The sequence below is a fragment of the Cytobacillus sp. genome, assembly GCF_032154635.1.
Lineage (GTDB): Bacteria > Bacillota > Bacilli > Bacillales > Cytobacillaceae > Cytobacillus.
Genome location: NZ_JALDXW010000007.1, coordinates 57672 through 115342 on the forward strand (window position 1 = coordinate 57672; position 57671 = coordinate 115342).

General features: G+C 37.7%; 49 protein-coding genes, 1 riboswitch and 2 other annotated features (2 of these 52 cut by a window edge). Of the genes, 15 read left to right on the top strand and 34 right to left on the bottom strand.

The annotated features are described in order from the left end of the window. Positions 1-1047: the 5' portion of an ABC transporter ATP-binding protein gene (locus RUH74_RS07195; RefSeq protein WP_313799601.1), read on the bottom strand. It extends 696 nt beyond the left edge of the window; only the first 1047 of its 1743 coding nucleotides appear in the window; its start codon is at positions 1045-1047; the stop codon falls past the left edge of the window. 647 nt (positions 1048-1694) lie between these two features. On the opposite strand from RUH74_RS07195, the gene RUH74_RS07200 reads away from it, so the two are divergent. After that, positions 1695-1883 carry a hypothetical protein gene (locus RUH74_RS07200; RefSeq protein ID WP_313799602.1) on the top strand — a complete coding sequence of 63 codons (189 nt, stop codon included), beginning with the start codon at positions 1695-1697 and terminating at the stop codon, positions 1881-1883. An 81-nt stretch (positions 1884-1964) separates the two neighbouring features. Here RUH74_RS07200 and RUH74_RS07205 read toward each other — a convergent pair whose 3' ends face one another. Next, the gene (locus RUH74_RS07205) at positions 1965-2828 is read right to left on the bottom strand and encodes a DUF2167 domain-containing protein (protein WP_313799603.1); all 864 of its coding nucleotides are present in this window, start codon (positions 2826-2828) and stop codon (positions 1965-1967) included. 534 nt (positions 2829-3362) lie between these two features. On the opposite strand from RUH74_RS07205, the gene RUH74_RS07210 reads away from it, so the two are divergent. Together RUH74_RS07210 and RUH74_RS07215 are read left to right on the top strand one after the other, a co-directional pair. Continuing rightward, entirely contained in the window at positions 3363-3584 is a 222-nt protein-coding gene (locus tag RUH74_RS07210) for a hypothetical protein (RefSeq protein WP_313799604.1), read from the top strand. A gap of 578 nt (positions 3585-4162) precedes the next feature. After that, complete coding sequence (locus tag RUH74_RS07215; RefSeq protein ID WP_313799605.1) at positions 4163-5455, top strand: DUF5068 domain-containing protein; 1293 nt, start codon at positions 4163-4165, stop codon at positions 5453-5455. 97 nt (positions 5456-5552) lie between these two features. Here RUH74_RS07215 and RUH74_RS07220 read toward each other — a convergent pair whose 3' ends face one another. Then, entirely contained in the window at positions 5553-6761 is a 1209-nt protein-coding gene (locus RUH74_RS07220) for an MDR family MFS transporter (RefSeq protein ID WP_313799606.1), read from the bottom strand. Between the two features lie 162 nt (positions 6762-6923). After that, on the bottom strand, positions 6924-7598 hold the full coding sequence (locus RUH74_RS07225; RefSeq protein ID WP_313799607.1) for an AlkZ-related protein: 675 nt from the start codon (positions 7596-7598) through the stop codon (positions 6924-6926). A 241-nt stretch (positions 7599-7839) separates the two neighbouring features. On the opposite strand from RUH74_RS07225, the gene RUH74_RS07230 reads away from it, so the two are divergent. Further along, complete coding sequence (locus tag RUH74_RS07230; protein ID WP_313799608.1) at positions 7840-8739, top strand: 3-hydroxyacyl-CoA dehydrogenase; 900 nt, start codon at positions 7840-7842, stop codon at positions 8737-8739. A 64-nt stretch (positions 8740-8803) separates the two neighbouring features. Here RUH74_RS07230 and RUH74_RS07235 read toward each other — a convergent pair whose 3' ends face one another. The 3 genes from RUH74_RS07235 to RUH74_RS07245 form a co-directional block, all read right to left on the bottom strand. After that, positions 8804-9307: a DinB family protein gene (locus RUH74_RS07235; RefSeq protein WP_313799609.1), complete on the bottom strand. Its 504-nt coding sequence runs from the start codon at positions 9305-9307 to the stop codon at positions 8804-8806. 156 nt (positions 9308-9463) lie between these two features. Continuing rightward, positions 9464-10405, bottom strand: a complete 942-nt coding sequence (gene corA / locus RUH74_RS07240) for a magnesium/cobalt transporter CorA (protein WP_313799610.1) — start codon at positions 10403-10405, stop codon at positions 9464-9466. Positions 10406-10799: 394 nt separating this feature from the next. After that, on the bottom strand, positions 10800-11603 hold the full coding sequence (locus tag RUH74_RS07245) for an Fpg/Nei family DNA glycosylase (RefSeq protein WP_313799611.1): 804 nt from the start codon (positions 11601-11603) through the stop codon (positions 10800-10802). Positions 11604-11822: 219 nt separating this feature from the next. Between RUH74_RS07245 and RUH74_RS07250 the strand changes: the two genes are divergently transcribed. Genes RUH74_RS07250 through RUH74_RS07260 form a run of 3 tightly spaced genes read left to right on the top strand, consistent with a single transcriptional unit; the run spans position 11823 to position 15136 of the window. Further along, positions 11823-12491, top strand: coding sequence for a response regulator transcription factor (locus tag RUH74_RS07250; protein ID WP_313799612.1), 669 nt, complete (start codon positions 11823-11825; stop codon positions 12489-12491). A 3-nt stretch (positions 12492-12494) separates the two neighbouring features. Continuing rightward, entirely contained in the window at positions 12495-13967 is a 1473-nt protein-coding gene (locus RUH74_RS07255; RefSeq protein ID WP_313799613.1) for a sensor histidine kinase, read from the top strand. Positions 13968-14026: 59 nt separating this feature from the next. Further along, the gene (locus RUH74_RS07260; protein ID WP_313799614.1) at positions 14027-15136 is read left to right on the top strand and encodes a TolB-like translocation protein; all 1110 of its coding nucleotides are present in this window, start codon (positions 14027-14029) and stop codon (positions 15134-15136) included. Between the two features lie 35 nt (positions 15137-15171). On the opposite strand, the gene thrS is transcribed toward RUH74_RS07260, so the two are convergent. From thrS to RUH74_RS07310, 10 genes are all read right to left on the bottom strand, one after another. Further along, positions 15172-16383 carry a threonine--tRNA ligase gene (gene thrS / locus RUH74_RS07265; protein ID WP_313799615.1) on the bottom strand — a complete coding sequence of 404 codons (1212 nt, stop codon included), beginning with the start codon at positions 16381-16383 and terminating at the stop codon, positions 15172-15174. A 58-nt stretch (positions 16384-16441) separates the two neighbouring features. After that, positions 16442-16671: a binding site (T-box leader), on the bottom strand. 34 nt (positions 16672-16705) lie between these two features. Further along, positions 16706-16935: a binding site (T-box leader), on the bottom strand. 140 nt (positions 16936-17075) lie between these two features. After that, positions 17076-17423 (bottom strand): DMT family transporter, encoded by a 348-nt coding sequence (locus RUH74_RS07270; RefSeq protein ID WP_313799616.1) that lies wholly within the window; start codon positions 17421-17423, stop codon positions 17076-17078. A 16-nt stretch (positions 17424-17439) separates the two neighbouring features. After that, on the bottom strand, positions 17440-17763 hold the full coding sequence (locus RUH74_RS07275) for a DMT family transporter (RefSeq protein ID WP_313799617.1): 324 nt from the start codon (positions 17761-17763) through the stop codon (positions 17440-17442). 223 nt (positions 17764-17986) lie between these two features. Further along, a complete protein-coding gene (locus RUH74_RS07280) occupies positions 17987-18898 on the bottom strand; it encodes a class I SAM-dependent methyltransferase (RefSeq protein ID WP_313799618.1) in 912 nt (303 codons plus the stop codon). Between the two features lie 143 nt (positions 18899-19041). Next, positions 19042-19479 carry a GNAT family N-acetyltransferase gene (locus tag RUH74_RS07285; RefSeq protein WP_313799619.1) on the bottom strand — a complete coding sequence of 146 codons (438 nt, stop codon included), beginning with the start codon at positions 19477-19479 and terminating at the stop codon, positions 19042-19044. A 47-nt stretch (positions 19480-19526) separates the two neighbouring features. Further along, positions 19527-21896 (bottom strand): ABC transporter permease, encoded by a 2370-nt coding sequence (locus RUH74_RS07290; RefSeq protein ID WP_313799620.1) that lies wholly within the window; start codon positions 21894-21896, stop codon positions 19527-19529. A 5-nt stretch (positions 21897-21901) separates the two neighbouring features. After that, on the bottom strand, positions 21902-22660 hold the full coding sequence (locus tag RUH74_RS07295) for an ABC transporter ATP-binding protein (RefSeq protein ID WP_313799621.1): 759 nt from the start codon (positions 22658-22660) through the stop codon (positions 21902-21904). 96 nt (positions 22661-22756) lie between these two features. Next, a complete protein-coding gene (locus tag RUH74_RS07300) occupies positions 22757-24199 on the bottom strand; it encodes a HAMP domain-containing sensor histidine kinase (protein ID WP_313799622.1) in 1443 nt (480 codons plus the stop codon). Positions 24200-24212: 13 nt separating this feature from the next. Further along, the gene (locus RUH74_RS07305; RefSeq protein WP_313799623.1) at positions 24213-24917 is read right to left on the bottom strand and encodes a response regulator transcription factor; all 705 of its coding nucleotides are present in this window, start codon (positions 24915-24917) and stop codon (positions 24213-24215) included. 161 nt (positions 24918-25078) lie between these two features. Continuing rightward, positions 25079-25972, bottom strand: a complete 894-nt coding sequence (locus RUH74_RS07310; RefSeq protein WP_313799624.1) for a LysR family transcriptional regulator — start codon at positions 25970-25972, stop codon at positions 25079-25081. Positions 25973-26114: 142 nt separating this feature from the next. On the opposite strand from RUH74_RS07310, the gene RUH74_RS07315 reads away from it, so the two are divergent. Further along, positions 26115-26660, top strand: coding sequence for a flavodoxin family protein (locus RUH74_RS07315; protein ID WP_313799625.1), 546 nt, complete (start codon positions 26115-26117; stop codon positions 26658-26660). Positions 26661-26767: 107 nt separating this feature from the next. On the opposite strand, the gene RUH74_RS07320 is transcribed toward RUH74_RS07315, so the two are convergent. From RUH74_RS07320 to RUH74_RS07360, 9 genes are all read right to left on the bottom strand, one after another. Then, positions 26768-28333 (bottom strand): hydantoinase/oxoprolinase N-terminal domain-containing protein, encoded by a 1566-nt coding sequence (locus RUH74_RS07320; RefSeq protein WP_313799626.1) that lies wholly within the window; start codon positions 28331-28333, stop codon positions 26768-26770. Beyond that, positions 28333-29421 (bottom strand): S-methyl thiohydantoin desulfurase family protein, encoded by a 1089-nt coding sequence (locus RUH74_RS07325; RefSeq protein ID WP_313799627.1) that lies wholly within the window; start codon positions 29419-29421, stop codon positions 28333-28335. The genes RUH74_RS07320 and RUH74_RS07325 overlap by 1 nt, the downstream gene beginning before the upstream one ends. Positions 29422-29458: 37 nt before the next feature. Further along, positions 29459-30742, bottom strand: a complete 1284-nt coding sequence (locus RUH74_RS07330; RefSeq protein ID WP_313799628.1) for a cytosine permease — start codon at positions 30740-30742, stop codon at positions 29459-29461. Positions 30743-30772: 30 nt separating this feature from the next. Continuing rightward, positions 30773-31369, bottom strand: coding sequence for a TetR/AcrR family transcriptional regulator (locus RUH74_RS07335; protein WP_313799629.1), 597 nt, complete (start codon positions 31367-31369; stop codon positions 30773-30775). Positions 31370-31602: 233 nt separating this feature from the next. Continuing rightward, positions 31603-33414 carry an amidohydrolase gene (locus tag RUH74_RS07340; RefSeq protein ID WP_313799630.1) on the bottom strand — a complete coding sequence of 604 codons (1812 nt, stop codon included), beginning with the start codon at positions 33412-33414 and terminating at the stop codon, positions 31603-31605. Between the two features lie 41 nt (positions 33415-33455). Beyond that, positions 33456-34793, bottom strand: a complete 1338-nt coding sequence (locus RUH74_RS07345; protein ID WP_313799631.1) for an APC family permease — start codon at positions 34791-34793, stop codon at positions 33456-33458. Between the two features lie 137 nt (positions 34794-34930). Continuing rightward, positions 34931-36412: an aldehyde dehydrogenase family protein gene (locus tag RUH74_RS07350; RefSeq protein WP_313799632.1), complete on the bottom strand. Its 1482-nt coding sequence runs from the start codon at positions 36410-36412 to the stop codon at positions 34931-34933. Between the two features lie 33 nt (positions 36413-36445). Continuing rightward, complete coding sequence (locus RUH74_RS07355; RefSeq protein WP_313799633.1) at positions 36446-37834, bottom strand: aminotransferase family protein; 1389 nt, start codon at positions 37832-37834, stop codon at positions 36446-36448. Between the two features lie 60 nt (positions 37835-37894). After that, a complete protein-coding gene (locus tag RUH74_RS07360; RefSeq protein WP_313799634.1) occupies positions 37895-39133 on the bottom strand; it encodes a M20 family metallo-hydrolase in 1239 nt (412 codons plus the stop codon). A 187-nt stretch (positions 39134-39320) separates the two neighbouring features. On the opposite strand from RUH74_RS07360, the gene RUH74_RS07365 reads away from it, so the two are divergent. From RUH74_RS07365 to ald, 5 genes are all read left to right on the top strand, one after another. Then, a complete protein-coding gene (locus RUH74_RS07365; protein ID WP_313799635.1) occupies positions 39321-40715 on the top strand; it encodes a sigma-54 interaction domain-containing protein in 1395 nt (464 codons plus the stop codon). 214 nt (positions 40716-40929) lie between these two features. After that, positions 40930-42027 carry an agmatine deiminase gene (gene aguA, locus RUH74_RS07370; protein ID WP_313799636.1) on the top strand — a complete coding sequence of 366 codons (1098 nt, stop codon included), beginning with the start codon at positions 40930-40932 and terminating at the stop codon, positions 42025-42027. 268 nt (positions 42028-42295) lie between these two features. Then, positions 42296-43606, top strand: a complete 1311-nt coding sequence (locus RUH74_RS07375) for an aminotransferase family protein (RefSeq protein ID WP_313799637.1) — start codon at positions 42296-42298, stop codon at positions 43604-43606. 74 nt (positions 43607-43680) lie between these two features. After that, complete coding sequence (locus RUH74_RS07380) at positions 43681-45105, top strand: aldehyde dehydrogenase family protein (RefSeq protein ID WP_313799638.1); 1425 nt, start codon at positions 43681-43683, stop codon at positions 45103-45105. Positions 45106-45124: 19 nt separating this feature from the next. After that, positions 45125-46270, top strand: coding sequence for an alanine dehydrogenase (gene ald / locus RUH74_RS07385; RefSeq protein ID WP_313799639.1), 1146 nt, complete (start codon positions 45125-45127; stop codon positions 46268-46270). Positions 46271-46451: 181 nt separating this feature from the next. On the opposite strand, the gene RUH74_RS07390 is transcribed toward ald, so the two are convergent. From RUH74_RS07390 to allD, 8 genes are all read right to left on the bottom strand, one after another. Next, complete coding sequence (locus RUH74_RS07390) at positions 46452-47537, bottom strand: AI-2E family transporter (protein ID WP_313799640.1); 1086 nt, start codon at positions 47535-47537, stop codon at positions 46452-46454. Positions 47538-47658: 121 nt separating this feature from the next. Further along, on the bottom strand, positions 47659-48120 hold the full coding sequence (locus tag RUH74_RS07395) for a hypothetical protein (protein WP_313799641.1): 462 nt from the start codon (positions 48118-48120) through the stop codon (positions 47659-47661). 70 nt (positions 48121-48190) lie between these two features. Then, positions 48191-49168, bottom strand: a complete 978-nt coding sequence (locus RUH74_RS07400) for an ABC transporter ATP-binding protein (RefSeq protein ID WP_313799642.1) — start codon at positions 49166-49168, stop codon at positions 48191-48193. Then, positions 49165-50157: an ABC transporter ATP-binding protein gene (locus RUH74_RS07405; protein ID WP_313799643.1), complete on the bottom strand. Its 993-nt coding sequence runs from the start codon at positions 50155-50157 to the stop codon at positions 49165-49167. The genes RUH74_RS07400 and RUH74_RS07405 overlap by 4 nt, the downstream gene beginning before the upstream one ends. 5 nt (positions 50158-50162) lie before the next feature. Beyond that, positions 50163-51086, bottom strand: coding sequence for an oligopeptide ABC transporter permease (gene opp4C / locus RUH74_RS07410; RefSeq protein ID WP_313799644.1), 924 nt, complete (start codon positions 51084-51086; stop codon positions 50163-50165). A 10-nt stretch (positions 51087-51096) separates the two neighbouring features. Beyond that, complete coding sequence (locus RUH74_RS07415) at positions 51097-52053, bottom strand: ABC transporter permease (RefSeq protein ID WP_313799645.1); 957 nt, start codon at positions 52051-52053, stop codon at positions 51097-51099. A 97-nt stretch (positions 52054-52150) separates the two neighbouring features. Beyond that, positions 52151-53905, bottom strand: a complete 1755-nt coding sequence (locus RUH74_RS07420; RefSeq protein WP_313799646.1) for an ABC transporter substrate-binding protein — start codon at positions 53903-53905, stop codon at positions 52151-52153. A 136-nt stretch (positions 53906-54041) separates the two neighbouring features. Further along, positions 54042-54147: riboswitch (SAM riboswitch) on the bottom strand. Between the two features lie 176 nt (positions 54148-54323). Then, positions 54324-55373 (bottom strand): ureidoglycolate dehydrogenase, encoded by a 1050-nt coding sequence (allD, locus tag RUH74_RS07425; RefSeq protein WP_313799647.1) that lies wholly within the window; start codon positions 55371-55373, stop codon positions 54324-54326. Positions 55374-55562: 189 nt separating this feature from the next. Between allD and RUH74_RS07430 the strand changes: the two genes are divergently transcribed. Both RUH74_RS07430 and RUH74_RS07435 read left to right on the top strand, forming a co-directional pair. Continuing rightward, entirely contained in the window at positions 55563-57209 is a 1647-nt protein-coding gene (locus tag RUH74_RS07430; protein WP_313799648.1) for a PucR family transcriptional regulator, read from the top strand. Positions 57210-57366: 157 nt separating this feature from the next. Continuing rightward, a protein-coding gene (locus RUH74_RS07435) for a GntR family transcriptional regulator (RefSeq protein ID WP_313799649.1) crosses the window boundary here: on the top strand, positions 57367-57671 show its start. 436 nt of this gene lie beyond the right edge of the window; only the first 305 of its 741 coding nucleotides appear in the window; it begins with the start codon at positions 57367-57369; its stop codon lies off the right edge, out of view.

The window sequence follows — 57671 nt, forward strand, 5'->3', positions numbered from 1 at the left end:
GCTTGTTGGGTATTGAAACATTAAATCATCAAAACCAATCGTACTCGGTGACTTCATTACAATAGGATCATTCGTGTTTTGTACATCCGCTTTATAATTAAGTGTTCCCTGCACACGGTCAAGTGAAGCATTCCCTTGCTGCATCACATTAATTAACTCACCAATGGCAAAAATTGGCCATACAGCAAGCCCTAAATAGACGTTAAAAGTAACCAGCTGGCCAACCGTCATTTCCCCATTTGATACAAGAAATGCACCGTAACCAAGCGCAACAACAAAGCTAATGCCTGTTCCGATTTTGGTTATCGGCCCAAATAATGCATTAATCTTTGCCGTATGCATGTTCTTCTTGTAAACTTCCTCACTCATATCCGCAAAGTTCTTTTCATCTTTACACTCTTGTACATAGGCACGAATCACGCGCACACCAGCAACAGACTCTAAAACATTATCATTTAGTTCACCAAATGCATCCTGTGCCTTCATATACCTTTCATGGACAAGCTTCCCTAAATATTGAATTAATACGGCCATGATCGGCACCGGCAGCATGGCAAAAAAAGTTAGTTTCCATGAAATCATAAAGCCCATTGCAAAGATAATCGAACCTAAAAATAACGTGGAATCCATTAATGTCATGATTCCAAATCCTGCTGTTAGAGAGACAGCATTCAAATCATTCGTTGCCCGCGCCATTAAGTCGCCAGTCCGATTTTTCTCATAAAAAGTCGGCGTCATTTTCAAAAATTGCCGCATTAATTTACGGCGCATTAATTTTTCAAGATTAAGTGCTCCTTCAAATAAACGGTATTGCCAAAAGAAATTCAAAAAATAGCCAAAGACAATAATGGCAGCGAAAATCAGTATATATTGACCTAATACCGCTTTTGTCATTTCACCAGCTGTGATTATGTCTATAATGGATCCAAGTAAGTATGGCGGGACCACTTCTAACAAAGTGGCAATCAATAATAAAATAATCGCAATGGTATACTGCTTCCAATACTGTCTAAAAAACCAGCCTAGCTTTCCTAAGACATCAAACATGTATCATACCCTCTTTCCTTCTCAAACTGTGAAGATTTGCTACCCACTATCCAGCAACCCACCATTAAAAATCAATAATCTCAATCTGTTTCGCATCGTCATCGACTCCCTTTAAATTACTCCACTAAAAAATTCCATCAATAAAAAAATGCATACCCTAGAAAGAGCATGCATCTCTAGAAAAGGCATAGGAGTCGTACCTATACCTTTTATCGTATAAAGGAATTCACAATTATACAGAGAAGAGGTATGGACAATGTATGAAATTAATAACTATCAAGCGTGTTCTAAGATCTCGCATTGTCCGTTCCTCCTTTCATCAAGCTTTGGCAACAAACCGCCTCCACTTTCCCTGTAAAATTATTTAGTGTTCTTGAAGATTACCATTTTTATCTAATAATTGTCAACAGTCAGATTACATAACAAAAGAATATTTATCCTTGTACTCTTCCTAGTACATCTCACTTTTATACATAAAACCAGAATCTCATTGTTCACAGATCATCCATTCTTTTTTAATGTTAGTAACGTTATAATATTTTTGAAAAAAGTGTAAAGCAACTAGTTAAAATACTACTTACCCGAGTACTTCTACAATGTATAGGCATAAATGAATGTATCATTTAGTAGACAAGGAGTTGATCATTATGGCTGGTTATTTTTCTTTAACCATTGCGATTATTGGATTAATTGCGGCTCTTATTATCACAAGAAAAGATAGCGCTGCAAATAACAGGTTAACAAAAAAGGGGATATACAAGCTTGTAGCCATTTTAGTCATTGTTTTCTTTTCAGTAGTCACTGAAGTATTCCTCACCCCTGAAAGTTGGCTGTAATTAAACGAAGCACTCTGAATACAAAAAGCAAAAAACCTCTTAGCCCGTATTACTCCTAAGAGGTTTTTATTTCTAAAACATTTATTGATTTAAAGAATCATCTGAATTAGTTGATTGATTATTTCTTTTCTTTTTTCTAAGGAATCCAAATAAAGCTGCAATAGCGGCTACCACAATTACGCCGAATTTTTTCCCAAACGCAAGAACAACAGCAAGAATACCCGCCTTTTTAGCTACTGCAAGACCTGCACCACCTAGAATAAGTCCAGTTAACCCGTAATCTGCGACTTTGTCAGTAGACTTATCAAAGTCTTCATATCTTTTTCCTTCATTTACCTTGAACTTTGAAAGGATTTTTTCTTCTAGAATCTTTTTATCCGCTTCTCGGTTTTGTGGATCAGTTACAAGAACGACAGAAATATTTCCTTCTCTTGTTAGGATTCTTGTATTATAGTTTAAAAATGTTTCTTTGTTTTCATCTTCAAGTAACATAGACCAAGTTAGATTATGTGTTTTTTCCTCATAGAACGGCTTAATATCCCAGCCTGTTACATGGAAACGGTCACCAGGCTGGCGTTCCTTATTTGCTTCCTCAGTACCTTCTTTATAGCTCTTTAATAGTGCCTTTGCATCTATTTTTTCTTTTTCAGCATCTTTAATGTGACCAGTCTCTTCATAGTCAAAAAAAACTGCCCAAGTTGCATTCTCATCCATTGGAAAGATACTGCCCACTTCAAGACCTGTAACCGGGTCCCCATAATCCATACTCATTTTCTTTGTATTTTCTGCATCAAGAAAGACAAATTCAGGATCAAGGTCAACTGTGGCAATGCCCCCAAGATCAACCGTTTGACCTCCCTCAATCCAATTATAATCTTCCTCTGCAGCAACTGTCGTACTAAACATCATGCATAGTACAAACAACATTAACATCAATCGTTTCATTATGAAAATTTCCTCCTGATCTCTCATTCAAATAAAAAATTTATGATTCCAATTACACAAAAAAAAATACTTACTATATCCTCCTTTTAATTAATCGCATACCAAAATTACCCATTTATGATTCTATCACACTATTATTGTAATAAAATGGGCACAATTACATAATTTTCACAACCGATTAGGGCAGTGATTTCAGCTTACTTAGCAAATCATTCTAATTACTCACTTGGTAATATTTAGGATGCTTTTATTTATATAAACACTCTGTAAACCTTAGTAAATCGAACTATTTATACAAGCTTTGATCTTTATAATTTTCTATCTTTTAGTATCTGTATCATTAATTCTCTTTTTATTTACACAACTAAAGAACCAAGGACTTTTATATCATATAAATAAACATCTCAATCCATTATCGCAGGGAAATAATAAATGATCATTTTCTATATATAATCTTGGTCTTAATCTATCGATCATCACATATTTTTTAAAGAAGTAGAATATCACATTTAATATGAAATAGAGGAGGCCAAAATGTTTACTGTTTATTTTTTTGAAAATAAAGATCTTATATTAAGTCAGCTGCTTAATCGAGTTCCAACTGTTGGTGAAACTTTAACAATTAAAGGGAGAAAAGGGAAGATTTCGAGTGTTACCAGCTTAGATGAAAAAAAACTCCACGTACAAGTTCTCCTAGAAAAAAAGGGAAATAAAAACCAAACACCTATCGATAACTCAAAAAAGAAGAAAAGATAAACGGAAGATCAAAACAAGTGCCAAAGTGTCGTTCATCATGCCACTTTAAAATCAAAAATGAAAAATGGCTGGGACAAAAGGTTTTCAGCAAATGAAAAACCGAACTATTATTTGAAACTCTATGTTAGAGCTTCAGAGTAGTTCGGTTTTTATTATATTTACGTGTTTAGTAAAGTTTATTATTCGGATTTAGAAGTGGATTATTTAGTTTTGTCCCTATCTCTTTCCTATTGAAGGATAATATTTTTGTCTCACACTACGTATTCTTATTCTTTTTTATGATTCAGCAAGCAACAAAATAATCATTATATATTATACTGCAGCCATATTGCTAAGATGTTTAAAACAACTGAAAAATTCCATCTATTTTCATATAATCATTTAAGCCTTTTAACACTTCATTTATTTACACAAAAACAACAACATGTATCAAAATCCATTTTTTAGTCCAATTGGCATAGATCACTTCTGTTTATCATTAGGTATATTTTGCCAACATTGAACCTTTTTACCCTTGTGGTATTACCATATTATAGTAGGATTAGAGAATAATTTTTATTTGGAGGTTGTTTAGATTTATGTCCAAAAAACTAGTTACCCTGCTCCTTACTATGCTGGCGGCTGCATTCGTTCTAGCAGGCTGTAGTGGAGATAAGCAAGCATCTAAGGAGAAGGAAACAGAAGGTTCAAAAGAAACAGCTGTAGCGAAAGAGGATGCAAAGGAAAATAGTGAAGATACAGAAAAGGCAACTGAGGAAGAAACGGAAGAAGTCGATACAAAAGAAAGTGAAAGTTCAAGTGATTTTTCGGAATTAATTAGTTATATGGAGAAGGAAACAGAAGGAACGACTAAGATCCTTTATGAAAATGACACGCCACAAACACACGAGATGGAAGGTGTTTCTGTTACATTAGATGCCTATAAACTTGTTGAATTAAAAGACTTTCATACTGATTTTATGATTCCATTTAATGATCAAACGAACGGCGGCGTCATCATTGCCAAATATACCGTAAAGAATGAAACGGATAAAGATGCCTATTATATGCCTGCATTTTATCTGAATTTTACAGGTGCTGAGAAGGCTTACAATAATTACCGAGATCTTTTGCCAGAGAATGAACAGCTCCCAACAAAACTTGCTCCTTCTAATGGTTACTTAATTAAATCTGGAGAAACTATTTCTGGCTATTATACGTATCCATTTGGTGATGATCATTTAAAACAAGTACTTAACGTATCAACTGCAGCAATAGAAGTTCCTGCCCCACTAGCTGTAAAGGATGATTTTTCTTCTTCATTCGGAAAAGAAGGACAATTCACACTGTCCCTCAATGAAAGCGGCGAGAAGAAAGTAGAAGGCAATAAGAGCTTTTATCAAGATAAGGCAACTGTTGATGACTGGGGCACAAAAACTATGATCGAAGAAAAAAGCGGGATTGGAAAAAGCGAACCATTAGGAGATGCCACTGTTACTTTGGATGGGTATCAATTCACTGAATTTGTACCAAACGCAGTAGAAGCCCCGAGATTCGAAGCCTTCAATAATGGGGTTGTTCTGTTAACTGTAAAGTTTAATATTGATAATAAAGGTGCTTCAGAGATTGCCCAAAGCTCAATCAGTTCTAAGCTAACAGTTAATGACGGAACACAATACATGCTTAACGAAGGCATGTTATTAAATTATAAATATAGTGATGTCATTGCACCTGGAACAACAGGTGAGTTGCTGCAAATCTATGTATTAGAAAAAGAAATGTATGACAAAATTTGGAAAGACAAATCATTTGAAGTCGAAATCGGCCCAATGAGAGATAAAGAAGCAAAAGACCTCTCAAAAGGAAAAAAGGTTACATTTACTTTAAAATAATCTGCCCACTTCAAATGCGGGACATAGGGACAGGTCCCTTGTCCCTATCTTAAAAAAGAATGGGACGAGGTTCCTAGCCCCTCGTCCCATTCTTTTTCTATAAAGCCTCAAATCTCTGTACTTCTTTATTAGACTGGGCAACATGGTCTCCCGCCCGGTAAAAAATAATACTAAGCAATACGAGCAAGGCCATTGTGCCAAATAAATAGGCTCCACTTCCAAACGTCAATAGCCATCCACCTATGATCGGTCCGACGAAGCTGCCGATATTTCTAAATTGAGCAGCTCCTAGATAAGTTCCCTTTTGATCATCAGGTGCTATTTGGTCAATGAGTATATTCATAGAAGGAAATGTAAAAATTTCGCCTAATGTGATAACAGTGATAGCCACAATGAGCATGGGGAGATTGGTTCCAAAGATAAAAAGAATATAACCGGCAACAAAAAAGATGATCCCAATGGTCATTGCATTGACAGCCGATAGTTTTTCACTCCAAAGACTAATTGGAAATTGCAGCAGAATAACAATTGCAGCATTTAATGAAATAATAACTGAATATAAATAAACCCCATTTTCGAAATTCATTTCTAAAAATTGCGGAATAGTAGAATCCAATTGAGAATACCCAATATTAATAAAGATCGCCCCTAAAATAAAGAAAACAAGCGCACGATTAGAAGACACTATTTTTAGCATTTGATAAATATGAACCGGTGACTTGCTGATTACTTGTCGCATCGTATAGCGATTTAAAATAACGAAGAGAAAGACACCATACAAACAATACATAAAACCTGTAATAAAAAATGGAATGCTTTGCGTTGAAACAGTAGCAATGTAAGCCCCTAGCAACGGACCGATGACACCAGCGATATTTATGGCTGTATACCGAAGCGTAAACATTCTTTTGCGCTGATTCGGTTCAGTGAAGTCAATCATTAACGCTTGTGTCGACGGCTCAAAAAATGAGCGGCATAAACCATTTAACGCATTTAGGAAAATAAACAAGTAAATGCTTTTTGCTAAACCAAACCCAATAAAGACGAAACTCCAAACAAAAATGGTTGTGAGTATGACCTTTTTTCGCCCAAATCGATCCGTTAAATACCCGCCGATAAAACCGCCAATTGTTGAAACAAGCGGCGCTACTCCTACCGTAAGTCCAATTAATATCGGATGAACATCCTGCGTATTATGCAAATATAAAGCCAAAAACGGAATAGCCATAAAACTTGCTATTCTTGTAAAAACTGTGCCCCCTAGGATAACCCAAACAAGAATATGGAATGATTTTGTCTTTTTCATTATGTAAGTATCCCTTTCTAATAGAAACTGCCTAACCAATTTGCAAAAAAATTGCCACAAAAAAACACACGTTCGATTATGTTGATTATAATCGAAGGCGTGTTCCTTTTAAACATTTTTTTGCAATTAATTGGTTTATACTATATTCTCATGCCTACTAATTCAAACTAGAATCTTCTCAAGCTTTTTTACAGCGGTTTCGTTCGAGCATACATTTTTAAAGTGAGTCAGAAGATACCTCTTAGCGTCCTCCCTATCTAGTCCAATTGATTCTATCTGATTTCTTTTTGCCCAAGAATCATACGTTTCAAAAGAAGTGCTGCTCCAGCCATTCTTTTCCCCATCCTCATTCCTTTTTTCCTGAATGCCTGAAATGACAATATCCATTGTTCCTTGCAATTCAACTAATGCTTGTTCAAATATCTTCTTTTTTTCCTTCTCCCGCATTTCTGCTTTCGTCCTTAATGCCCTTGTGTCGATTCCCTCTTCTTGATTAATAATTCTGTAAAGATGTAATGCTTCTTTAGATACGTTCCCATTATCATACCGCTCCTCAACCGAATCATTATATCCCAGAACTTTTTTAACATAAGGGAGCAGCTGGCGGGATACGAGTACTGACTTTTTCTTCATAAATTTCCCGTACCCTGCCACCCCATCTGTAGAAAATTTAGTCCTCCAATTCCAAGGATCATATTCAGTCCCAGAATGCCAAGATTCTTCTGAAGTAATACTATTCAAGGATGGGAAATCAGGTATCAAAGGGGCTAGAGGCAGTAATCCGATCGCTTCCACTATTTTTACAGCTTCCTCATACGTTTTCACTTTATAATCCATCAGCAAAGCTCCTTTATATAAATCTTTTCCTTCTATCTTCGATAATTATTACAAAATCCCCTTCTTTTTACGACATAGTGCTGACCCGAAAATATAGCTAATAATAAATGGGACAAGGTTCCTGTCCCTTCGTCCCTAGGCAAATTCTTTCATCTTTTTTTAAGTTATGTGCCATAATAAGAAAGCAGATTTTTAGGTAATCACAAGTAGTTATTTAAGAGTAGGAAGAAGGAGAATTATTATGAAATATACTAATATTACGGTTGCTGGAAGCGGTGTTTTAGGCAGTCAGATTGCTTATCAAACCGCTTTTAAAGGATTCCCTGTAGTTGTATATGACATTAATGATGAGGCATTAGCTCGTGCAAAAGATAGAATCATGAATTTAAAGCCACATTATCAAACTGATTTAGGAGCAACAGAGGAAGAGGTTAATACTGCTTTTAATCGAATTTCTTTTAGCAGTCAGTTATCTGAGGCGGTCAGTAAGGCAGACCTTGTAATTGAAGCCATTCCTGAAGTAGTTCAAATTAAAACCGCTTTTTACACAGAGCTTGGAAAAGTAGCACCCGAAAAGACGGTTTTTGCAACGAATTCTTCCACTTTGCTGCCAAGCCAATTCGCTGAGGCAACTGGCCGACCAGAAAGATTTCTTGCTCTACACTTTGCTAACGAAATTTGGAAAAACAATACAGCTGAAGTTATGAAGCATCCAGGAACAGATGCGGAAGTATTCGATGAAGTCATTGAATTTGCTAAAGCCATCGGCATGGTTGCCTTGCCATTACAAAAAGAGCAGCCTGGCTATATTTTAAATTCTTTATTGGTTCCTTTATTAGACGCAGCTCAAATGCTATTAATAAAAGAAATTGCTGATCCGGAAACCATTGATAAAACATGGATGGTAGGAACAGGTGCACCACTTGGCCCATTTGCCATTTTGGATGTAGTAGGCATTAATACTGCTTATAACATCACACTTGCAAAAGCGAAGGCAACTGGAAAGGAAGAGTTTGAAAAACTAGCTGAGCTGTTAAAGACCGAGTATATCGATAAAGGAAAACTCGGACGAGCAACGGGAGAAGGCTTCTATACGTATCCTAATCCTAGCTTTATGAATCCTGATTTTTTGAAGAATTAAGTTACTTGAATGTAGGTAAATTGTGCAACAAAAACTGGGACAGGGTTCCTGTCCCCTCGTCCCATCATTTAAAAAGAAAATAAACGTAATCTGTTGGCACTCCCCGTTCGCCTTGCTGATGCAGCATGGCTGATATGTTTCCACGGTGGTAGGTTCCATGATTAACTACATGGTGAATAAGATCGGCAAGTACGAATTCCGTCCGGCCAAATCGTGGGTGCTCAGTAATAATGATACTTTCACTATCCTGCTGCTCTGCAAAAAAACGATAATATTCTTCTGAAAGCGAATGATAAAGCCTTTCAAGTTCTTCGATCGATCCTTCTGATGCTTCTTGCTTTCTGCGGTTAACCGCTGTAACTGTATCCTCATAACTGCTTTCTTTCATCGTTTCAAGCCACGTGATATCAGTAGCATACAGGTGGACCATGACGTCTGATATGGATGAGAATACACTATTGATCTGCTCTTTATATACCTCCTCAGGCAATTGCTTTAAATGCTCAAATACTTTTTGATTAGCCCAAACATGGTAATCGTACATTTTCTTAGCTCTGTCATCCTTCATTCGTCCATCTCCCCCTGCTTACGATATTTCTATGAAACTATTTTCTACAGAGATTTCTATTCTACACATAATCTTTAAATCCTTTTCACATAGCTAGGAAATACACACTTTTTCGAAATAAAAAATGGGACAAGGTTCCTGTCCCCCCGTCCCATTTTATTTAAACCAGCCTTTGAGCCATAATCCGATGAGCATAATAGAACCAAATATAAACATAGTAATTAATACGCTATAATAGCCAAATTTCCATGTGAGTTCTGGCATATTTTGAAAGTTCATTCCATAAATACTTGCAATAAAGGTTAAGGGAATAAAAATGGATGTCATGACAGTAAGTGTTTTCATTATTGTATTCATTCGATTGGAATTAATGGAAATATAGCTATCCCGGATATCTGCTGTCATTTCCCGATTAGACTCAATCATTTCTGAAAGCTTTAGCAAATGATCGTATATATCCATAAAATATATCCGCTCTTCTTTAGGAATAATTAAATTCTCAGAGTTTAAAATCCTATAAAGTAATTCTCGCATAGGAAAAATAGTTCTTCGCAATCTAAGCAGCTTCTTCCTGATTTCATAAACGTCTTCAATCAGGTTTTGATCTGCATCCTTGGCTTCAATTTCATTCAATTCATCTTCCAATTGATAAACACTTGGAAAAAATTCGTCTACAATTTTATCCATCAGCAAATAGTAAATATACTTAGCCCCTCTATTGAAAATAGCATTATTTTCTAATAATCTTTGTTGAATGCATTCAATTTCAGCGGATGATGTTAGATGAAAAGTTACAATGAAATTAGATCCTACAAATACATCTACCTCTTTAGACATAAGTGAGGATTGGTTTAATGTATGCAAAACAAAGAAATCATAGCCTTCGTAGTGGTCAAGTTTAGGTCGCTGCAAAAAGTGCAGGCAATCTTCTATCGCAAGTGGATGGAAGTGAAAATATGTTTTAAGAAGCTTCACTTCCTCTTCTTCCGGGGAATCAAAATCTACCCAATACCATTTAATATTTGGGTCAGTTAAGCGCTCCATCGCTATATCTTTTAAAAGTTTTAAATCAGTTGTAATCGCAAAAGTCCGAATCATATGTAAGATACCTTCTTTATTTTTATCAATATCACTAAGTTTTTGCTATCATTACAAAAAATATTATCTGTGATCTAAAGAACATTTGAGTTTGCCTACAAAACAGTGATCCCCGTCCTTGAACTCTGGACGGGGATCACTGCTGGTTGCATTTTTTATCTTCTAAATACCAGTCTAAAGCTTATATATTCACATGCTCTTTCTATACATTTATATTGCTAGGCCACTCGAACTTTAGTAGAACTTGATGATTTCTTTTGCTAGGGCTAATACGGCACCAGAAGAGCTTCCAAACAAATAGGCATATAAAAGCACTGAAGATAGGTCAAACCTATAATCACAGTACTTTCCTTAAGTTACAAAAACTTGTTAATTAATTTTACTCCTTGCTACCTTAATGCTGGCAGCTTTGACAGAAATACGCTTTACGCGAGGAAATCTCTTTCATTACTATCGTTGAATGACAGCGTCTGCAATTTTCCCCTTCATGGCTATGAACATACATGTCATAGCCTCCAGTTTTCAAGTCTCCCTTGAAAAGGGGTTCCTCCATATAACCGCCTTGTTGAATCCCCTGCTGAAGAATATACTGGATAGATTTATAAAGGCGAACAAGATCGTCATGATCGAGTTCATTTATTTTTCTTTCTGGCAGCAGTTGTGCATGCCAAAGTATTTCATCCGAATAACGATTCCCGATACCAGCAATGACTTCTTGATTTAACAGCGTTGTCTTTAATCCACCTTTTCTGTCTTTCAGGATGTTTTCAAACGTATGGAAAGAAAAATGTTGATCAAGCGGCTCAGGACCAATATGTTGAAATTCCTGCTGTATCATTTCAAGTGATAATAGATGCAAATACCCTAAACGGAGTCCGGTAAAGTAAAGGTGATGATTTTCAAAGGATAATTGCACTTGGACCGTTCGATCTGGACGGTCTTCTTCCTTTCCAAAAAACATTCGACCACCAAGCATTAAATGCAAAAGTAAACATGATCCATTTTGCAGCCGGAAAACTAGATATTTCGCCCTTCTTTCAATGCCTTTTATTTTCTGATTCGTAACAAGAGAGGTAAATTGCTCAGCTGGTATATTAATTGATTTTTCCCGGTTAATTGTGGCGCCTGTAACTGCCTGACCGCCAATCAATGGTTGCAGCAGCAATTTATACGTCTCCATTTCAGGTAGTTCCGGCATGACTTCACTCCTATAAAAACATTACTACCAACATTATTCCTCCATACTTATTTCCCTATTCTGATATCCCTACAATCTATACCTAGAAGGGTCAGCGGGACAAGAATCCTGTCCCCTTGTCCCAGATGGAAATATTTTAGCAACAAGTTTTTAGTACAATGGGACATAGGGACAGGAACATTGTCCCTGCAGGCAGAACCCTTAGAAAGGATACTTAAAATGAATAGAGCGATTTTAATTATTGAGGATGAGGATTCAATTGTTGATATATTAGCTTATGCATTACGAAAGGAAGGTTTTGTTGTACATGCAGCTACTACTGGAAAAGCAGCAATCGATAGATTTCAAGGAAGTGAGATTGATTTAGTCATTCTAGATTTAATGCTGCCTGATACAACAGGATTTGAACTTTGTAAAAAATTGATGGAAATGAGCAACGTCCCCATCCTTATGCTTACGGCACGCGATGATATCGTCGATAAAGTGTTAGGACTGGAGCTTGGTGCCGATGATTACATGACAAAACCATTTGATATTCGGGAACTAGTCGCACGTGTGAAAGCTTTGCTTCGTCGGCAGCCGAGGGAGTCATTATTTTCCTTTATAGCGGTCAATGACTCAATTAAAATTGATCCGCGTGCCCACACTGTTTTAAAAAACGAAGAAGCAATAATCCTTAAACCAAAGGAATATGAGCTTTTATTATTATTTGCTCAACACAAAAACCGTGTATTCACACGTGAAGAAATTTTAGATACCGTGTGGGCAATGGATTTTGAAGGCGGTTTACGGACGGTTGATGTACATGTTCAAAGGATTCGCAAAAAGCTAGATCCTTCCATTATTGAAACAATTTTTGGTACGGGCTATAAAATGAAAGGGTATTAATATATGAAATGGACGATTCGGAAGAAGTTTCTTGCAGGGTTTTTAATCCTATTTACATTTGCAGCGCTCACTTTTAATCAACTACTGGAAAAATCGATTGAAAGTAATACAACTTCGTTTATTCAAAACGAATTAACCAATCTGCAGCATACCTCAAAGGAATACATCAAACAGTTCGCACAATTACATAGCGCAGAAAAGGACCTATTTACTAACTACGGCAGTACAATGGCGCAAACATTAAGCAATTTGCATGCGCAAAGCGTTGCCCTTTACAAAACAGATGGCCGTTTTTTATACGAGGCTATACCTATTGACCAGCCTTTATTAATGGAGAATCAAAAATATGAACACGATGTAGATCAGAATAGCAGTAATGAATTGCAACGGGCGTTCCAAAATAAAGCCGCCTATACGCCTAAAGCTTTGACAAAAGGAACAATTATTTACTTTGCTTACCCTGTTTATATTCATAATACTTTTTACGGTGTGATCAGGTTTACCGGTGACTATTCAGACATGTTCATGCACAATGAGCATTTATTAAATAGCTTTAGGCTCCTAACGATCTTTTTATTTTTCGGTGTTTTCATCATATCGTTATTATTAACCAATCAAATTATTAAACCACTTCAATATTTAACAGCCGCAACAAAACGTATGGCAAGCGGCGATTATACCGAAATTACAAACACTAAGACCTCTGATGAAATCGGCGAACTGGCAAGTCACTTTCAGCATATGCAAAATGAAATACGGCAGCATATCCACGAGATCAATGAAGAAAAGGAAAAAGTATTGTTACTTGAACAAAAACGAACAGACTTCTTTAATAACGTGACACACGAGCTGAAAACACCGCTTACGACCATTTCTGGGTATGCTCAAATTATTGGTGAAAAAAACTTTGATGATGCAGTATTTTTACAAAAGGCCTCATCTAAAATCCTTTCGGAAAGCAATCGTTTAAACGGTATGGTTACACAATTGCTAACCTTCTCGAAGTCTCAAATGTCAGGGATGATCAAAAATAAAGAAGTAATTGATTTACTCCCACTCATTCAAACCATTTGTGAAGACATGCAATTAAAAGCGAAAAAATATGCTATGTCCATCGAGCTGCATGGGGAATCATTTTTTGTAAATGCTTATCCGGACGATATGCGTCAAGTGATCATTAATGTAATAGACAATGCGATTAAACATGGGAAAGCAAATCACAAGATTCGAATTCAAGTGAATAAAACCATTGCAATCACGAACGATTGCGAACCGATTTCCGCTCACATTGTTGAACATGCTTTTGAACCGTTTATTCACGATTCTACTAACGATAGCCACGGTTTAGGGCTATTTATTTGTAAGCAAATTATCGAGCAGTATGACGGCACCATTTCTTTCCAGTACGAAAAGAAGAAAGCGCTAATTGAGATTTCCTTCCCAGCTTGGCAACAAAATGGCAATAACCCATCATAAATTAGCAATAGATCTTTTCTATGATATTCATGTAGCACGAAATAGAAGGAGGACATATCATGAAAAGAAAGTTTCAAGGACTAGCTATATTAACGCTAGCAAGTATGGTTGCCGCAGGATGCTCATTAACAGGAAAGGCCAATATGCAGGAAACAGTAACAATTAATGATAACGTACAACTAGAAAGCTCCCTGGCTGACAGTTCTCTTGCTGTTATTCATGAAAAGACAATTCCATTACCAATTAAAGCAGATTACACCGGGTTTCACGGCGACAAGGTCTATTACAATCAAAATGATGGAACGCATTTATTAAATGTTGAAACACTCGTTAAATCCAAGCTTGCTGATAAACCTTTTTTTGCACTATCGGAAAACGGCAATCGAGCACTTTCACTCGTTGATGAGAAAATCTATGTACTCGACTTTGAAGCAAATACGGAAAAATTAATTGGACAAGGGGATCGTACGGAAACATATTTATATTATTTTGCAGATGCGGAAGGAAAAGAAGTGATCCATGTAGAGAGCGGCGAAAAATTAACTGTACAGGTTTTCGATGTTGACTCATCGGAAGTAGCGACTTGGGATTTATCGGATCAGTTTGAATTGAATGGTTTTACGTTAACTTCTATTAAACGGGACTCCGACGGTATTTATGTTGCAGCAGAATCAATGAAGAATGGCTATGGACTATACCATCTGGATCATTCTGGAAAAATAAAAACTGTATCATCATTAGAAAACATTGAATCCCTAGCTACGTACGACTTTATCGAGCCAAATAAAATCATTTTCAATGATATTTACAAAGGCAAATCAGGGATTTTCATTATGGATTTACTGACAAATGAAGTCACGCAACTAGTTGCAGGAGGAAAGGATGAAGAAGGAATTTGGATTCCATTTTACAAACTATCACCCGATCACAGCAACATTCTTTTTGATACACCTGTTCAGGTCGGAAATGAATACAAAACTAATGTCTATATGGCCGAACTCGTAAATAATCAACTCGCTAATACTGTACGCATAATGGAAAACGCCGACTTATTTGCTGTTATTTCACTAACAGGCTTTTGGAGCCCAGACTCCAATACCGCCTACATCAGCACATCTAAACCAGAGAATGAATGGCTTGATGCAATCGAAGTCTTCACTATTCAATAATGGGACAAGGGGACAGGAACCTTGTCCCATGTCCTCTATTCCCTTCTATTTATTTCCTTATTAAATTGTTCTAGTATTTCTTTAACATTCATTTCACCAAGGTTTCCTTCCTTATGCTTTCGTATCGCTAAGGATTGATTCTCCACCTCTTGATCACCAATGATCAGCATATAAGGAATCTTTTGTTTTTCTGCTTCTCTTATCTTGAGCCCCATTTTCTCAGACCTCGAATCCAGTTCCACCCGTATCCCAGCTGATTCCAATTGCGATATCACCTTAGATGCATAATTGATATGGGAATCAGAAATAGGTATTACCTTTGCCTGTACAGGTGCAAGCCATAGCGGAAACTCACCAGCAAAATGTTCAATTAAAATTGCCATAAAACGCTCAACCGATCCATAAATCGCTCGATGGATCATAACAGGGCAATGGAGTTTTCCATCTTCACCTATATATGCACAGCCAAACTTCTCCGGCATTTGAAAATCAAGCTGAACTGTTCCGCACTGCCAGCTTCGTCCGAGTGAGTCTAAAATATGAAAATCAATTTTTGGCCCGTAAAAGGCTCCATCCCCAGGATTGATTTGGTATGGCAGCTCCTTACTTTTTAAAACAGACTCCAAGGCGAACTCAGCTTCATCCCAAACTTCTTTTAAACCCATGTATTCTTCTGGTCGAGTAGAAAGTTCTACCTTATACTCAAAGCCAAAATGAGCATAGAATTCATCAATTAATGATAATACCTTATCAATTTCAGATTCAATCTGATCTACCCGGACAAATAGATGGGCATCGTCTTGTGTAAAAGAACGCACCCTTAGCAGTCCATTAATTGCCCCTGACAGTTCATGGCGATGAACTAATCCAAGTTCAGCATAGCGAATCGGCAATTCACGATAACTTCTTCGTTTATTATTAAAAATTAAAATCGCCCCTGGACAGCTCATTGGTTTTATCGCATAACTCTGCTCATCGACATGGGAGAAGTACATATTATCCTTGTAATGATGCCAATGGCCAGATTGCTCCCAAATCCCCTGTTTCATCATAATGGGTGTTTTAATTTCCTGATAGCCTGCCTTTTGGTGCTTCTCTTTCCAAAGATTTTCAAGCTCATTTCGAATCACCATCCCTTTCGGAAGGAAGAAGGGCATCCCTGGTGATTCCTCCATTGAAGTAAAAAGTTCTAACTCTTGACCTAACTTTCGATGATTCCTTTTCTCTGCTTCGATTTGATTAGACATCTTAAAGTCCCCCTAATTTTTAAAATCCTTATAAATAAAAAAACGCACCCATCCCTATAAAAGGGACGAGTGCGGTCGTGGTGCCACCCTAATTCCATAAGGCACATATGTGCGTTATGCTCAAAAAGATAACGGATTTACCGATTATAGTTAATTTGGTTTCAAACCAGTTCCCTACAATTGCTCCAAGGCGGTAAACTATTTTCTTTTCTTCAGGGCTTCCAGCCAATGACCCTGTTCTCTGGTAAGAAATTTAAAAATAATTCATATCCTTTTCAACGCGATAACTATCTAATTTATAAAAAAACGCACCCATCCCAACAAAAGGGACGAGTGCGGTCGTGGTGCCACCCTAATTCCATAAGGCACATATGTGCATTATGCTCAAGAAGATAACGGATTTACCGATTATAGTTAATTTGGTTTCAAACCAGTTCCCCATAATTGCTCCAAGGCGGTAAACCATTCCCATTTCTTCAGGGCTTTCAGCCAATGACCCTGTTCTCTGGTAAGAAATTTAAAAATAGTTCATGTCCTTTTCATAGCTATTAACAGATCGTATTTATTATTGGAAACAACTTTAGTACAGATATTTAAAAATGTCAAGTTCATTTATACAATTATTGTATGCATTATGTTAAGCGTTTCTGACACTTAATTTACACCATTTTAATTAAATTCAAAAAGAACCATCAGTTCGAAAGTTCTTTTGCTGTTTCTGGCTCATCTGATAAATTTAAAAGAACAACTCCGCCAATAATCAAGATGATCCCTGATAATTTAAGCATGCTAAATAGTTCACCCCATACTAATACACCAATTAGAGCGGTTAAAGCGGTACCGACACCTGACCAAATCGCATAGGCCAAGCTTAATGGAATCGTCTTGAGACATAGTGATAAACAATAAAACGAAAGTGCATAACCAATAATAACCCCAACTGACGGGAATAAAACTGTAAACCCTTCCGACATTTTAAGCATGGACGTTGCAAATATTTCTCCAATTATAGATACAGATAAAAAAGCATATCCCTTCATTTTTGTGTCCTCCACATTAATGCGCTCCTCCGAAATTCAATAGAATGACTCCACCGATAATTAAGACTAACCCAAAGAGCTTTTTTGGGCTGAACTTTTCTTTATAAATCGTAAACCCTACTACTGCTGTAAGAGCCGTTCCTAATCCTGCCCAAATCGCATAGGCCAAACCAAGCGGCAATGTTTTTAACGATAAAGATAAAGCATAGAATGCAATCCCATACCCAACGACAATTCCGACTGATGGATAAACATTCTTAAATCCATTTGAGACCTTGAGCATGGAACTTCCAAATACCTCACTTACAATGGCCAAGATCAATAACACATAAGCTGCCAAAGATAACTCCCCTTTGTGTCCGATAGATTGATATAAAAATATGCTGATAGAATCATATTAAATTTATCACAACTATTTGTGTTAATATTATGATTGATTTTAGGGGTGCCATGCAAATAATTTCAATTACTTTCGTCATTTGACAGTCAATGTTAATCATTCATCAGGCACAAGTTTGCCAAAAAATCCCAACTTCGATTAAAAAGTTGGGATGTACGATCAATTATCTCTTTACAGCATGTATATAATGAATCGTTTCAAAGGCTGATAAATAATCTTCTCGATTACAAAAATAACGATCATCAATCTCCATTGGAGTTAAGTGCTCATATATGAGTAGACCAACATCTTCTAAAAGACTTTCCATTTCACTGTAGGAGAAACAGGATTTCATCGGCTCCCCGCCAACAGCTGCCATGGCTACCATATTTTTCACACGATTAGATAACCCAGATTCGTGAAGTAAATGCTCATCTGCATAGTCAAATACAATCGAACTGCCAGAAGGAAGCTGATTAAATAAATTTCCAATCAAATCTTTTATTTCTTTTTTAGTTAAATAGTACGTAACACCCAAAAGACTAAAGAAAGTCTTTTCCAACTTACATCCAGCTTCAGCCAATACTGCATTAGAGAATTCCTTAGTAAAATCCATAGGAACAAAATGCAGGTTGTTCGGTATTTCTAATTGTGCGTCAGCTATTCTTTTCTTTTTAAACTTTTGTGTAATTGGATGGTCAACCTCAAAAATATTTAGACTGCTGCTTAATTCAGGATAGCGGAAAGAAAATGTATCCAATCCAGCACCTAATATGACGTATTGTTTAACTCCTAGCTCGATTTCGTTTAACAAGACGGATTCACAATAGGCAGCCCGCGCCAATGGTGTCGGTGAAAGCTGTACTTGTGTAATCCACTTTAACACTTCATCTGGATTATCTTTAAACCTTTCAGCAATGTCTTTATTGAAAAATTGTATTCCTTGGATCATGTTCTTTTTAATATCTAAAAACTCATCTTCTGTTATTAGTTCCTTGGCTAAAAAATCATCAAAAATCCTAGGTGTATCAAATTGGCTATGGTATGCTCGACCAAATGCTGAAACTAATGAAGTGAGGGATTCACTTTGTTGCATACAATCGTCCTCCCATAAAAAAATAAGATTCCCCTGGCCAGGAGAATCTTATTATATATCCAAAAACACCAATTGTAAATTATAGCATAAATGAAAAATTTTGTCAAGTTTACTGCTTTATTTCATTACTTAATATTAAGCACTTATACCTGTAAACTCATAGAAATCATTCTTATGCTAAATCCTAATTTCTCATACAGCTTAATGGCATGATTGCCTGCAAATGCGCTTAGCCGGACTTCTGAATGCCCTTCTTTTTTTAAATGGTCAATTCCCTTATTCATTAACTTTGTAGAAATCCCATTCCCTCTAAATTTTTCTAAAACATATAACTCATAAATAAACCCATATTTTTTATCAGTGAATTGATCCTTGCTTGTTCCTATAAGGATCCATCCCATTAATGTATTGTTTTTTGTTGCAATTAAATAAGAGCTGCCCTTTTCCAAAAGTGGCTCTACAAGCTGCTTAATTTTCTCATTTGACGGTTTTATTTCACCCAAAGTGCCATCAAATACGGCTTGTGGTGAAAGTGTAATAATTTCATTAAGTTCCAACTTAGTAGGTTTTCTAATATCCATTTATCGTTTCTTCCTTTCTATGCCCTTAAAAAAATTTATTATTAAAGTTATTCAACAATCAGTATTCGAGGAGATGTTTTAGAAATAACACTTGTCGACAACCAACAGCTAAGACAGGCAGCAATGATACTTAAAGATGATATTCCTAAGGCCATGCCCCAGTTTATAACAAGGGGGAGTTCAATTAATCCGTACTGCGATAATATATTCTGCAAAACTAAGGGAAGCAACTTTACACCTACAACCACTCCGAATAGTGCACCAACTCCAGAAAGAATGAAGATTCCAGATGTAATGGACCTTTTAATTTTGTTAGAGGTCATTCCAATTGATTTATAAATTCCATATGTGCTGCTTTCTTTTCTAACGTTAATGCGGGAGATACTGAAAATGATGATGAATGTAGCGGTTATAAACAATATTCCCATGAGACTCAAGGGCATTATTAATAGAGCAACCGCTTCTTTATACACAGAATTGAGTAACATCTGTTGTGTTGAGGCTGAAATTGATTCATTAAAATTCTCATTTAATTCATCTGCAACCTGATTGGACTGTGTGACATCGTTTAAATTTATGAAAACGATATCTGTCGTAGTAGTTTTTGCGACCTCTGATGTAATCCTTGCAGAATAAGACTTATTTGCTATTGATTGATAGATCCCTGTAACAATAAGACGCTGTTTCTCTCCTCCTAAATAAACATCCAGGACGTCGCCTACATCTTTTTTTAAAGCTCTTGCGACATTTACCCCTATTGCCATTTCGTTTTTATTGTGCGGGTTGCGTCCATGTATATTCTCAAATCCAAAGTCATCATAGCTTCCCTCAACTACACTAATATTAATGTTCAATGGCTGAGATGAATCGCTCGGGAAAACACCTGTTAGTTCCCCGACCCAGCCAAAATTTTTAATTCTTTTATCAGAAAGTAAATACTCTTCAAAGTTATTCTTGGAAAAAGCAGATTCATTAAATACAGTTACAGCAATATTTGATGAATCATATCCCCATGACGGTGCCGTTTCTTTAATCGAGATAATACTATTCAGTAGAACAAAGCCAAATACTAATACAGCAGAGGTAAACGTTGTAAGTAGAATCATTAGAGCGGAACTTCTCATATTCTTTGAAAGATTTTTGATCCCAATTTCTATTTGAAAAGGCAAGCCTATCGAATGTAATAGTCGATTTGAGTGATTTAGACGCCGGGTTATTTTACTGCTCTCAGCCTCTGACATCCCATATCTTATTGCTTGCACAGGTTCTACACTCCGAGCTTTTCTTGAATAGAAAAATGTAATGATTATTACGATTATCAAAATCGCACTGCCAATTAATAAATAATTTGCGAGACCTTGCACGTTATCTAAGCTATCCCCAGATTGTAAAAAGGACAAGGAACTTTCAATAATTACACGTGACAAAAGGCTGCTTAGCAATAGGCCAGGAATAATAGAAACAATTGAGAGAAACCCATACTGCATTACGTATACCGCTATTATTCCTCGAGAAGTAACGCCTATCGACTTGATTACTCCAATTGTTTTATAATTTGACAATATAGCATCAGAGATACTAAATCCAATAATAAATAAAGAGACAGACATCATGATGGCTCCCATGAACACCATAACAAAGCCAATTACTTTATTGATGATTAAATAAAAAGAAGCGATTGATTCGTACTCCATCTTTGTCTCAAGATATGGCTTATTTAAGTAACGCTCGAAGCTCTCCCAATATGCTGCACTTTGACTATATTCATCAAACCTTAAAGCCATCATGTGTTTTTCCTTACCTGTCATGGCTTGTAGCTGTTCTTCGTAATCCTGCTCATTCATCCATACCCGCGCATTCGTTGTAAACGGACCGCCAAACGGCATGTCTACTACAATGGCAGATACACTTAGTTTAAATGTATTTTTACCTGTATGAAATTCAATATCTTCTCCTAGAGATATGCCATAGGAAGAAGCCATAGAGGTTGGTATCCATATTGTACCTTTTTGGGGATGCTTTTGTTTTTTTCCTTCTATAAAAGTCAATTGATCGATGGAAACTGGAGTCTTTGGTGTATTCATCATGAATAAATATAGATTCGGAATTTCCTTTCCATTAATCTTTATTCCTGATAAATTCTTGAAAGGTATGAGCTCCGATGCAGTCACTCCCTTTTGACTATCCCACCATTTGTTCACTACTTTTGGATCATGAAGCTCTTCTCCCATTGTTAAAATTTGATGGGCTCCATTCGTTTCTTCATGTTTTTTCTCGAATAGATTTTCTGTATTTTGAATAAGTGTGATGGAAGTGGCTAGCAGCAAAGTAGAAAGCATAATAAGTATGACAATTAATCCGTTTTGAATTTTCTTTTTTCTTATATTCCCGATACAAAGAGTGACTATTGTTTTCATCTAAATCACTCCTTCCTTGTAATATAAGAAAAGATGATCTCTTCTCTGTCTGGAATATCATTTTCTTCATACTTATCGAAATTTAAAATTCCCTCAATTTTCCCATCCTTTACAAGAATAAGACGATCTGCACGGCAAGCAGCCTTTATATCATGCGTAATCATGACAACGGACTGACCTTGTCTATTTAAATTAGTTAATATATCTAATATGGCTATTCCATGTTCATAATTTAGACTTCCAGTCGGTTCATCAGCAAATACAACCTCTGGGGCATTAACCAACGCTCTTGCTATCGCAGCTCTTTGCTGTTGACCACCAGATGTTTGAGACGGGAGGCGATTCTGCTGATCTTCAATCCCCATTGCACGGATAAGTTTTGTCACCTTATTATGCACACTACTTTTAGGTATTTTTGCAATATATCCAGGAAGGGCTATATTTTCAAACAATGTTAAGTCTGGAACTAAATTGATACTTTGATAAACATACCCTATTTTTTTTGATCGAAAGTTTGCTAAATCCCTTTCACTGAAACGATCAATTCTTTCTCCGCGAAAATAAACTTCCCCAGCCGTTACTGTATCAAGTCCACTCAAGAGATAAAGAAGGGTTGATTTACCTGACCCGGAGTTGCCCATAATAACTGTAAAATCTCCCTCAAAGATCTCAATGTCTAAATTTTTGATTGCATGGAATTGCTCACTTCCAGATGAATATGTCTTACATAGATTTTTCGCTTGAATTATAACCGCTTTTTTCAATAAAAGCCCTCCCGTAAAACTGTATTTTCTATAGTGTAAAGGGCAGTTCTTACATGATGCTTATCAAGATATTAATAAAGTATTACATTGAAATCTTTAACTTATCGGGAGCAAAAGAGTAAAAACAGTTCCTTCTTTTTTCTTACTCTTAAACTGGATAGAACCATCATGAGCTTCCATAATATGCTTACAAATTGATAATCCTAAGCCTGATCCTTCATTTTTAATGATTGATTGATCTGCATTTTTATTCCCTCTAAAATATCGCTCAAAAATAAATGGCATATCCTGCGGGAGAATTCCCTCTCCGGTATCTGAAATTTGAATCTTCAGCATTGGGCCATCAATATTAGCCAAAATCCTAATTGAACCCCCAGGTGAGGTATGCTTCAAAGAATTGGTTACCAGATTTGAAATAACCTGCTCTAATCGATGTTCATCTACTTTGATTAGTACATTAGGGATTTCTGCAGGTTCTATAAAGCTAATCCCTATCGTTCGAACATAATGACCAATCGGATAAATGATTTTTGAAAGAACCGCTCTACTGTATTGCTCTTTTGGATGTACAGGGATGTGCCCTAGCGCTTTTAATGAATGGATGAATAAATCATCTATTAGTCGAGACATTTTTTCTGTATTGGTTTGCATAATTTTAACGTATTCCATAATCGATTCCATATTAGGGCATATTCCTTCATAAATGGCTTCCAAATATGCTTTCAAGGTGGTAAGTGGTGTTTTTATGTCATGTGAGATGCTCGAAATTAGTTTTTTTTGGTTCTTCTCTTGCTCATCACGTTGAATACTTAGCTCCATAATTTCAATTCTCATTTGTTCAAATACAGCGTATAATTCTCCTATTTCGTCATTTTTCACATATTCTGTTGATTGCTCATATTTCCCTTTTAGAATATCTTCCGTACTCTTTTTAAGCTTTTTTATTGGCTGTATGATGTCCATTTTGCATTTATAAATAACCATACATAAAAGACCTAATAGCAAAATAGATAATAGACTTATAAAAAACAAGATTAAGCTGTGATTAGAGGGTTGTGATACATTTTGGACACTATTTTTATCTATTGTAAAAATAGCATTTCCAACTTGGGTTTGTGTTTCTTTATCCACAACCGGAAACGCTATTTTAAACATATTCCCTTCAACTTTAGAGGCATATAAATCATAATGAAGATCATGTTTCAAATCGAGGGATGGAACAAAATCGTCCTTTGAAGAGTTAAAGATGACTCTTCCGTCTAGCTGTGAGAAGAGTAGATCGACCTTTTGATGAAGACTCATCTTTTGCAAGGTATCATATACATTCGAGTCGTGCTCAAGATTACGATAATTCTGCTCTATATATAACAATAAGTCGTTTACTTTTACACGAATCTGATTAATGACTAAGGGAGGCTCATCCACTTCCCCATCTTTGGCTCCATTATTTACAAGCATATATGTCACGCATCCAGCAATTAGCAATAGACAGACCAGCATGGCAACAAGCCAATTTTTCATCCATTCATTCAAATACATATATCTCTCCTATTTAATCGTTATTTGTACTAAATTTATATCCGATCCCCCATACTGTTTGAATATAAACCGGATTAGATGGATTGGCCTCCAATTTTTCTCGTAATCTTCTGATATAAACAGTAATGGTATTTTCGTCTCCATACTCGGCATATCCCCATATTTCATCCAATAACTGTCTTTTAGAGAAGACCTGATTGCTGTGTTTTGACAAAAAATATAGCAAATCAAATTCTTTTGCTGATAAAGAAATGGCTTTATTGTCCAACGTAACTTTGTACGCCTTTTTATTAATTTCGATCTTCCCGAAACGAAGAATCTCGTTATCCTTATGAGTATTCAACAGACGCTCATGCTTGCGTAAGTGTGCATTTATCCTCGCTACTAGTTCGCTTAAAGAAAATGGTTTTGTCATATAATCGTCTGCGCCAAACCCTAACCCAAGAACTTTATCCGTATCGCTTCCCCTTGCACTCAATATCAGGATAGGAATATGGCTCTTCTCACGAATTTGACGACAAAGCTCAATTCCATCATCATCCGGAAGTGTTAAGTCGAGGATAATAAAATGGAGATCCGTTGTTTCCACTATATGCCTCGCTTCTTTTCCCGTTTCTGCAATCATCACTTCAAATTTATTAACAGTAAGATAATCTCTTATTACATGAGCAATATCTCTTTCGTCCTCAATCACTAGAACCCTTGCCTGCGGAAACAATTAATTTCCCCCTTAATTTATATAAAATTAGTAAATTCAATACCTATCAAATGATAACTCTCTTTGCCTATTATAGGATAATTCTTCCTTTATTACAGTTAATCGTTATATAATTTTGAATTTCCAAACAAATAAAGAGAGATCATCCTCTTTATATCCTTTTACAAATCAGATTCAGAAAGATACATTTTGCGAGTTAAACGAATAAATGCGTCTAACGGAGGTGTCATCCATTTATCCTTATGCCAAGCAATTTGAGTGAAAATCGGAGAGACGGATGACTTCAACCGGAATTCCCTCATTCTCCCCTCTTTAATATCTTTTTTGACAACCATTTCTGGCAATAGCGCAACACCTAGCCCGGCGATGACACATTGCTTGATTGCTTCTATACTGACAAATTCAATCTTATCTAATGGATATACTCCTGCAGATTTTAGTGAGTCTTCAAGCATCATTCGATAAGAACATCCCGTCTCTGTTAGCAACAGCGTTTCATTCTTAAGATCTTCTATTGAGAAGATTGAAGTAGGATGGTTGGGTGCGACAACCAGCTTTAGCTCCTCCTTAATAAGCTTTTCTACCCTCAAAGAACCCTCTGGTTTCACCTTATCCATAATAAAAGCAATATCTAATACGCCTTCCATAAGCTGCTTTCTCGCCATCTCATCCGAATGTGCCGGTTTAAATATCAGCTTAACTTTTGGAAATGCAGCCTTGAATTCTTTCAGAATTGGAGGTAATCGATAGGTGCACTGGCTTTCCTGAGCACCTATGATTAAAGTACCGTTTGGTTCTTCCTCCCCATTTGCGGACATTATTGCTTCTTCACTTAACCGAATCATCTCTTCAGCATATCGTTTAAACTGGTGCCCTGCCTCTGTTAATAGTAGTCGTTTGCCTAAACGCTCAAATAAGGGCGTGCCGATTTCATCTTCAAGGGCTTTAATTTGAGCAGTCACACTGGACTGTGCAAAATTCAACAGTTTAGCCGTCTGTGTAAAATTCAAATTTTCTGAAGCATGACGAAAAGTAATCAATTGTTTTATCTCCATAAGAACCGCCTTTTATAATCGTTTTTTTCGATTTAAACAATCAAAATAATCATCTTTATCGATTTTTAAATCCATTATAAGATAGAACTAATCAAGGAACAATTAGTATACAAAATCATCAAGAAAGAAGGAGAAATATAAAATGACAATAGCAGTCATAGATGGAGGAACCCGTCCCAATGGCAATGCAGAATTACTGACAAACCATATCATTCAAGGCATGAATGTGGAAAGAATTTACTTGAAAGATTACCAAATCCATTCAATTATAGACAAGCGTCATTCACCAGATGGCTTTCAGGACAGAAAAGATGACTATAATTCCATAATTGATCGTATTCTCCGACACGACATTATAATATTTTCTACTCCAATATATTGGTATAGTATGTCAGGATTAATGAAAAACTTTATTGATCGATGGTCGCAAACATTAAGAGACCCTAACTATCCTGATTTTAAAAAGAAAATGGCTGCAAAAAGGGCTTTTGTCATTGCGGTTGGAGGAGACGATCCAGCTATTAAAGGACTGCCGATGATTCAGCAATTTAAATACATCTTTGATTTCGTTGGAATTGAATTTGCGGGATATATTATTGGAAATGGGAATAAACCTGAAGACATCTATGAAGATATAGAGGCATTATTCAAAGCGGAACAACTGCAGAAAAAAATAATTAATTCTTAGGCTTATTTCGTTCATGTTATTGCTGGTAAAAAACTACAGTTAGAGCTAAAAGGGATAGCAGAATGTTATACTATCCCTCTTACATATCAAACCTCTTGTCTAATCCTTCAAATCACATGTTGAGATGAACTAACTAAATCTCCTACTGCTTTCACACGAATAAATAATGCATTTCCAGGCAAATAGGCAAGTGGAATATCCTCTATGGATACAATAGAGACAGTGCTTTCATCTGCTCCTGCTTTAATTGCTTCTTCTACAGCAGAGTTTTTTGCATCTTCTATAGCTTCGTTTCGAGTCATTTGATCTAAACTGTATATTTTTTCAACTTCTCCGCTAACCTGACCAAGTGCTGCACCGATTGCATTAGCTGCCTCATAGTGATCGGGCCGAATAACGTCTGAAACCCCTTTTAATGAATCTGCTACGATGATGCTTCCTCCTCCTGATAAAATAAGCGGGGCATCTTTAGAGCTTGTTTTCATCTGATCGATCGCTTCTTCTAGCATATATGTCATTTCTCCAAATACTTGTTCACAGAACGCAATTGGCAGATGTTCAACTTTTCCCTTGTGATCATTAAATGCACGGCCGATACGAGTGACAATATCAGAAGCAGTCATTTCGTCACCACCAAACAGAATCGCTTTTTTCGTTATTTCATAGCCGACACTATCCGGACCAATTGTAAAATGATCGTTTACTTCACGAATTCGAGTTCCTCCACCTAAGCCAATAGATAAAATATCAGGCATGCGGAAATTCGTATTCACTCCGCCAATGTTAACGGATAAAGAGGATTGTCTTGGGAATCCGTTCAATAAAACGCCAATATCACTTGTCGTTCCACCAACATCAAGAACCATTGCATCCTGCAAGCCTGAAAGATGCGCTGATCCACGAATGGAGTTAGTAGGGCCGCATCCCATCGTTAAAATCGGATAGCGAAGAGCGTATATTTCATTCATTAGTGTTCCGTCATTTTGACTGAAGTACATTTCTGCCTGAATACCAAGTTCTTTTAATGCCTTAGCGAAACCATTCACAATCATCTGTCCTGTCGCCATTAATGCCGCATTTAAAATTGTCGCATTTTCACGTTCTAACAAACCGATGCTGCCAATTTCATGAGAGAGTGATACTGGAATATCCCCAAGTTCCTCCTTCACCCATTTTGCAACCATTTGTTCCTGCTCTTTATTAACTGGAGCAAATACACCTGAGATAGCAATGCTTTCAGCACTATCTTTTATTTGCTTGCAGAATGCCGTCACTTCCTCGCGGTTCAGCTCGCTTATTAAGCGTCCATCAAATTCGTAGCCACCTGAAATAATTGTTGAAGCTACCTCAATTTCTCCACGCAAATCTTGCGGCCAATCCGTGAAAGGAGGGATAGAAGTTGTCGCTGGTCTTCCAATTCGAATGACAGCTACTTTATTGAGACGTTTTCGCTCAATGATCGCATTTGTACAATGAGTCGTTCCCAACATTGCATATTGAATATGGGAGCTTTCAATCTTACTTTCTTCAATTACTTTACTTATCGCATGAAATATTCCGCTTTCTACATCTTTTGTTGTTGATACTTTCACTGTATGAATCACTCTTAAATGTTCATCCAATAACGCAGCATCTGTGTTCGTACCCCCAACGTCTATTCCTAATCGAAACATTATGATCTCTCCTTTTGCAGCTCTTCCACTGATGTATAATCAAAATCATAGCCAAAATAGCGTGGCCCCGCAGTCTCTATTCCTTTTGGTGTTCTCCATTTGTTATGACACGGAAAAGCAACGACAGCTACACGAGCACCATATTTCATTCTCTCTGTTGTAATCGGAAAACCTGTTTCTGCATCTAACACAGCAATCAAATCAGGAGTAGTACATAACAGTTTGTCTCCTTCTTTTGCAATAAGATGCTCGTTTTGAAAATAGAGAGTGAAAGTTCTTCCATTATCGTTCCGAATTCCCTCAAATGTTGCCATTCCTCTTGTAAAGCCACCGCTTAGGCGACGTTCAATGTCAACAATTTTCCCTTCAAATAAACGATAGCCTTTTAATTCTTTCAGCATGCTATTCATTCTTTCTTGTTCCTTCACTTCATTATCTAATAAATATTCACCAATCCGCTCCGCTAATGAAAGCGTATTTGGAATAACAGAAGTTTTGACATCCCTTCCGAGCAGGCTATAATCGCAAACGGATGCGCTTCCTCCCATTTCAATTGTCAAAGCACGCGCCAGCCTTTCTGACCACACGCCATTTTTCGGATATAAAACAACTGCATTTCCTTTTTCATCAGCCATTGTCACGGGTGCTGGTTCGAAACCATCTAAATGAAATGTCACCATTTGTGCTTCTGGAAAAGCACGCCCCATTGCATCTGCATCTAACATTGGCAGTCCTTTTTTCGCTGCAGCGATGATAGGAAATAAAGAGTTAATTCCCCCGATTTCAATTGGCATGACTACATCCACTTTTTTACCTAATGCCTTTTCTAGCGTTTCTAATGGTGTTGTCACTTCTTGCTCTGAAGGTATTTTTTCAATCGTTACAGTTGGGGCACCCATCCCTGATACTGGCACTACTAATTGGTCATCTTTCAATTCATCCACTGTAATAACTTTGACAGGCCCATATTTACGAATGGCTTCTTTCGCCATCAATTTTCCAATATACGGATCACCGCCGCCGCCTGTTCCTAATACTGCCGCCCCTATTGCAATTTTTTCTACTGCTTGTTCATCTATATATCTCATTTTTCATACTCCTCATTTTCACTTTGATGTTTGCATCCTATTTTTGTTTCTTGAAAAACACCCCTAAAATTGTCTGTATAATAAACCCAACCAATATTCCGTCAAGGGGAGGGACCGTTGTAAGGGAAAATGCTTGTAACCCTGTTGGTGCAGCAGTCGTTAAATACGTTACGAGCATCCCTGCAACCCATGCAATGATCGACCGGATAACGACTGTCCGTGCTTCTAGTTTAAGCTTATATCGTTGAAACTCTTGCTTCACACAAAAGTATTCAGCTACATATATTCCGCTAATCGGAGCGATCACTATGGCAAGAATATTTAAAAACGAAATAAATTGATCATATATTCCAAGAACCGCTAGGATTGTGGCGATTACTCCTAAAATAACCGTTATCCATCCCTTTGAAATTTTAGTAAAAACCAATGAGAACCCAAGCGAAGATGAATATAAATTCGATGTATTTGTTGTCCATTGTGCAAGAGTTAGTACTAATACTCCTGGAATAGCCAATCCTAGTGCAATAAAGATTTTCATCATATCTTCTGTTCCCATTGCTTTTGACATTAAAATAGCAAGAATAATCATGAAGCTATTCCCAATAAAAATCCCCAAAAAGGTAGCAATCACTGCATCTTTTCTGCTTTTTGCCCAACGAGCAATATCCGGCTGCGTGGTTGCTCCGACAATCATAATACTAATAACTAGAGAGATCGCTCCGCCTAGGGTAAATCCGGCTGAATGAGGAATTGCCACTTGTAACGAGTAATTTTTTAGTGTTAAGAATAAAGTCAATAGCATTAAACCTAATAAAAGAGGGACAGACCAAACACTCAATTTTTCAATAGCTCGATACCCAATTATTGCAGTCGTCATCATTAATAAACCGCCAATTAAAGAAAGCACTTTTATGTTTACCGTTAAGTGAAACGCGTCGTGTAGAACCGTATGGGCGTTGTTTGCAAAAAATCCAACCTGTACACCAAACCAGCCCAATAATGAAATCCCAATAACAACGGAAAAAACTTGAGCTCCGTATTTTCCAAATACATATTTCGTAATCATTGAAGTTGATAAATTGGTGGAAGACCCAACAATTGCGCTGATCGTACATAAAATAGCGAGAATAAACGAACCGATACAAACAGATAAGATCGCCTGATTTAGCGGCATCCCCTTTGCCAATTCAGCACCTAAAATTACCGATGATAAGTCAACACCAATCGCTACTAACACCGAAAACATCGAAAACCAAGATCGACGTAATTCTTTCGGAACTGCCTCTCTTGCATAATCTGAAATAACTGCCTCCTCTTTCATACATGTAACCCCTTATCTATTAAATTTGTGTTAATCTCTTTGGTGCATATTCATACATATCCCATTCCAAAAGATGTTCCAAACCTGCTGAACACGTTGTTTAAATGTATGGTATTGATAGTAGTGCATTTCGAGAAATATCCCATCCATCAAGCAAAGGAATGATGCTGTTAAATCATCAATTGACTGTTTTTTAAGCTGCCCTTTTTCAATCCCTTCTGAAAAAATACCCTTGATCACATCACAAAGCGCCTCTTCCATTTCGCTAAAGATTTCTTTCACTTCATCATTCAAAGTAGGAGGCAGGAAAAAGGAAAGTTTCATGTAGGATGTTGTTTTCTCAGGTTGACTTAAATGATAATGACAGAGATCTTCTACAATTTGATAAAGCCTTTCTTTAACCCCCTTATTTGATGTTTGTTCAATTGCTTTAATCATATAAAGATAATAATCTTGCAATAGATCTTTATACACCGCCATAAACAAATCTTCTTTATTTTTATAAAAAGCATAGATGGACGGTGTTTTGATTCCCACCTCTTTAGCGATACTAGAGAGGGTTGCCCGATCATACCCTTTCTCCGCCAATTGCCTATACGCAACCGCTTTTATTTTATTTTTCGTCATCAACATCCCACCTAACTAATTTCGTTAGGTGAATTATACTAAGTTTTCAGAAGATAATCAACATTATATTTATAGGTTTTTAGGTATTTTTATAAAACAAAACAGCAGCATCCCCCTATACACATTCTGATTTCTCCATAAAAAAGCCCGCGTGTTTTGAAAGAAGATTCAACAAAACACGCGGGCAAATATTGACTTATTTATATTTTTAACTCCGAATAAAATGTACAGTACTATTCTCCTGTATAGACTATCTTTCCATCAACAATCGTATAAATAATAGGGGTCTCAGAAATATTTTTCGAATCAATTTTAGTAAGATCCTCTCCAAGCACAACCATATCCGCTTTCTTACCAGCTTTTAGAGAACCTAAGTCATTTTCGCGGAATATTTGATACGCCACATTCTTTGTATAAGACTGCAGCATTTCCTTCACAGTAAGCGCTTGATCAATGTTACGCACCAAATCATTATTCTGCTCTTCAGAATAAGGGCTGTTTCTTGTAACTCCCGTTTCTATCGCGTTCAAGGGGCGGTAATCAGGGGTAGGCGGATAATCGCTGCTGCTAGAAATCATTACCCCAGCATCCCACATTTCTCTAGCTGGATACATGGCTAATGCACGTTCTTCCCCTATCATTGCTTTTTCTAAGTCATAATACTGATCTTTATAAAACCAAAAGGGCTGCAAGCTGGCAATAACATTTAAATTTGCCATGCGGGAGATGTCATCTGCTTGAATAGCGCTAATATGAGTAATCGTGTGGCGGGAATCATGCTCTCCATTCTCCTTTTTAGCCAATTCAATGGCATCCATGCCCATTTTAACAGCTCCATCGCCGATTGCATGAATGTGCACTTGTATCTCTTCTTTGTCCAGCTCTGAAACCATTTTATTGAAGATATCCTCTTCCCAATTTGCATCCCCATGATGATGAGCGCCCATCCCGGCATTCTTAGTGTATGGTTCAACAAAGAGGGCCGTTTTCCCTTCCGTGACTCCATCCGCAAATAATTTTACTGTATTTATCGAAAGCCAATCGGAGTTGTACTTTTTACCAGCATCATGTATTTTCTTAGCTGCATCATCCGGCCCGGTTTCTGGTCCGAATGTAATTGCGTTGGCCACCCGCATTGTCAACTTGCCCTCTTTTTCTAATTCATTCATTACTTTTAAACTTCTGTCACTGCCTGACATATTCATTATTCCTGTCATGCCAAAGCTGTGCATTTCCTTTTGAAATTCTAAAATGGCCTCTTTATATTGTTCATCTGTTAAGGTAGACAAAGCCTGGACATCCGTGAGCAAATCCATTGCGCCTTCTCGTAAAACCCCTCGGGGAGAACCATCAGGATTACGCTCAATCATTCCACCTTTAGGAACTTCTGTATCTTTTGTAATTCCAGCTATCTCCAGTGCTTTGGAATTTACCCATACCGAGTGTCCATCGATAGAATAGAGAATGACCGGAATATTCGAAACGACCGCATCCAGATCCTCCTTCTTAGGGCCTGGATTCGTACCATCAGCCTGTTCATACGGCCCATTTACCCATCCATCCCCTGTAATGATTTTGGCATCAGGATTTTTCTCCCTAAAATCGGCAACTGCTTGAATATATTCTTCGTTGCTTTCAAGTTCTGTAAGATATACTTCAAAAAGTTTGGACGTCCATAAACCTGGTGGATGCGTATGCCCATCCATAAAACCTGGAGATACCATCTTTCCTTCGAGATCAATTACCTCCGTATCGTCCCCCACATATTTATCTACGTCAGAGCTGCTTCCTACAAACTGGATTTCTCCGTCCTTTATGGCAACCGCCTCAGCAAGCGGCTGATCTTCCTCCATTATGTAAACGATCCCATCTTTAAGAACGAGTGTGGCTTGATCATTAGATACCTCTACAGTATTTTTTTCAGTTGAATCTGTATCCTTTTTGGCGGTTACATCTGATTTTTCTGTACATGCGCCTAGCATGAATACGAACGGAATAAGGATGAAACTCAAAAAAAGCAGCTTATTACGCAAAATACGATTCATAAACATTTCACTCCTTATTATTTTTTTGGATATTATTAAGGCTACATCTCTAACTCTTCAAAGTCGATCTTTGGAGGTTCCTTTTTGAAGAAGCCGGTTGATATAATTAAATACAAAATACCAAGGAAAGCCCATATCAAACCTACAATAATTGAAATTAAATCAAGGCTGCTCCATAAATATATAATAAAGCCAAGTCCAATCAGGGGGCCGATCAAGTTTCCGAAGGTAAATCCAATTGTACGTTCTGCATTGGTTTTAAAAAAATTCACAATCACACAAATATTAACAAAACTAAATGCAGTAAATGCTCCCACATTAATGAGTGATGTTGCCATTGTTAAATCTAGAAAAAGAGAGGAAAGCGCCAGTAGGCCAATAAATAGAATATTTGGGACTGGTGTATTAAGTTTTGGATGAAGATATCCAAAAAAACGTTTAGGCAACACTTTATCTCTGCCCATCGCATATAACAGCCTTGATGCACTTACTTGAGCTGCTAAGCCGGAAGCAAATACTGAGAATAAAGCGCCAGCGGTGAAAATAGATAAGAAAAGATTTCCTCCAATCGTATAGGCGATTTCTGGAGAGGCTCCTTCAATATCATTAAACATAGATACGTCTGGGAAAAGGGATTGCATGAAGTAAGTAACCAAGAAGAAAAAGATTCCCCCTATTGATGCTACTAATATGATTGCCCTTGGGATTGTCTTTTTTGGTTCAATCGTCTCTTCTGAAAGTGTAGTAATTGCATCAAACCCGATAAAAGATAAAGCTAGGAGTGCAGCACCTGCAAAAAGGCCGGATATCCCCATGCTAGAGGGGAATAACTCGCTGAGAGAGATAAAAGATTCAGGACCTTTCATTATTGACCGTACATTTAGATAAATGAAAATTACCCCAATAATAAATTGAAAAGCGACAAGAAGCATATTTAACGAAGCCGCTAGCTTAACACCAAAAATATTTAATATGCTAATAACAAGAATAAGCCCTACAATCCAAGCCCAATCAGGAACTTCAGGCATGGCCGCAGATAAATAGATTTTGGCCAATAAGGCATTGATCATCGGCAAAGCTAAATACGCAAGAAAAGTAATCCATCCAGCAATTATTCCTAAATATGGATTCATAATATTTTTCGTGTATGTGTAAACGGACCCTGCTGTAGGATATTTTTTTACTAGCTTTCCATAGCTTAAGGCTGTAAAGAGGATTGCCGCAAAAACGACTATATATGCTGCTGGCACATGTCCTGAGGACACATCCGAAGCAATTCCAAAAGTATCAAATACAGCAAATGGAGACATATAAGCAATTCCAATTGCGACAACATGCTTTAATTTCAACCTTCGCTGAAGCTGATTTGTAACTTCCATATGAACACCCTTTTCCTCTAGGACTTTAAATTTATATTATTGCTCGCTTAAATGAATCCGCTTTCAATTTTAGCGGAGTCTTACTTAACAGCCTTCAATTGCTTTCCAATTAATTGAAGGCTGTTAAGTAGGGCTAATTAATCTAAGCTAACCCAAACGCTTTTCACTTCTGTGTAATTATTTAAAGCATACGATCCCATCTCGCGGCCGAATCCGGATTTTTTATACCCTCCAAAAGGAGCAGCTGCGTTGGTGATATTATAGCAATTAACCCATACAGTGCCTGCCTTTAATTTTCTTGAAATCGTATGGGCATTTTTTAAATTTTCCGTCCACAAACCTGCTGCCAATCCGTATGGGCTGCTGTTGGCACGCCGTACAACTTCATCGATACTCTTATAAGGCATCGCAGCTACAACTGGGCCGAAAATCTCTTCATTAGCTATGGTCATTTCATCTTGTACACCAGCAAATACGGTTGGCTTTACAAAATAGCCTTTGTCTGAGCTCTTCCCGCCGATTAAAAGATTCGCTCCTTCTTGTATCCCCTTTTCTATATAGGAGGTAACAATTTCTTGCTGCCTTTTAGAGACGAGAGGGCCCATTTCTGTTGACTCTTCCAATCCATTGCCTAGTTTTACTTTCCGGGCATAAACTACTAATCTATCCATTACCTGGTTATAAAGATGATCTGGTATAAACACCCTTGAGCCCGCACAGCATACTTGACCTTGATTTGCCATAATCCCGGAAAATACACCTGGTATCGCTTTATCTAGATCCGCATCAGGTAAGATAATATTCGGTGATTTGCCTCCAAGCTCCAACGTAACCCGTTTCATTGTGTTTGCTGCCTCTTTCATAATGGCCTGACCAACAGGTGTCGAACCAGTGAAAGCAATTTTATTTACTTTTGGATGTTTAACAAGCGCATTTCCGGCTATTTTTCCAAAGCCATTGAGAATATTAACAACCCCTTTAGGAAATCCCGCTTCCTCTATTAACTTAGCTAAATATAAAGCTGATAAAGGTGTTTGTTCAGCTGGCTTTAATATGATTGTACAGCCTGTTGCGAGAGCAGGCGCTATTTTCCATAGGGCCATCATAATTGGAAAATTCCAAGGAATAATCTGTCCAACTACACCGACTGGCTCATGGTGGGTATAATTTAAATGGGATGTTGAAATAGGAATCGTCTGGCCAGTCATTTTTGTCGTCCAGCCTGCAAAATATCTAAGCTGTTCGATGGCGTTTGGCAAATCGCCAGTCAGCATTTCTTTAATTGGCTTGCCATTGTCTAACGTATCGAGCTCGGCTAGCACCTGTATATCCCGTTCCATTAAATCAGCTAATTTATGCATCAGTTTCGATCTTTCTGAAGAGGAAATATTCGGCCATGGCCCCTCTTCAAAAGCTCTGGAAGCAGCTTCGACAGCTAGATGAACATCCTTTTCTGATGCGGCATATACAACTGCTAATGCTTCTCCCGTCGCAGGATTTATCGTTTGAAAAGTCTCCCCTTCAACAGATTCAACCCATTCTCCATCGATAAATAATTTTTTTGGTCCTTTTAAAAACTCAACCACTTTCGGGTGCAATTGAACTATGTTCTCTATCACTTGAAACGCCTCCATATTATCTGTCATTACCTCTTAAAGCTTTTTTGAAAAGGCGGCTAAAGAATCATCTACAATATTAATCATTCGCTCCAATTCATTGTCCGCAGTAATGAAAGGCGGTGCAATTGCGATAATATTCATCCCTGGTTCAAAATCAAACGGCCTGATCAATAAGCCCCTTTGATAAGCTTCATCTACAACACTGACTGACGCTTTAACAGATTCATCGAAAGGGATACTTTTATCAGGATCTTTCATTAAATCAAATCCAGCTAGTAATCCTTTTACTCTGGTTCCTGATACGAATTCATATTTATCTTCTAAATAACGCAGCCCGTTTTCTAATTGTTCCCCTAATATTTGGGTTCTTTCAATTAAGCCGTCACGTTCTAAAATTTCAATATTTTTTAAGCCTACTGCACATGCCGTTGGATGTCCACTGTAAGTGAATCCATGTGCAAGCATCCCATCAAATGACGCAAAGGCATCTCTAATTTTCTCTCTCATCACTACACCGCCGAGCTGGATGTATCCACTAGTGATCCCCTTTGCAATGGACATAAAGTCAGGAACCACATCCCAGTGATCCACTCCAAACATTTTGCCCGTGCGTCCAAAGCCACAAATAACCTCGTCAGCAATGAGATGGATATCAAACTCATCACATAGTTTTCTAACTGCTTGAAGATAGCCATCAGGGGGAATATGTACGCCGCCAGCCCCTTGAATGGGTTCCAATATAACAGCAGCAACCTTATCTTTGCCCAGCTTTTCAATGATGCTTCTAATACATCCCTCATACTCTGGATGATTCTTGTCACCAAGCTCACATTCTGTCAGATGCGCTTTAGCATTGACAATATCAGGGTCAGTTGATCCTGAAAATTCACGGTAAACCTCTATACCCGTAGCCCTTTGTGCTGCTACTGTTACACCATGATACCCTCTCTTTAGCGAAATAATCGTTCTTTTTTCTGGATATCCTTGTAATTGCCAATAAAACCTTGATAGTTTAAATGCCGTATCATTTGATTCCGACCCTCCAGAAGTGAAGAATACTGTATTTAAATCTCCCGGTGTTAATAAAGCAATTTTTTCGGCCAAACGAACGGTTGGCTCATTCGCATAGCCATAAAATGCTGAAGCATACGCAACATTTACCATCTGATCGTAAGCAGCTTCAGCCAACTCCTTGTTTCCATGTCCTAAGTTTACATTCCAAAGCATGGAAACCCCATCAATATATTTTTTTCCGCTCATATCATGGAGATAAATTCCTTCTCCACCTGTAAAAATAAGTTTCGGGCCAGTCTGTGCCTGTAATTTTGGATTTGTGGATGGGTGAAGGAGATGCTTTCGATCTAAATTGGAAAGTTCAACTGCCAATGATTCGTAATTTTCATTTCTAATCGCTTGTTTCATTTTCAATCAGCCCCCAGTAAAAATATTCTTATAAAAGTCCGTTTAAACAAAAATTGGAAGTTATTGGGTCGTTGCAAGTTTTAAAATGGTATACAGGAGAACATTTGCCCCCTTCTCAATATCATCCTCAAGAGTCAATTCTTTTTCATTATGGCTTATCCCGTTAATACTAGGTAAAAAAATCATCCCAGTATCAGCTATTTTACTTATATATTTTGCATCATGTCCGGGGCCGCTAAATAATCTTGCCTTTGAATACCCCAACAGGTCTGCCGCTTCACTAATAGCTTCCATGACATCGGAGGAAAATAGTACGGTATCAGAATGCCAGTCCGTTGAAATGGTAACCTCTACATTATTCATTACGGCAATGGTACTTAGCTGCTCTCTTAGTCTATCGATTGCACTGGCTCTTACTTCATCATCCTCATGCCGTACGTCAATCATAAACTCAACTTCACCTGGAATAACATTCGTAATATTCGGTTTGACATTAAGTTTTCCTACTGTTGTTTTTAAACCTTTCATTTCATTTGTTATTTCATAAACTTTCGTAACCATTTTAGCGGAAGGTGCCAGTGCATCTTTGCGGTTTTCCATCGGAGTGGGTCCAGCATGATTCGTTTCACCTACTACCTTTACATTCAGCCAGCTTATTCCTTGAATTCCTTCAACAATTCCAATTAACTTATTCTTATTTTCAAGGATGGGGCCTTGTTCCACATGGAGCTCGATAAAGTTTTTGATATTTCCCAATCTGTGCTTTTCTTCACCCATGTATTGGATTTTTAATAGTGCCTCTTGAAATGAAATGTCTTTATTATCCTTTGCGCTATAGATAAAGTCTTTTGTAAATTCACCTACAACACCGCCAGATCCCAGCATCGGCGGCTCAAAGCGGGCACCTTCTTCATTTGTAAAATTAACAATTTCAATCGGATAGTCGGTCTCAATATTATTCTCATTAAGGGTACGGATCACTTCTAAAGCAGTTAAAACACCTAATACTCCATCAAAGCGTCCGCCGCAAGGCTGTGTATCTAAATGTGATCCAACTGCTACGGCTGGACAATCCTTGCACTTTCCTTTTCTTCTTCCGTAAATATTTCCAAAGTCATCCACTCGAACTTCTAACTTCTCATCTTGCAGCCATTGAACAAATATGTTTCTCATCTCTTTATCTTCTTCTGTTAAAGCTAGCCGGTTTAACCCCCCATTTTCTAATGTTCCTATGGAAGAGCTTACATTAATCGTATCTAGTAAACGCTTTCTATTCACTCTAAGTTTGGTTGTCTCCATTCACTTACCTCCTCAATCAATTATTAATGCAATTTTTATGCCAAAATGAAATTCATTGAAAAACCCTAAAGGTATTTGACTATTAATCTGAAAATTTATAATATAGTAATTATTGTGAATCGGGTTCGATTCAATCCGAACCGAAAACGAAGCAATACGCAATCGATCATGCTTTGGGGGCGTTAGTATGAGCAAAAAGTTTTTTGAGGATAAACATTTTCACCAGATGTTTAATTATCTTAAAGATGGGATCTTTATTGCTGACCATAATGGCGTCGCTCTATGGATTAATGACACAAGCTCGAAACAAATGGGGGCGCCGCGCTCCAAGGTTATTGGCAGAAGTGTAACCAACCTTGAAAAAGATGGCCTTTTCACCCCATCCATTACAAATATTGTGTTAGAAAAAAAAGAAACAGTGACAAAAGTCCAAACATCTAAAGGGCGGCAATACTTGGCCACTGGCTACTTTGTTGAAATCAAAGAAGATAACACCAAGTATGTCCTTGTCAATGTGAAAGATATAACGGATACTGTCAGATCCTCCCTTCAGCTTGAAAAGGCTGAAATACTTCTCCAAAAATATTGGGATGAGCTCCAAGAAATGAAGCTCAAAGAAACGGAAAAGAAAAACAATCAAATGATTATTGGCAATAGCAAAAGACATGAGGAGATATTAGATTTAATCGGAAGAATCGCATCACTAGATGTAACGATCCTCCTTACAGGGGAGACTGGTGTCGGCAAAAGCATGATTGCTTCAAGGATCCATCGAAAGAGCAATCGATCTGATAAACCTTTTATTCAAATAAATTGTGGGGCAATTCCAGAAACCCTGCTAGAATCTGAACTATTCGGCTATAAAAGAGGGGCCTTTACTGGAGCAAATAGCAGCGGGAAAATTGGGTTAGTGGAAAAAGCAAATGGAGGCACTCTATTTCTTGACGAAATTGGAGAATTGCCATTGACCCTGCAGCCAAAGCTTCTTCAATTGGTTCAGGAAAAATCATTTTTCCCTATTGGTTCCACTGACCTAAAAAAGGTAGATGTACGAATTATTACGGCTACCCACCAAAACCTTCTAGAAATGGTCCAAGAAAAGCGATTTAGAGAGGATTTATACTATCGTTTAAACGTTGTTTCAATTCAGATACCTGCGCTAAGAGAAAGAAAGGATGATATTATTCCCCTTGTTTTTCATTACCTTGAACGATTCAAAGCAAAGTATCGAAAATCATCTGTCTTAGGAAAAGAGCTAATTGATTATCTGCAAAATTATAGCTGGCCAGGCAATATTCGAGAATTAGAGAACATGATCGAACGTTTAGTTGTCACCGCAAAATCAAACATCATTGATAAAAGCGATTTATCAGAAAAGGTATTGAGGGAAGTGCAAAAGGAAAGTGATTTTCCTCTGAACCTAAACGGCCAAAGCCTTCCTGATTATATCGAGGAAATAGAGAAGAAGTTAATTATTGAAGCAAAAAAAGAACATACATCTACTAGGAAAGCAGCTAAAGCGCTTGGAATAACCCAATCCTCATTTATAAGAAGACTGCAAAAGTATAATTTATTAACTTAAGTGAAGTGATTCGCAACCGGTTCAGTTATTAGAAAATTCCATTCATTCTGTAAATAAGTGATTTGATAGCCCAAAATTGGCATATAGAGAGTCTATATCTCTGCTTATTCTTGGCATGGAACTTGCATCAGAAACTTAGTAAATATAGTTTAGGCGGGAGTTTTTTAAAGCTCTGCCAACAATTACGATGATTACTGAGTTTAGGGGGATAAACATGGTATTAACAATCAAAGGTACACCAAAAAAAGATGGTTTTAGAATGCCTGGAGAATTTGAAAAACACAAGGGAACTTGGATGCTTTGGCCAGTTAGAACAGATACATGGAGAGCTGGTGCCAAGCCTGCACAAAGAGTATATGTTGAGGTTGCCAAGGCAATTGCACAATTTGAACCTGTTACTATGTGTGTACGACCTGAACAATTCGAAAATGCTCGTGCCCTTTTACCGGAACACATCCGCGTAATAGAAATTTCTTCTAATGATGCCTGGATGCGCGATATCGGTCCAACCTTTGTTAAAAATGATCTCGGTGAGGTTCGCGGGATTGACTGGGGATTTAATGCTTGGGGCGGAATTGATGAGGGATTATATTTCCCTTGGGATTTAGATCTCCAAGTAAAACGAAAAGTATTGGAAATCGAGCAAATTGACCGCTATGATGCAACCGACTTTATTTTGGAAGGCGGGGCTATTACCGTAGACGGTGAAGGTACATTAATCACGACTGAGCAATGTGTCTTAAATAAGAATCGAAATAAAAATTTAACGAAGGAGGAGGTAGAAGAAAAACTTATTGAATACCTAAATGTAGATAAAATCATCTGGCTAAAGGATGGACTGGTCGGAGATGAAACAGATGGGCATGTGGATGAGGTTTTATTTTTTGTTAAGCCTGGTGAAATTGCCTTGGGCTGGACTGATGACCCGACTCATCCACAGTTTTCAGTACTCCAGGATGCTTATGAGCGACTAAAGGATACAACTGATGCAAAAGGCAGAAAGTTAAAAATACACAAGATACAGATGCCTAAACAAATTACATTAAGTGAAGCAGAAAGCTTTGAAATTGATTACTCTAGACATAGTTACGAACGTTCATCAGATGTAACCTTTATTTCTACTTATATTAATTGTTATTTATGTAACGGAGGCGTTATTTTGCCCACATTTAATGACCCTCAGGATGAGCATGCTGTTGCAGCTTTTCAACAAATTTTCCCAGACCGCAAAATTGTTACTGTTAACACTCGTGAAGTCTCAGTCGGCGGGGGAAATATTCATTGTATCACGCAGCAGCAGCCCTTGCCTTAAGAAAAGCGAAAGTATATTAGGGCTAGATTCTTTTTAAACTCTTGAAAAACTTATACCTATCTTTTTAAAAATCATTGAGCTGAATTTTAAATCATTCAGCTCTTTTTTTATGAGATTCTCCAAAAAAACCGGTTACAAATAATAGTTGGCACAATCCTTGCATTGTACTTATACAGAAAGAAGAAAACAATTCCGTATTTTCGAAAAGTAGGTTTCATATGAAACAAAGTTTCTGTAAATTAAATTTTTTTATGAGGAGAGAATCATAATGATCACTAATGAACGTACTTATCAAGAATTAGTGGAGCTGGACAAAAAACACTTTCTGCATCCGACATCCCCTATTCAGCAACAGCAAGAATGTGGTCCAGCCTTTATTTTCTCAAAAGGAACTGGTGTATACCTCGAAGATGTTCATGGGAAAAAGGTGATTGACGGAATGTCCTCTCTTTGGAATGTAAATATTGGACATGGAAGAAAAGAGCTCGGGCTTGCAGCCATGGAACAAATGAATAAGTTAGCCTTTAGCTCATGTTTCGCGACATTCAGCAATGAACCTGCCATTCGATTAGCTGCAAAAATAGCCGAAGTCGCTCCCGGGGATTTACATGCAACCTTTTTTACATCTGGAGGATCAGAAGCCAATGATACAGCTTATAAGTTAGCAAGGCATTATTGGATATTAAAAAGGCAGCCAGAGAAAAAGAAAATAATCTCTCGAATAAAGTCCTATCATGGGGTTGCAATGGGAGCAACTAGTGCTACAGGGCTAAAGCCCTTCCGAGATTTTACTAATTCCTTAGCACCAGATTTTTATCATACGGATAATTTCTCGGCACAAGCGCTAGAGGACGTAATTATTTCTGAAGGACCTGATACAATTGCTGCCTTTATTGCAGAGCCTGTACAAGGAGCGGGTGGGGTTCATATTGCTCCTGAGGATTACTTTAAAAAAGTTAGAACTATTTGTGATACGTACAATATTCTATTTATCACGGATGAAGTCATTACCGGTTTTGGCCGAACAGGAAAATACTTTGGAATTGACCATTACGGGGTTGCACCCGATCTAATGTGTTTTGCAAAAGGAGTGACTAGCGGGTATGCACAGCTTGGCGGAGTTGTCATTTCTAAAAAGATATATGAAGATTTTAAACGCTTATCAACTGGGACACTCTTACATGGCTATACTTATAGCGGTCATCCAATGGCGTGTGCGGTAGCCTTAAAGAATATTGAAATAATCGAAAATGAAAACCTAATCGAAAACGCAAAAAATATGGGAGAGGAATTGCTTAAAGGTTTTAGATGGATCGAAGGAGAGAGAGAGATTGTTGGAAATGTTAGGGCGTTAGGGCTGATGGGTGCTATTGAACTGAATAGCCAGCAGCTACCATCGGGACCTGTTGCCCCTCTGGTTGTAAATGAAGCAGCCAAGCAGGGACTCATTTGCCGATCTGTCGTTTTCGATGGGATGGATATCCTTGTATTTGCTCCACCTCTTTCAATTAATAAGCAGGAGATTGATCGTTTAGTAGAAATTATTGACCGTGCAATTTTTACAGTAGAGAAAATGTAATAAATAGCTATTTCAATATAAACTTTTCTTATTAAGAAATTTGGCTGGTTCAATCATTTGGAGGTTATATACTAATGAAAAAACATCATTTGTTTATCAATGGAAAGTGGGTAGAAGCGAAACATTATATTCCCTTACTCTCTCCATACAGCAGAGAACTGATCGCTGAAATCCCAAGTGCGACTGTTGAAGAAGTCCATTCAGCTATCGATGCAGCATACAAAGCAAGAACAATTATGACTGAAATGCCAAGCCACCAGCGGGCCACAATCCTTGAAAATCTCGCTCACCTATTTGAAACACACTTTGATCAAGCTGCTGAGATTCTTGCTCTAGAAGCGGCCAAACCACTAAAAACCGCTAAAGGAGAAGTGGCAAGAACCATTCAAACTTATAAATTTGCTGCTGAGGAAGCGAAAAGAATCAGCGGGGAAACGATTCCACTAGATGCAGCTCCTGGCGGTGAAGGGAGATTTGCTTACACTGTTAAAGAACCACTTGGAGTTATTGGAGCTATTACTCCTTTTAACTTTCCAATGAATCTCGTTGCCCATAAAGTTGGCCCTGCCATAGCTGCTGGAAATACAGTTGTATTAAAGCCCGCAAGCCAGACGCCTCTTTCCGCCTATTTTCTTGCTGAGCTTTTACAGAAAGCCGGGTTGCCGTCAGGTGCTTTTAATGTGGTAACCGGAAGCGGTGCAGTCGTTGGCGAAAAGCTAATTTCAGATGATCGAGTAAAGAAAATAACGTTTACAGGCAGCCCTGAAGTAGGAATTGGCATTCGAAATAAGGCTGGGCTAAAACATGTGACCCTTGAGTTAGGATCCAATGCGGCGCTCATTATAGATAAAAATATCGATATCGACAAAGTCATTCAGCGCTGTGTTGAAGGTGCCTTTAGTTTTCAAGGCCAGGTTTGTATTTCCCTTCAAAGAATTTATGTCCATAAGGATAGCTATGCCACCTTCATTGAAAAATTTGTTAAAGCAACACAACAATTGAAAGCGGGTGATCCATTAAATCCTGACACAGATGTTTCTGCTTTAATTCATCCTAAAGAAGTGGAAAGAACGCTTGACTGGATTTCAGAGGCAAAACAAAATGGGGCAACCGTAGCGGCGGGCGGAATCAATGAAGGCAATATTCTCCTCCCTACCGTTTTATTAGGGGTGGATCCTGCATCAAAGGTATCATGCCAAGAGGTTTTTGCTCCAATCGTTTTAATAAACAAAGTCGACTCTGTTGAGGAGGCGATTAAATTTGTTAATGATTCCCGTTATGGGCTGCAGGCTGGCATTTACACAGAGAATATCCACACAGCTATGCAGGCAGCAAAGACTTTCCATGTTGGCGGAGTCCTAATTAATGATATACCAACCTTCCGTGTGGATCACATGCCATATGGCGGCGTAAAAGAAAGCGGTGTAGGTCGCGAAGGGATTAAATATGCAATCCAAGAAATGACAGAGCTAAAGCTAGTAATCTTTAATAATAATTAATGAAATGGAGGTTTTTCAAATGATTATTGGCGTACCAAAGGAAATTAAAAATAATGAAAATCGTGTAGCACTAACTCCAGCTGGTGCTATGAGCCTTATTAAGGCTGGACATACAGTAGTTATCGAGAGCAAAGCGGGGCTAGGGAGTGGATTTGGGGACGAGTCCTATCAAGAGGTTGGAGCTGCTATTGAAGCTGACGCTGCGAAAGTTTGGGCAGATGCAGAAATGATTATGAAGGTCAAGGAACCCATTTCAAGTGAATACAAATATTTCCGTAAAGGTCTTATCTTATTCACTTATCTTCATTTAGCTGCGGAACCTGAACTGACAAAAGCACTGGTGGAAAAAGAAGTAACAGCTATTGCATATGAAACGGTTCAAGTAGGAAACACGCTTCCGCTCCTTACTCCTATGAGTGAAGTAGCTGGAAGAATGTCCGCCCAAATTGGTGCACAGCTTCTGGAGAAAACAAAGGGCGGGAAAGGTATTCTTCTTGCAGGTGTCCCAGGCGTTAAGAGAGGAAGGGTAACGGTCATCGGCGGCGGAGTTGTAGGAACAAATGCTGCAAAAATTGCCATGGGTCTAGGAGCAGATGTAACAATTATCGATTTAAGTCCAGAGCGGTTGCGTCAAATCGATGATATCTTTGGCAACCAGATCCAAACACTTATGTCTAATCCTTTCAATATTGCTGAAGCAGTGGCCGATTCTGACTTAGTAATTGGAGCTGTACTCATCCCAGGCTCAAAGGCACCAAGACTTGTGACAGAAGAAATGATCAAATCAATGGAAACAGGTTCCGTAGTTATTGATGTCGCTGTTGACCAAGGCGGGATAATTGAGACTGCTGACAGAGTTACTACTCATGATAACCCAACATATACTAAGCATGGCGTTATCCATTATGCAGTAGCAAACATGCCGGGAGCCGTCCCGCACACATCAACGATTGCCCTTACAAATGCGACAGTACCATACGCGTTACAAATTGCCAACAAAGGTGTAAAGAAAGCATTGACTGAGAATCCAGCGCTCGCCGCAGGACTAAACACAATCAATGGTGAGGTCACATACGAAGCGGTTGCAAAAGATCTCGGTTACGAATATGTGCAGCCACTGGAAATATTAGCGAAGGAAAAGGTTGCAAGTAGTGGGAGTCTATAGATCTACTTAATGTTATGCATTTTAACAAAAGGGGCCCTTTGAGGGTCCCTTTTGCCAGTATCATTATCAACAAGGCATATAATAGGAGGCTTATATTTTTATTATTTAACCTTTCCGTTTACAGTTATTCAAAGAGCAAAAGCTGCCAAAAATTTGGTGACTCGATAATAATTCAAATAAATTATTCTTTTTCTTTAAAGATTTTAACAACATTCACTACAAGCACCTTAGCAATAGAATAGGCTGGGATAACAAAGATAATCCCGATAATCCCCATAAAGTTACCTGCTGTTAAAATCAATACTATGATTGTTAACGGATGGATTTTTAGCGTTTTCCCCATAATATTAGGAGAAATAATATTGCCTTCAATTTGTTGAGCAACTAACATGACAATTGCTACGTAAAGAGCCATTACAGGGTCTTGAAATAATGCTACAAGGAATGCAGGAATCACTGCAATATAGGGCCCTAAGAACGGAATCACGTTTGTAAACATTCCGAACATCGCTAAAACTAGCGAATAGTTTAGACCAATAATTAAGTAGCCGATGTACAAGAGGATTCCAACAATTACACTTACAAGCATTTGACCTTGTATATAAGTTGCAATGGTCTTGTCCATTTCTTTTAATATGTTTTTTACATGTTCCCTTTTAGATTGCGGAAATAAAACTGCCACACTCGGTGCAAAACGATGACTGTCTTTTAGCATATAAAATAAAACAAAAGGAACAAGCACAAGATAAATAATTGTATTAATTAACCCGCCAATTAATCCAAAAACACTAAGGATTCCATTTGCGATATTCCCTACATTGGATTCTAGTCTTGATTCTAACTCAGCGCTCGCTGTCAGCAATGCCTCTTGAACAAAATCTGGGAAAGTAGACCGATTTTCTTGAACATATTTAACCCAATCCATTACAGTAGAAACCATGGCCGGCAAATTAGCTACAAATCGATCTAATTGGTCATTGATAACCGGCCCAACCAATCTTATAATGCCAAAAACAAACAAGATGATGACAGCATAGGCAATTAAAATAGCAATCCATCTTGGCACTTTCTTCTTTTCTAGCCACACAACTAATGGCCTGCATAAATAAAATAAAATACCTGCTACGACAAACGGGAGAAAGATTGTTTTAAGCAAAACTACAATGGGTGTTAATATAAACTGATTCTTATTTAATAAAAACACAATGATTAAAAATAGGATAATGGCAACCATACTTTTAAACCATCTTTTTTCTAGCATCGACATATACCATTCTCACTTCCTAATACTGCTAAAATTTCCCTCTCTAAAATATTACAATTAATTAGCTGAAATTCCAATCAAAAAAGCCATTTCCCGTGCATACAGAAAATTGGCTTTTTAATTCTTATTTTCCTATTTCTTCAGCTAATAATATATTGATATACTTTCCCTGATCTTCATTCTTTTCCAGTAAGGTTTCTTTTATCCTCCAATTGCCTGACAATATTTGTTCAATCCATGATAATTGTTCATTATTCACCTTTACTTTTTCAATTCCTTTTTCTGACTGATTGTATTCATTTTCTGTAATAGTAAACCTTAGCTTTAGAAGATTTTTCAACCCGTTCATTGTAACAAATTTTATTTTATAGCCGTCTTGGATGATTGATTTGAATGCTCCAAAATCTTTATCGGCTAGGGTAACTAATCCTTGAAAGTCTAATTCCGGGTATAGATTTTGCCATTCTTCAATCTCTTTTTTATATGTACGATCCAATAATTCTGTATTTGAAACACGGTCACCGCGAAGTGTTTCAATCAAAAAGGCCTCCATTAAATTTATTCGATGAACATGAATTTGTCCCACAAAATCATTCCTTCCCTTTGTATCTGCAGTACTAGATTATAATAAATACCTCAATTATCCTGCCAGCAACTCATACTAAATGACAGGCAACAAAATGATTAGGCTCTGTCTCTTTCAATTCTGGAGCTATTTCTTTGCATTTTTCGATGGCCCACGGACATCTCGTATGAAACTTGCAGCCAGATGGGGGGGTAGCAGGGTTTGGTATATCGCCTTTTAATAAAATTCTCTGCCTTTTTATCGTTGGGTCTGGGATCGGTACGGCTGATAACAACGCTTGGGTATAGGGATGAAGAGGGTTATCAAATACTTGATTACGAGATCCCATCTCCATTATTGAACCTAAGTAAAGCACTCCAACCTTCGATGCAATATGCTCCACTACACTTAAATCATGAGAAATAAATAAATAAGTTAAATGTTTCTTTTCCTGCAAGTCGATAAATAAGTTAATAATCTGTGCTTGGATTGAAACATCCAATGCTGATACCGGTTCATCTGCAACGATAAAATCAGGTTCCATGATGATTGCACGCGCAATGCCAATTCGCTGCCGCTGACCACCGCTAAACTCATGAGGAAATCGATCAATATGATAGGGAGCAAGTCCGCAAACATCCATTATTTCTAATACTTTTTGACGTATTTCACTTTTCGAAGCAATGCCATGGTCAAGCAAGGCCTCCCCGATTGCGTCCCCTATGCGTATTCGAGGGTTTAGTGAACTAAATGGATCCTGGAAAACGAATTGAAAGTTTTTTCGATTTTCACGCAGTTCGGATTTTGATTGCTGATATATGTTTTTCCCCTTATAAATGACGGCTCCATCAGTAATATCCGTTAATCGTAAGACACTACGGCCAATGGTACTCTTGCCGCTTCCAGATTCTCCTACAAGACCAAAGGTTTCTCCTTTAGCTATCGTAAAGCTTACATCGTCAACCGCTTTGACAACAGAATGATCGTTTTTAAATAGGGAGAAGGAGGAATCCTTGTAATACTTCTTTAAATTTTTTACATCTAAAAGGGGTTCACCTGTTAGACTCATGATAACGCACCCTCACTTTTGTCGTATAACCAACAAGATACTTGGTGATCATGATTCACTTTACTATTTTCAGGGAGCTTTCTCCTGCAAATATCCATTCTATGTTCACATCGCTCAAAAAAATAGCAGGACGGTTCTAAACCTATTAAATTAGGAATCTGGCCTGGAATGGAATAAAGCCTTTTGTTTCGCTGATTAATAATTGGCTTGGATTTTAGGAGCCCCTTTGTATAGGGATGTTTTGGATCTTTAAAAATCTCGAATACGGTACCTTCTTCAATCACTTTCCCTGCATACATAACAACGACATAATCAGCCACCTCTGCTACAACACCTAGATCATGTGTAATTAATATCATCGACATATTTCGTTCTTCTTTTATATTTTTCAGCAGGTCAAGAATTTGTGCCTGTATCGTTACGTCTAACGCTGTTGTAGGTTCATCGGCAATGATTAGCTTAGGATTACAGCTTAAAGCGATGGCAATCATAATTCTTTGCTGCATGCCACCACTTAATTGATGCGGATAAGATTTAAAAACCTCTTCACTTCTTCCAATGCCAACTAATTTTATCAACTCAACGGCCTGCTTTTTTGCCTGATTCTTCGTTAATAATTTATGTTCAATCAGCGGCTCCATAATTTGTTCGCCAACGGTTAAGACAGGATTCAAGGATGTCATCGGTTCTTGGAAAATCATCGAAATTTCATTGCCCTGAATTTTTCGCATATCTTTTTTTGACGCACGAATTAAGTCCTTTCCTTCAAACCATACTTCACCATCTACGATTTTTCCGGGAGGGCTGGAGATCAGCCCCATAATCGACATGGCTGTAACACTTTTTCCACAACCCGATTCACCAACGATACATAAGGTTTTTCCTTTACGTAATGAAAAACTTACATGATTTACTGCTTCAACAACGCCATTTTCCGTAAAAAAGTGAGTACTTAAATTCTTTACATTTAAAATTGCATGATCTTCCACATCTGTCACCTGCTTTTCATTTTTGGATCAATCGCATCCCTTAGCCCATCACCAAGCAAATTAATACTTATCACTGTTACAAATATAGCCAGGCCCGGCGGAATCCATAGCCATGGACGGTTTTGGAAATCGACTAAGGAATTTGCTGAATTAATCATATTTCCCCAAGAGGCGGTAGGCGGGACAACCCCTAATCCGAAATAACTTAATACAGATTCGCTCAAAATTGCCCCACCGACATTTAATGTTCCAGCAACAATAACTAAAGGGAAAGTGTTTGGCAGCAGGTGAATAAATAATTTACGCGAATCCCTCAGCCCTAATGCCTCTGTTGCCTGCATAAATTCCCTCTCACGCAAGCTTAGAATTTGGCTTCTTACGAGACGTGCAAGCCCCGGCCAGCCGATAAAACTTAACAGGATCATAACGATATATAGTCGATATTCGGCAGGAACCTTCCACTCTGACATTACTGCGGTCATAATAAATAACAAAGGAAGGTTAGGAATTGTCATCAAAACATCTGCCATCCGCATGACTATTTGATCAACTATTCCTCGATAAAAGCCTGCAAGAACACCAAGCACTGTCCCAATCGTCACCGATAGAATCATTGACCCTAAACCAACAGTTAATGATATTCTTCCTGCCTCCATTAACCTCGTAAATACATCTCTGCCTAATTTATCTGTTCCAAGCCAATGTTCAGAGCTAGGAGGCTGGTTGATGTATGCTGCATCTACTCGCGAGTTAGCATATTTGGAAAAAAGCGGACCAAATATACAAATTAATAGGATTAAGACTAGAAACCAAAATCCCAGCATAGCCATTTTATTTTTCATTAAACGGTGCAGTACTTGGGTCCATAACGAAGATTTCTTATAACCAACTACCTTCTTTACACCACCTCTAATTAGCTCCATCGACATGTACTACCTCCTATTTCAAACGTACACGCGGGTCCGCAATGCCATAAAAAATATCCGCGATTAGATTGCTGATTACCGTCAGCAGGGCGATAAACATAGTGAAGCCCATTAGTAATGGGTAATCTCTAACAGTAAAAGCCTGCATATATATAGCACCGATTCCTGGATAATTAAAAATCTGTTCTGTAATAATAGCACCACCAAATAATGCAGGTAACTCAAAGGCAAATAACGTGATGGCTGGAAGCATTGCATTACGGAATGCATGTTTATAAATAACTGCTTTTTCTTTCAGACCCTTTGCTCGTGCAGTTCTAACAAAGTCTTGTTTAACAACCTCAAGCATGTTCGTTCGAAAATAGCGGGTTAATCCCCCAACACTTAACATCGTTAATACAAGCACAGGAAGAAGCATATGCTCTCCTATATCAAAGATATACTCCCATCCAGTATAATTACTTCCGGTCGTAATCATTCCACCAGCTGGAAGCCAGCCTAAATCAACAGCAAAAATTTTTATTAAGATTAATCCTAGAAAGAAGGAAGGGGTCGCCATTGCTGCAAAAACAAGAACTGTAATGATAGAGTCAAAAAGTGAATACTGACGTGTCGCTGAAATAACTCCGATTATGATGGCCACAAGCCAGGTAATAATTAAAGATGCAAGTGCAACAAAAAAGGAACTCCATATGTAATTCCCTAAGACTTCCGTAACTGGCCGCTGAAACTGCATAGAATAGCCCAAATCCCCTTGGAACAAATTCCCTAGCCAAGTGATATAACGTGTTACAAGCGGCTGATCCAGTCCATAAAGTTCCTTTAGCTCCGCTTTCCTTTCCGCAGTTAAGTTGGGATCTGTATCAACAAAATCTCCCGGAACAAGTGAGTAAAGCAAGAAGATAAGAACGGAAGCCCCAATTAGTGTTGGAATTAAGTAAAGAATCCTCTTGATAAAATACCCATTCAATTTTTGAGCCTCCTTACATTGGAGAAAGGGAACATTTCTACAATTTTTTGCTCCCTTTCTTTAAAATAAGATTACTTAACTCTATCAAGAGCCCTGATCATCGCTTTACATCAACGATTTTTAAATGGGGCAAACTTGGAGAAATTCCGCGGAATCCATTAGGATTGAATCCTTCCACACGTGCATTCGTACCAGCTAGCACCTTGCTGTAGCCAAATAAAATAAGCGGCGGATCTTTTTCAAGTTCTAAATATAGTTCATGGAAAGCCTTTTTTCGTTCCTCGATATCATTGGTCGCAATGGTAGCTTCAATTAATTCATCTACTTTTTCATTTTTATAACCGCTTACGATCGATGATGTGTCTTTTGAATGAAATGACTGTACCCCATTGTAAGGATCTGTTTGCATCGGTGTTGAAAAGGAAGCTAAATCATGGTCACCCTTTTCAACCCGTGCTAATAAAGCGTTAAAATCCATTAGCTCTACTTGAAAATCGACGCCAATTTCACGGTAATTCTCTTGAGCAATCGGGATAAGTGTGTCAGCAACTCCACCTGAAGTAGCGTAATAATAGATAGTTAGTTTTTCCCCATCCTTCTCACGAATGCCATCTTTCCCTTCAACCCATCCTGCCGCTTCAAGCAGTTTCTTTGCCTTTTCCGGATCATATGGGAATCCTGCAATTTTGTCTGTATATGCCCAAGAAATAGGAGCTACTGGCACATTCGCAGCTTGTGCAAGCCCTTGATAATGAACATTTAATATGGTCTCGCGATCCAAACCATAATTAAGTGCTTGGCGCACCTCTGGCTGTGCAAATATCGGATTATTATGATTAAAGGCAATGTAGCTATAGGCTGTTGATGTATAAAGATCGATGTTTGCAAATCCTAGCGATTTTAATAATTCAAGACTATCCGCATTCGCAGTTAGGGTCGTATAATCCACTTCTCCTGTTTGAAAAAATTGCTGTGAATCACCTTTTGTCGTTTTATAAATAAATGTTGAAATTTCAGGCTTTCCACCGTAATAGTGCTCATTTGCTTCATAGCGGATTTCTTGACCTGGCAAATATTTAACATAACGGAATGGACCTGCTCCAATTGGGGCTAAATGCAAATCACGTATATAATCTAAATTCCCCTTTTTGTACCCATTGCCGTAATAATCTTTCTTCAGCACTTGACTCCCTAATAATCTTAGAGAACGAGCATTCACCTTTTCTGTAGTGATTTGGATTGTTTTTTCATCAATTATTTTTATCCCGGATATGTCTGTAGCATCTCCTTCTTTATAATCAAGCCCTCCAACTATTGCTGCTTCTGTAATATCTGTCCCACCGGCATAACTTGGATCATGGAGAAGCGTTAAGGTAAATGCAACATCCTCTGCTGTTAAAGGAGACCCGTCATCAAACTTTAAATGATCCCTTAAATGAAAGGTGAAGGTTAATTCATCATCAGAAATCTCCCACGATTCTGCTAGTCCTGGTATGGGCTCACCCTTTTCATTCACATCCACTAATGGAGGGAACATAACGGATTGCACATTTCCATCATATCCACTCGAATTGAAATATGGTGTGAAAATACCTCCTGGTTCCTGAAGCGTTACGACCACTGTATCTCCTCTGTTAGTGGATGCTTGAGGAGCCAGCTCTGGATTTTCAGCAGAAAGTTTCTGATCTTTAATAGCTTGAATTGTATTCTCTGAATTTCCCGCCTCACTTGCCGATTCATTTTCATTCCTTTCTTCGTCAGAACCGCTAGCCTTGTCAGTTTCATTACATGCTGCCAGAAGAAAAAGGCTAAATATAGAAAACATAAATAAAGAAGCATACTTTTTAATCATTGGTAACCTCCATGAAATAAATTTTTATCTTTGAGTCACAAAAGCTTCTTATACTCTATGTATCTCTAAATTTTTCCATAAAAAAACCTCCTTACTGTTGTGAAAGAGGGAAGTTTAAATGTCTTTTATTATTCCACTCTTATCTCTCAAGAATATTCTTGCTGGAATTAGCACCATTCTGACCATGTCAGTGGTTGCTGAAGCTTCATTGGGCCAGATCCCTCAGCTTCTCTTGATAAGAAAATAAAAAATTATTAAATTATACTGAATACTTTATTATAACTAATCCGATATGTCAAGTAGGTTTTATACATAATTATCCATAAGGCAAATCACTAAAAATAGACTATTCATAAATAGAAAGCGATGGAAATTATGCTCCATCGCCTCAAACTTCTCATCATAAATCGACATTCACTTATTTTGCAAAGGGGTCTTTATGATCATAGCTATTATTATGAATGACATCAGAAATAAGATACTGGTAAACCTCATCAACCATTTCTATTCCATTCTGGTTACTTTCTATTTCACTAATTGTATTGATTTGCCCTGGATAGAATACTTGATCAAAGCCCGGGGCAGGTTTTATATTTGTTAAATCAGACATCGTTGTAGCAATATTTTCTTTAAACTTCGGTAAGCTCGTAAAAAATGCTGGATTGATCACGATATGAAGCTGACCCAAATTTCGGTCCTCTGTCAAGTCGTGATACATGGATGTCACCCTATTTCCAAATGGCAAGCCTAGAAGAACCCCTGATAAAATATCAACCATCATCATTAACCCGTATCCCTTTGGTCCGGCTATCGGCAATAAAGCATTTACTTTAAATGGGTTTGTCGTTGGCTCGCCATTTTTATCAACGGCCCAGCCTTCTTCAATCGGAGCATTTTTCGAACGGGCATGCAGTACTTTTCCCCATGCCTGCACCGTTGTAGCCATATCAAAAATAATATTCTCTCCATTATTTCCTGGTGCTGCAAAAGCAATCGGATTTGTACCATAGTACGGCTCTGCACCCCCATATGGAACAACCATCGGATCTGATTGACAGACAGAAAGTCCGATTAGATTTTCTTTAGCGGCCATTTCAACATAATAAGATAGGGAACCGCTATGACCAATTCTTCTAACCCCAACTACAGCAATGCCAGTTTCTTTCGCCATTTGAATGGCTTCCTCCATTGCCTGCTTCGCAGCCACATGCCCAGCCCCATTGTCACCATCGAAAACAGCAGAGCATGGTCCTGTTTTCTCGAAGGTAAAGTTTGGTTTTGTGTTTGTCCCACCCTTTGAAATTCTTTCGGCATAGTATTCAACACGCATCGCTCCATGGGAGTGAACACCTCTTGCATCCGCATGGACTAGTACATCTGCTACTACTGCTGCATGTTTTTCAGTTAATCCAGCACGGTGAAGCTTTGTTGTGATTAAATTTTCCAATTCCTGCTTCGTTACTTTCATTATTTTAATTAACCCCTTTTTTAAATGACTTCTATAAAAATTTTAGGGTTTAAAACGATTATCGTCATTATAACAATTAAACAAAACGACTGTTCTGTTTTGTTCACTTTAAACAAGATGGCATTTCTTTTTATCCTAAATGAATTTACAATGAGATTAGATTGAATTTGATAGATGGAGTGAGATCCTATGAAACTGCTAGAGGATTTATTTATTGTTGATGTTTTTCAAGAGGCAGAGGTCCTCGCCGGATCTACTGGGTTAAAACGAAGAGTTGATACGATCGAAATATCAGAAACACCTGACGTCTTTCACTTTATGGCGGAGAATTCTTTGTTATTAACGACTGGCTATGCCTTTCAGGAAGATCCTCGTAAACTCAGCAAGCTTATTGCCGAACTCAATGACCGGCCATGTGCTGGGATGGCCATTAAACTAAAACGCTTTATTGATGATATTCCAGACGAAGTGATCAAGCTCGCTAATGCCTTAGAATTCCCCATCATTCGAATTCCAGAGTCTTTAACTTTAGGAACCGTCGCCCATCAGCTTTTGGGATTTCTCTGGGACAACAAGATTGAAGAATTATTCTATGCTATTCACGTGCATAAGAAATTCACGAATATGATGATGAAGGGCTATAAATTACAAACACTCATCGAAAACCTCGGAACCTTGTTAAAGTGCCCTGTTCTGCTGCTTAATCCTATTGGCGACATTGTTTCTTTTTCCCATCACTTCGAACAAAATAAGATGAAAAATGTGAAGGAAGAGATCAGTTCAATTTTTAAAAGCGATATAGACCAATACAGAGAAAAAAATAAGCTTCTCATTCAAAGCTCTCATGCAACGCAATTAAAAATACCAATCCATATTTTCCCTGTCAAAACAACTCGTCTATATCCATTCCTGCTCCTGATCTTCGACTATGACAGGCTCCCGTATCCTTCCTCACAATTAGCCATCGAACAGGCATCGACGGTTATATCTTTTACTTTATTAAAAAATGAAGCAATTAAAGAAAATAATCGAATGTTAGAGAATAATTTTTTCGGTTCGTTAGTTGATGGAAATATTACAGTGAAACAGGAAATTATTCATCGAGGGAAGCAGCACGGCTTACTTGAACATCAAAGGTATATTTGCATTGTATGTACAATTGATAAAGAAAAAAGTGCAGATATGATGAGTAGAATCTACGATTATTTGAACGAATACTTAAAAATATCCTTCTGTCGAACAGAAGCTATTCCGATTGTCTTTTTAAAAGATGCCTATTTCGTTATATTGCTGCAATTCCCGCTAAACACGATTAAGCCTGTTAAAAGCTTGATTGCAGATAAACTTGAAAAGTTTCAGCAGGAAGTAATGGAAAACGTTAAAGTTTCACTATCCTTTGGTGCAGGAAGTCTCGTAAAAGAAGTAACCAATATAGCCATTACCTATAGCGAGGCTGTAGAAGCGTGGGAGAACGGTTTTGATCTATTTCAATATCACTTTATTAACTTTTATGAAACAAAGCAATTAAAGGAATTAATGCACCTACTGCCTGAACAAAATATTAAAAAGTTTTATGAAAATACATTGCGCTCGCTTTCCTATCCGAAATCAAAGGACGAGGAAGATTTACTTCATACATTAATTGTTTATCTCGATCATCATTGTGAGATTTCAAAAACAGCAAAGAAACTGTTTGTCCATCGAAACACAGTCAAATACCGCATTGCAAAATGTGAGGAAATTCTAGGCTACTCTGTCCGTGATTCGGAAAACTCCCTTCATCTTCGCATGGCTTTAATGATGAGATCAATGCAGTCAAAATCGGAAGTGAACTAAAAAACACATTACAGATTTTGTCTTTCTTGAAATATGTTTTCAGAGAAATAGTATGATAGTTGAACAATTATATGAATTTCGTCTTTTTTTCTATATAATAAGGAATATCATTCATAATCATTTTTCTATAATATGTCTTTGTAAAGGTGAGTAAGAAATGAGCAAAAAACTTGATGACCTTACTAAATCCAAACGCCCGTTATTTACCATAGTTTATGATAAATTGTATAAGCTTATTATGGATGGATCCTTTCCACCTGACAGCAGACTACCATCGGAACCTGAGTTAGCAAAAACATATGGAGTAAGTAGAATGACTTTAAGGCAAGCTTTGTCGCTATTGCAAGAAGATGGCTTAGTGAAAAACATCCACGGAAAAGGAAATTTCATTACAAAATTTCATGACAGAAAAAAAAAAGTTGGATTAGACAAGATTGGTAACCCGATATATAAATGTTTCAC

Excerpts from the sequence above, each read along its gene's own strand:
- corA (WP_313799610.1), bottom strand. The coding sequence starts at position 10,405 with ATGATTCGGACTTTTGCGATTACAACTGATTTAAAACTTTTAAAAGAT.
- aguA (WP_313799636.1), top strand. The coding sequence starts at position 40,930 with ATGGTATTAACAATCAAAGGTACACCAAAAAAAGATGGTTTTAGAATG.
- allD (WP_313799647.1), bottom strand. The coding sequence starts at position 55,373 with ATGAAAGTAACGAAGCAGGAATTGGAAAATTTAATCACAACAAAGCTT.
- RUH74_RS07330 (WP_313799628.1), bottom strand. The coding sequence starts at position 30,742 with ATGAAAGAGGAGGCAGTTATTTCAGATTATGCAAGAGAGGCAGTTCCG.
- RUH74_RS07280 (WP_313799618.1), bottom strand. The coding sequence starts at position 18,898 with ATGCAACAAAGTGAATCCCTCACTTCATTAGTTTCAGCATTTGGTCGA.
- RUH74_RS07400 (WP_313799642.1), bottom strand. The coding sequence starts at position 49,168 with ATGAGTCTAACAGGTGAACCCCTTTTAGATGTAAAAAATTTAAAGAAG.
- RUH74_RS07310 (WP_313799624.1), bottom strand. The coding sequence starts at position 25,972 with ATGGAGATAAAACAATTGATTACTTTTCGTCATGCTTCAGAAAATTTG.
- RUH74_RS07335 (WP_313799629.1), bottom strand. The coding sequence starts at position 31,369 with ATGACGAAAAATAAAATAAAAGCGGTTGCGTATAGGCAATTGGCGGAG.
- RUH74_RS07225 (WP_313799607.1), bottom strand. The coding sequence starts at position 7,598 with ATGGATTATAAAGTGAAAACGTATGAGGAAGCTGTAAAAATAGTGGAA.
- RUH74_RS07210 (WP_313799604.1), top strand. The coding sequence starts at position 3,363 with ATGTTTACTGTTTATTTTTTTGAAAATAAAGATCTTATATTAAGTCAG.
- RUH74_RS07290 (WP_313799620.1), bottom strand. The coding sequence starts at position 21,896 with ATGAAAACAATAGTCACTCTTTGTATCGGGAATATAAGAAAAAAGAAA.
- RUH74_RS07390 (WP_313799640.1), bottom strand. The coding sequence starts at position 47,537 with ATGTCGATGCTAGAAAAAAGATGGTTTAAAAGTATGGTTGCCATTATC.
- RUH74_RS07345 (WP_313799631.1), bottom strand. The coding sequence starts at position 34,793 with ATGGAAGTTACAAATCAGCTTCAGCGAAGGTTGAAATTAAAGCATGTT.
- RUH74_RS07320 (WP_313799626.1), bottom strand. The coding sequence starts at position 28,333 with ATGTTTCGATTAGGAATAGACGTTGGGGGTACGAACACAGATGCTGCG.
- RUH74_RS07245 (WP_313799611.1), bottom strand. The coding sequence starts at position 11,603 with ATGCCGGAACTACCTGAAATGGAGACGTATAAATTGCTGCTGCAACCA.
- opp4C (WP_313799644.1), bottom strand. The coding sequence starts at position 51,086 with ATGTCGATGGAGCTAATTAGAGGTGGTGTAAAGAAGGTAGTTGGTTAT.
- RUH74_RS07260 (WP_313799614.1), top strand. The coding sequence starts at position 14,027 with ATGAAAAGAAAGTTTCAAGGACTAGCTATATTAACGCTAGCAAGTATG.
- RUH74_RS07235 (WP_313799609.1), bottom strand. The coding sequence starts at position 9,307 with ATGAAGGATGACAGAGCTAAGAAAATGTACGATTACCATGTTTGGGCT.
- RUH74_RS07360 (WP_313799634.1), bottom strand. The coding sequence starts at position 39,133 with ATGGAGACAACCAAACTTAGAGTGAATAGAAAGCGTTTACTAGATACG.
- RUH74_RS07355 (WP_313799633.1), bottom strand. The coding sequence starts at position 37,834 with ATGAAACAAGCGATTAGAAATGAAAATTACGAATCATTGGCAGTTGAA.
- thrS (WP_313799615.1), bottom strand. The coding sequence starts at position 16,383 with ATGTCTAATCAAATCGAAGCAGAGAAAAGGAATCATCGAAAGTTAGGT.
- RUH74_RS07430 (WP_313799648.1), top strand. The coding sequence starts at position 55,563 with ATGAAACTGCTAGAGGATTTATTTATTGTTGATGTTTTTCAAGAGGCA.
- RUH74_RS07340 (WP_313799630.1), bottom strand. The coding sequence starts at position 33,414 with ATGAATCGTATTTTGCGTAATAAGCTGCTTTTTTTGAGTTTCATCCTT.
- RUH74_RS07200 (WP_313799602.1), top strand. The coding sequence starts at position 1,695 with ATGGCTGGTTATTTTTCTTTAACCATTGCGATTATTGGATTAATTGCG.
- RUH74_RS07380 (WP_313799638.1), top strand. The coding sequence starts at position 43,681 with ATGAAAAAACATCATTTGTTTATCAATGGAAAGTGGGTAGAAGCGAAA.
- ald (WP_313799639.1), top strand. The coding sequence starts at position 45,125 with ATGATTATTGGCGTACCAAAGGAAATTAAAAATAATGAAAATCGTGTA.
- RUH74_RS07255 (WP_313799613.1), top strand. The coding sequence starts at position 12,495 with ATGAAATGGACGATTCGGAAGAAGTTTCTTGCAGGGTTTTTAATCCTA.
- RUH74_RS07300 (WP_313799622.1), bottom strand. The coding sequence starts at position 24,199 with ATGTATTTGAATGAATGGATGAAAAATTGGCTTGTTGCCATGCTGGTC.
- RUH74_RS07215 (WP_313799605.1), top strand. The coding sequence starts at position 4,163 with ATGTCCAAAAAACTAGTTACCCTGCTCCTTACTATGCTGGCGGCTGCA.
- RUH74_RS07285 (WP_313799619.1), bottom strand. The coding sequence starts at position 19,479 with ATGGATATTAGAAAACCTACTAAGTTGGAACTTAATGAAATTATTACA.
- RUH74_RS07270 (WP_313799616.1), bottom strand. The coding sequence starts at position 17,423 with ATGAAGGGATATGCTTTTTTATCTGTATCTATAATTGGAGAAATATTT.
- RUH74_RS07205 (WP_313799603.1), bottom strand. The coding sequence starts at position 2,828 with ATGAAACGATTGATGTTAATGTTGTTTGTACTATGCATGATGTTTAGT.
- RUH74_RS07315 (WP_313799625.1), top strand. The coding sequence starts at position 26,115 with ATGACAATAGCAGTCATAGATGGAGGAACCCGTCCCAATGGCAATGCA.
- RUH74_RS07375 (WP_313799637.1), top strand. The coding sequence starts at position 42,296 with ATGATCACTAATGAACGTACTTATCAAGAATTAGTGGAGCTGGACAAA.
- RUH74_RS07220 (WP_313799606.1), bottom strand. The coding sequence starts at position 6,761 with ATGAAAAAGACAAAATCATTCCATATTCTTGTTTGGGTTATCCTAGGG.
- RUH74_RS07230 (WP_313799608.1), top strand. The coding sequence starts at position 7,840 with ATGAAATATACTAATATTACGGTTGCTGGAAGCGGTGTTTTAGGCAGT.
- RUH74_RS07365 (WP_313799635.1), top strand. The coding sequence starts at position 39,321 with ATGAGCAAAAAGTTTTTTGAGGATAAACATTTTCACCAGATGTTTAAT.
- RUH74_RS07325 (WP_313799627.1), bottom strand. The coding sequence starts at position 29,421 with ATGAGATATATAGATGAACAAGCAGTAGAAAAAATTGCAATAGGGGCG.
- RUH74_RS07420 (WP_313799646.1), bottom strand. The coding sequence starts at position 53,905 with ATGATTAAAAAGTATGCTTCTTTATTTATGTTTTCTATATTTAGCCTT.
- RUH74_RS07250 (WP_313799612.1), top strand. The coding sequence starts at position 11,823 with ATGAATAGAGCGATTTTAATTATTGAGGATGAGGATTCAATTGTTGAT.